Below are 57,671 nucleotides of genomic sequence, written 5' to 3'. Positions count from 1 at the left end.
TTGAATAGTTTTTCGTTTAAAGCAACTTGATTTGTAACATCAGTTTCTGAAACGACAGCCCCTATAATTTCATCGTTACAATACACTGGGTTTGAATTTATTAATACGAACAAATCTGGGCGAGGCTGATGGAACTGAGCGATTATGCTTTTTCCGTCATGTAATGATTGCAAAATTTCCAAATCTTTATAGTCAAAAAATCGAGTGATAGGTTGTCCAATAATTTCATTATGATTGACTGAAAAAATCTTTTCAGCACCATCTGTCCAAGTACGAACATGTTCTTTCTCATCGATGACTGTAACGGAAGAATCAGTTGTTTGTATTACGGCGTTATAAAAAGATTGCAGTTCATTGTACGACTTAACAAGAAACGGAATGATTTGCTGAGTCGTTATACAGCATAGCGGCTCTTTATTTTCGTTCATTATGATAACGACTATTTCATTGGAAAACGCGTCAATTAAAGCGGTGAATGAGTCATCTTCATATATTACTGCGCAGTTATATTCTTCTGTAGTAGAAGGGCGGTAATAATACTTTTCGTGAACTTGCTGGGTATGTTGCAAGTTGTATGTATGATCAATTGATAAAGTTTTTAGAAATTCTTTTATTGTAGGAAATGAGAATGCCATATTGTCCTCCTGTTATGTATAAAAATTTTGACAGTGATAAAAAAATAATACACCTATTTACGATAAATTTAAAATATTTTTACAAATAAAAATATTATTTATAAAAAGTGTATATATGTACAGTTGGCACGTCAATTGCATAAAAGAAAGTGAGAGATGAAAAAGAAGGGAGGGGTGCTACGTGAGGCACTGTGACGTTTTAATAATAGGCGGTGGTATTATAGGCTGTTCTATCGCTTATTACACATCAAAATACGGAAGAGACGTAACAATCATTGAAAAAGGAGAATTTGTCAGTGGAACGTCTTCACGGTGTGACGGGAATATTTTGGCTATTGATAAAGACCCAGGATTTGATAGTCAAATGTCGTTAGTAAGTCAAAAATTGGTTACTGATTTAAGTGAAGAGTTAGAGCACTCATTTGAATATAGGGCGCCAGGAAGTATTCTCGTATGTGAGTCAGACGAAGAAATGGAAGCAGCGCAGCAATGGGTGAATCGTCAAAAAGAAGCCGGTTTACCGTTCCGAATGCTTGATAGGCAAGATATAAGAGAGGAATCGCCATTTTTTGCGGACGATTTATTAGGCGGATTAGAATGTGCAACGGATTCGACTGTAAATCCATATCTTCTTGCTTTTTCACTTCTTGCAGAATCGAAGAAGTTTGGTACGAAAGCTTTTAATCATACGGAAGTAAAAGAAATGAAAAGAGATATAGACGGTTCTTTTATTGTAGAAACGACTAACGGAACGTTTACTGCGAAGCAAGTGGTGAACGCAGCTGGTGTATGGGCTCCGAAACTCGGAGAAATGTTGGATGTAAATATCCCAATTGAACCGAGAAAAGGGCATATTATTGTAGCTTCAAGGCAACAACACGTTGGTTGCCGTAAAGTAATGGAATTTGGTTATTTAATTTCTAAATTTGGCGGAAAACGAAAAGTGGATGCTTTAACTGAGAAATATGGGGTAGCTCTTGTATTTGAGCCGACAGAAAGCCAAAATTTTTTAATTGGTAGTAGTAGAGAGTTTGTAGGTTTTCATACGAAGATAAACAACGAGGTTATTAAATGTATTGCAAACAGAGCAATTCGTTTTTATCCGAAAATGGCGGATATGATGGTGATTCGTTCATATGCTGGATTACGCCCGTGGACAGAAGATCATTTGCCAATCATTTCACGCGTGGAACATATCCCGAACTACTTTATAGCAGCGGGGCATGAAGGGGATGGCATTAGCCTTGCAGCGGTTACTGGAAAAGTAATTGAAGAGTTATTAAATGAAAAAGAAACAATCATTCCTATTGAACCACTTCGTTTGAGTCGTTTTACAGAAAGGGTGTTAAACGGATGAGGTCACAAAGAGTCTTTACGACGATTGATACACATACGGGCGGGAATCCAACGAGGACATTGATAAGCGGACTTCCAAAGTTAATTGGAGAGACGATGGCAGAGAAGATGTTACATATGAAAAAGGAGTATGACTGGATTCGCAAATTGTTAATGAATGAACCGCGTGGTCATGATGTAATGTCAGGTGCATTATTAACAGATCCATGTCATCCTGAAGCTGATATTGGTGTTATTTACATAGAGACAGGTGGATATTTACCGATGTGTGGTCACGATACAATTGGTGTATGTACAGCTTTAATTGAATCAGGTTTAATTCCGGTAGTTGAACCGATTACTTCGTTAAAGTTAGACACACCAGCTGGCTTAGTTGAAGTGGATATCTTTGTTCAAGATGGAAAAACGAAAGAAGTCTCCTTCTGTAACATACCAGCTTTTTTACTGAAACATATCACTGTACAAGTCGAAGGAATTGGAACTGTAGAGGCCGATATTGCGTATGGAGGGAATTTTTATGCCATTATCGATGCGAAATCAGTAGGTTTAGAGTTAGTACCAGAAAACGCATCGACAATCATCGATAAGGCAATTCATATTAGAAATATCATAAATGAGAAATTTGAAATCGTTCATCCGGAGTATTCGTTTATTAGAGGATTAACTCATGTTGAATTTTATACAAGTCCTACCCATGAAAGTGCGCATGTGAAAAATACAGTTGTCGTTCCGCCAGGAGGAATTGATCGTTCTCCATGTGGTACAGGAACATCAGCGAAATTAGCGGTATTATACGCTAATCAAAAAATCGAGATTAATGAAGAGTTTATTCACGAGAGTATCGTTGGCTCTCTATTTAAAGGGTGCGTCATTCATACGACAAATGTTGAAAATATGGAAGCTGTCGTAACAAAAATTACAGGCTCAGCTTGGCTTATGGGAATGCATAGATTTTTTTACAATGAAAAGGATCCACTTAAAGAAGGCTTTTTGCTAATTCCGCCGATGGAACATGAAACGGAGGATGTAAAATGAACATTCAAAAAATGTATACAGCAGTAGACGTACATGTAAATGGTGAAGCATTTCGTGTAATAAAAGATGTACCATGCAAATACTACTACAGTTTAGAACATTTAAATGAGCAATTTTCAGGTGAATTAGTAGAAGAAATGAAGCTTTTATTAAATGAACCACGTGGTTTTATCGGTTTAAATGGATGTATCGTCGTTCCTTCCATTCATACGGAAGTCGATGCAGCTGTATTATTTTTTAATCACGAAGGTTCCATCCCTCTTCATTATGGAGGTATTGTCGCAGTCATTACGATGTTACTAGAAAGCGGTTATTTAAAAAAGAGAGATACGAATCAATACAAAATCGAAACGTTATCTGGCATATTTTCAGTCAATGCGTATGTAGAGAATGATGAAGTTGTATCTGTTTCATTTGAAAGTAAACTATGTTATATGATTGAGAAAAATTTGCAAATTGGTAATATAAGTTACTCTCTTATACAGGCAGATAAAGTATATGCAGTTGTAGAAAAGGATGCATATTCACCAGAAATCAGTATTGAAAATATCTCTAAATTAAAAAAATGGGGTGAAGTTACACTTCAAGCTATACAAAAACAGTCATTAATAAAAAGACTTATTTTAGTAGAATCTATGCAAACAGAAAAGAACCATATAAAGTCGATTACATTTCATGAAGATAACTTTATCGTACGTTCGCCTGGTTTTGTTTCTACTATTGTATCTTATGTTCATACATTATTTAAAAATGATTATATAGCGGATAAACCTTTTAAAAATGAAAGTATTTTTAATAGCTTTATAACAGTGGAACAAGTGAAGAAAGAAGAATTAGGCTACATTTTTCGATTTGAAAGTAGAGGGTTTATTACAGGAATGCAGACGTTTCTATTAGACTCTACAGATCCGTTTCCGACAGGATTTTTATTAAAATAAAATAGAAAAGGGAGAGATAAATATGAAAAATATTAAAGGGGCATTTCCAGTATTAATCACACCGATGGATGAGTTGCAAGAAATTAATTGGAATGGTGTAAAACAAAACGTAAACTACTTTATTGAGCAAAAAGTAGCTGGGATTATTATTAATGGAAGTACAGGAGAGTTTGTTAGTTTATCAAAAGAAGAACGATTTAAAATGGTAGAAACAGTATTAAAAGAAGTAGATGGCCGTATTCCAGTTATTGTTGGAACTGCAGCAGAAACGACGAAAGAGACGATTGAATATACGAAACACGCAGAAGCGCATGGAGCAGATTGTGCATTAATTATAAACTCGTACTATTGTAAACCGAAAGAAGAGGAAATTTATTTTCACTTTAAAGAAATCTCAAACGCTGTAAATATACCAATTATGTTATACAATAACCCGTTTACATCTGGTGTTGATATGAGTACGGAGCTCATGCTACGTATTGGAAAAGAATGTGAAAATGTTACACATATTAAAGAATCAAGCGGGGATATTCGAAAAGCTAGAGATTTAGTAAGACAAGGCGAAGGTGCTTTTCAAGTCTTCTGTGGGTCTGAAGATTTAGTTATGGAATCTTATTTAGTTGGTGCAACGGGATGGGTTTCAGTGGCAGGAAATATTGTACCAGGACTTGTTACGAAAATGTATGAGCATTTCCAAAATGGTGAATTAGAAAAAGCTTGGGAAATAAACGATGCGATTTTACCACTTTGTGAGTTTCTTGAAGGATCAGGAAAATATGTACAAATCGTTAAACGCTCAATGGAATTACACGGGCAAGCTGGGGGACCTTCTCGTTATCCAAGACTCGGATTAACTGAAGAAGAAGATCAAAAACTTCAAACGATTATTTCAAAAATTGCAGCTCATGCAGCTGTTTAAATAAGGAGGAAATCATATATGTTAACCACAAACATTGAGCTGAGACCAAAAGTAAAAGCGTTTTTAAATGAAGAAATTAAAATGTTTATTAATGGTGAATTTGTTCCTTCCATTAGCGGGAAGACATTTGAGACATACAATCCAGCAACAGAAGATGTTCTAGCTGTCGTATGCGAAGCGCAAGAAGGGGATATTGATGTAGCAGTAAAAGCGGCGAGATCTGCATTTGAATCAGGACCTTGGGCAGAAATGACTACTGCTGAAAGAGCGCATCTTATTTATAAATTAGCAGACTTAATTGAAGAGCATGGAGAAGAATTAGCACAGTTAGAAGCATTAGATAACGGGAAACCATATCAAGTAGCACTGGATGATGATATTGCAGCGACTGTAGAAAATTATCGTTATTATGCGGGATGGGCTACAAAAATTATCGGGCAAACAATTCCGATTTCAAAAGATTACTTAAATTACACACGCCATGAACCTGTTGGGGTTGTAGGTCAAATTATACCTTGGAATTTTCCACTCGTTATGTCTTCTTGGAAAATGGGAGCAGCATTAGCAACAGGTTGTACAATCGTATTAAAACCAGCAGAACAAACGCCTTTATCGTTATTATATACAGCGAAACTCTTTAAAGAAGCAGGTTTTCCAAACGGTGTCGTAAACTTTGTGCCAGGTTTCGGCCCTGAAGCGGGAGCTGCAATCGTAAACCATCATGATATTGATAAGGTAGCCTTCACAGGTTCAACTGTTACAGGGAAATATATTATGCGTCAATCTGCAGAAACAATTAAACATGTAACGTTAGAACTTGGTGGTAAATCTCCAAATATCATTTTAGAAGACGCTGATTTAGAAGAAGCGATTAACGGTGCATTCCAAGGCATTATGTATAATCATGGACAAAATTGTAGTGCTGGTTCTCGCGTGTTCGTTCACCGAAAACATTACGAAACAGTCGTAAATGAACTAGTAAAAATGGCGAATAACGTGAAACTTGGAGCAGGTATGGAGAAGGAAACGGAAATGGGTCCACTTGTATCTAAAAAGCAACAAGAGCGTGTGCTACATTACATTGAACAAGGAAAAGCAGAAGGCGCTACTGTTGCTGCTGGTGGTGAACGGGCATTTGAAAAAGGATATTTTGTACAGCCAACAGTATTCACAAATGTTACTGATGATATGACAATTGTAAAAGAAGAAATTTTTGGACCAGTTGTCGTTGTACTTCCATTTGATTCAACAGAAGAGGTCATCGAAAGAGCAAATCGCTCTTCATACGGACTTGCTGCAGGCGTATGGACACAAAATATTAAAACAGGACATCAAGTTGCCAATAAATTAAAGGCAGGAACAGTATGGATCAATGATTATAACTTAGAAAATGCAGCTGCACCATTTGGTGGCTTTAAACAATCTGGTATCGGACGTGAGTTAGGTTCATATGCGCTTGATAACTATACAGAAGTGAAAAGTGTTTGGGTAAATATAAAGTAATAGAGAATCTAACTGTTATTAAATAGAGGGATGAAATAATGAGAGATACGGACAACTGTAAGGTTTAATAATAGTTGTCCGTTTTCTTATATATAAAATAGTTTTCAAAAGAATGTTAAGGGGGATTTGGATGGAGCAATTAGTAGAGTGGTTAGTAGGGCAAGTATGGAGTATTGGGTTAGTTGTTTTCGCATTGGGGGCAGGTGTGTATTTTACAATTGCAACTCGTTTTCTACAAATTCGTTATTTTAAAGAAATGATTAAACTATTATTTGAAGGGAAGAGCTCGGAGACGGGAATTTCATCCTTTCAAGCATTTTGTTTAGCGTTATCTGGTAGGGTTGGAATAGGTAATATTGCAGGGGTCGCGACAGCTATCGCTTTTGGCGGACCTGGAGCTGTATTTTGGATGTGGGTAATGGCACTTTTAGGTGCAGCGAGTGCATTTGTTGAATCAACATTATCTCAAGTATATAAAAGTAAAGTCGGAAATGAATACCGTGGTGGTACACCATATTTCATTGAAAAAGGCCTGAAAATGAAATGGTTTGCAGTCATTGTAGCGGTCGTTGTAACACTTTCATATGGTGTTTTACTACCAGGTATTCAATCTAGTAGTATCGCAGTTGGTTTTGAAAACTCTAATGGCATTAGCAAATATATAACTGGTATACTGTTAGTCATATTATTAGCAGCGATCATTTTTGGCGGCGTAAAGAGAATTGCTGGCGTCTCGCAAATGCTTGTTCCATTTATGGCAGTAGGTTATGTAATTGTTACATGTATCGTATTACTTGCGAATGTAACAGAAATTCCAAGTATGTTTGCTTTAATTTTCTCTAGCGCTTTTGGTGTAAATGAAATGTTTGGCGGAATCGTCGGTGCAGCAATCGCATGGGGAGTAAAGCGAGCTGTATTTTCAAATGTTGCTGGCGTTGGAGAAGCGACGTATAGCTCCGCTGCCGCTGAAGTATCCCATCCTGCAAAACAAGGATTAGTTCAAGCATTTTCTGTATATATCGATACAATTGTTGTTTGTACAGCGACAGCTCTTATGATTTTAATAACAGGTATGTATAATGTTATACCTGAAGGGAAAAGCGCTATTGTAAAAAATATAGGGAATGTGGATGCAGGTCCGATCTATACACAACAAGCAGTTGAAACTGTTATAACAGGGTTTGGTCCATTATTCATTTCAATCGCAATCTTCTTCTTCGCATTTACAACATTACTCGCATATTACTATATCGCTGAAACGACACTTACTTATTTAGATCGCGATCTTAAACATAGATGGTTAAAACCAGTTTTAAAAATTGGATTTTTAATTATGGTTTACATCGGTAGCGTAGAATCAGCGTCTCTTTTATGGAATCTTGGAGATTTAGGAATTGGTAGTATGGCATGGTTAAATCTAATCGCGATTCTACTACTAAGTAAAATTGCATTAAAAGTGTTAAAAGATTATGAAGCACAGAAAAAAGAAGGAAAAGATCCCGTGTTTGATCCTAGAAATGTAGGAATTGAAGGATTAACATTTTGGGAAGAAAGAAGTAAAGAGCTTGAAAGGAAAAACTATAAGGAACAATCAGTAGTGGATGATAGTCTGAAATTGTAGCTAAAATAAACTGAATATTCATTCTTTTAATGAGGTATATTGCCTTCTTTTCATCACATACTACAATAGGTACACATAATTTGAATGGGGGTAATAATAAGATGGAACACGAACAACATAGTTCAGTAAATGATGTTCTACATCATTATAAAGAAGGGATTGGTAGTTTTACAAACCAAATTCCTGAAATTGCTGAAACATATAATGCATTCACGCAAGCTTGTTTTCAAGAGGGTTCTTTAACAAAAAGAGAAAAACAACTTATTGCATTAGGAATTAGTCTAGCAACGCAAGACGAATATTGTACTATTTATCATACAAAAGGTTGTCTTGATCAAGGATGCTCAGATAAAGAAATTCTGGAAGCATGTGGTGTATCAGCAGCATTTGCTGGTGGAGCTGCAATGAGTCAAGCTGTAACTTTAGTGCAGGAATGTTTAACAGAACTGAAAAATCAAAATCATTGAATGTAAAAAAACGTTTTAAACTTTATGTTTAAAACGTTTTTTATGTGAAATTAAATTTGTACTCACTTTAATATTCTATGTCTTTATAAATTGATTTCTCTACATCAGAAAGAACTTTGTATATGCTCTTACCAATTATAGATTCTAATAATTTCATCTTAGCATTTCATTGTTCCTTCGTTTAAAATTGGTACAATGAAACAAAAGGGGGATTAGTAATGCAAAATGTAGAAATTGAAGAGATTAAGCAAATAGAAGAAGATGTGGAAGAGCTGTCTAAACTTTTGAAAACGGTTGTAGATGAGGGGGCATCAATTGGTTTTTTACCTCCGCTGGAACAAAAAGAATCAGCGAAGTATTGGGAAACTGTATTAGCACCAGAAGTGATCTTGTATGTTGCTAAAATAAATAATGAAGTGGCAGGGAGTATTCAATTACATTTAGTTACAAAGTCTAATGGGATTCATAGAGCCGAAATTTGTAAATTAATGACCCATCCAAACTTTAGACGTAATGGCATTGGACGTTTACTTATGCAAAAAGCAGAGGAGCGAGCAAAGCAAGAAAATAGGTCTCTTATAGTGTTAGATACGAGAGAAGGAGACCCTTCTAATAGATTGTATAAATCATTAGAGTATCAAGAAGTTGGAAAAATACCAGAATACGCAATTTCTCCGAGTGGTAATTTAGACGCGACAGTTATTTATTATAAAGTTTTATAGTTATCATGCTCAAAATAATAAATCCCGATTTTTAACACCGTCTATATTTCTCTAGCGGTGTTATTTGAATTTGTTTAATGTACTAATTGAATTTGAGAAAGTTTTTAGAGGGTTCATTTCGTTATGCTCCTCGACTTATAATGGATGTAGAGAAGATGACTAGCTGACTATAGTTATTTTCGCTTTATTATGGGAAAGGGGATGACGAGATGAAAACGAAAGATTTACAGAAGGTGAAAAAAGTTATATTAAGTGGTGGCATATTACTAACGGGATTGTTAACTTTCGGTTTTTCAGAAAAAGCTTCCGCTCATGGATATGTTGAATCACCAGCGAGCCGCTCTTATTTATGTAAGCAAGGGGTAAATGTAAATTGCGGTCCGATTCAATATGAACCGCAAAGTGTAGAAGGAATAGGTGGATTCCCTCTATTAGGACCTTCTGATGGACAAATCGCAGGAGCTGGCCATTTTCCTGCTTTAGACGTTCAAACAGTAGATAGGTGGAAGAAAGTTACGTTAAACGGCGGGACGAATACATTTAAGTGGAAACTAACCGCACCTCATAGTACGAAAGAATGGAAATATTATATTACGAAAAAAGATTGGAATCCAAATAAACCATTATCACGATCTGATTTAGATTTAGTACCATTCTATGTGAAAAATGACGGAGGAGCTAAACCAGGAACTTCCGTAACACATGAAGCAAATGTTCCTACTGATAGAAATGGATATCACCTTATTTTAGCTGTATGGGAAATTGCAGATACGGGGAATGCATTTTATCAAGTTATAGATGTTAACCTTGTAAATAACGGTTTGGCATCGAATTTCGCGCAAAATCATGTAGTGCAAGTTCCTACACTATTTTAAATAAAAAATATATTTTGATCATCTAATTCATTTTAGATGATCTTTTTTACGAAAAACGATGAAAAATATAGAAGAAAGTGCAATTATTTATAAAAAATTCGGCTTTAAATATTGTCATATTTGCTTCTTTAAGATATCCTTTTCATGAAGAGGTGGAAAACATGGAAAAAGTACTAGTTTTCGGGCATAAAAACCCAGATACAGATGCAATTTGTTCTGCAATTGCATATGCAGAATTGAAAAAAGAATTAGGAATGAATGCTGAGCCTGTACGTTTAGGCGAAATCAGCGGTGAAACTCAATTTGCGTTAGACTATTTTAAAGTAGAAGGACCGCGTTTTGTTGAGACAGTTGCAAGCGAAGTGGACAACGTTATTTTAGTTGACCATAACGAGCGTCAACAAAGTGCTAACGATATCGAATCTGTTCGTGTGTTAGAAGTTATTGACCATCACCGTATTGCTAACTTTGAAACAAGCGATCCTATTTACTACCGTTGTGAGCCAGTTGGTTGTACAGCTACAATCTTAAACAAAATGTACAAAGAAAACGGCGTTGCAATTCGTAAAGAAGTTGCAGGTTTAATGTTATCTGCAATCATTTCAGATTCTTTACTATTCAAATCTCCAACTTGCACAGAGCAAGATGTAGCGGCAGCTCGTGAATTAGCAGAAATCGCTGGTGTAGATGCTGATAGCTACGGTTTAGAAATGTTAAAAGCTGGTGCTGACTTAAGCGGAAAAACAATGGAGCAATTAATCTCTCTTGACGCTAAAGAATTCCAAATGGGTAATGCGAAAGTTGAAATCGCACAAGTAAACGCTGTTGATACAAACGACGTTCTTGTACACCAAGCGGAACTTGAAAAAGTTATCTCTGCAGTAGTAGAAGAAAAAGGTTTAGACCTATTCTTATTCGTTGTAACTGATATCTTAACTAACGATTCTGTCGGTCTTGCGATCGGTAAAGCAGCAAGCGTTGTTGAGAAAGCATACAACGTATCTCTAGAAAACAACACAGCTACTTTAAAAGGTGTTGTATCTCGTAAAAAACAAATCGTACCAGTATTAACTGAAGCATTCCAAGCTTAATATAATTGCGTATGGTTTAACAAAAAAAGGACAAGTAGTCAGATTGGCTACTTGTCCTTTTTTATCTCTAAAAAACAGAAAATTTAAAAATAGGAGGATTGTGTATGTTTAATGATTTAGAAAGTAAATTACAGTCACTTTTAGAGCGAAATATAACTTCTGTTTCAGAATTAGAGCGTTGGCTTTTAGAGGAATTGCGTATAACCGCTGAAATAGAAGAGGAGATAACTAGTAGTTTAATTGCTACGTATAGAGATACAAATGACAGAAATAACCGTAATTTACATATGTATAATCAAAATACAATTCAACCACTTTTAAAAAGATACAATGCAAAATTTGACCAGAAATTTAGAGAGTGTCCATTTTCAAATTTATTAGATGAGCAGGAATATGGATTTATGAAAAAAGCAAGAGTAGTAAAAAGTAAAATGTTTAATGAAAAGAACATTGCTCTTTCTATTAAAGAGCAAGAACTTATTACGAAATATAGAGAAATAATGTCTAACATATCTATTAATTGGAAAGGTGAGCAAAAGACGTATGCATACGTAAAAGCAAAGCTAGATAATCCTAATAGAGCTATTCGTGAAAAAGCTTGGTACGCTTTATGTGAAGCAAGAAGTGCAGTAAAAGTAGAAATAGATTGTATTATGAATGAACTCTTACAATTGCGGAATGAGATCGCTTTACATGCAGGATTTAATAATTATAGTGAATATGCTTTTAAACAAAAAAATAGAGATTATAGTATGGAAGAGTGTTATATGCTTCATGAATCTATAGAAAAGTATGTTGTACCAATATGGGAACAGTTAGGAAGTCTTTCTAAAAAGAATCTCGGTGTAAAAACGTATCGCCCTTGGGATCTTACGCCATGTAATTTACCAAAAGCTCCATTTCAAAATGCCATTGATTTATTGGATGGGGTGGAAGAAATGTTTCGGAAGACTGATTTATATTTTTATGAGAAATTTATTCATATAAGGAAAGCGGGATTCCTTGACGTAGAAGAACGTGAAAATAAAGCATCAGGAGCTGCTTGTTTTACCTTGCCTCATAGTAAAGAGGTTTTTGTGTATTCTAATTTTAGTCCATCATTTTATGCAATTAATGCACTCATACATGAAGTAGGGCATGCCTTTCATTTTTATAAACAATTTAACAATGATAGCAGTATGCAGGAAAGGTATCTTCGTGAAGAAGTGGCTGAGCTTTATTCCCTTAGCCTTGAGTTGCTAGTAATGGATAAGCTGAATATCTTTTATAAGCAAGAGGATGAATATAAAGAAGTGCAGTGCGTACAATTATATCGTGCCTTGTCTTTATTAATGTCGTCAATTGCAGGAGATGTATTTCAGCACTGGCTCTATACAAATCCAAACCATACACCAGAAGAACGTGATAAGAAATACGCTGAAATATGCAAAAGGTATCAATATTCATCAGTCGAAATTACAGGATTAGAGAATGAAATCGGTGCAAGCTGGTTAGAGTCATTTCACTATATTCAGTTTCCTTTTTATCAAATTGAATACGCCATTGCACAAATAGGAGCAATGCAATTGTTTCAAATTTATCGGAAAGATCCAGAAAAAGCGATTGCTTTCTTTAAAGAGGGAGCGAGTACAGATTGGAATTTAACTATACAAGAAATATATGAAAAAACAGGTGTCACGTTTGATTTTTCGGAAGAAAGGATTGAAAGTACTGCAAGTGTTATTTTGGACCTGATTAGCGAATTAAAATAAGGATAGCATTAGCTATCCTTATAACTGTTTATTCGTAGATTTTTTCTTGTTTATATAAAATGTAATAATAGCCGCAATGATGAAAATAGGTATGGCATACGCTTGCCCAACAAACAATTTCCAGCCAATATGATTATAACCTTCAGATGCTGGAGCAATCATAGCGATTATGCAAACAATAATATAGAGTACTAGTGCAGGGATTATATTTTTCAATTGTTCACCTCCTTTTCATAAAATCATCACATGTATATTTATATAATACATTATAGTTTGAGAAAAGATATATGTTTTTCTAACATTTATGTAAATAAAAGGATTTGTTTTAAGTGGAATAGAATAGGTGTATGTAGAATGATATAGGGGTGTTACATATAATGAACAATATATTAAATCGAATAAAGAAAGATGTAAGTATAGAATTATTGAATACGCTATGGCCTGGTTTTAATAGGGCTGCATTTGCATTATATGATGATAAGCATGTGTATGTATTTCATCATCCATTATTTTTGAAACCTGATAATGAGTACACTGTTTTAAAGTGGGATGAACAATTTAAGGCTGATACATTTATCCTATTCAAAGACTATCCGACTGCCATCGTTAATATGAATAGATATAAAGATTATGAAAGTTTATCTGCGATTTTGGTGCATGAACTTTTTCATTGTCATCAATATTTGAATAAAGAAAGTAGATTTCCAAATGAATCTTTAGGATTTCAATATCCTATAACAGAAGAAAATATAGAATTGCGAAATAAAGAACGAATTTGTTTATATAATGCTGTGCACTGTAAGTCACAAGCTGTGAAAAATAATTATATTAAGCAATTTATCGAATTAAGAGAACAAAGAGCTCGTTTTATAAAAGAAGAGTTTATAACTTATGAGTGTATGGTTGAAAGTATAGAGGGGCCTGCTTGGTATGTTGAAATGAACGCTTACAATGCAGTATGCGAAAAGGATGAAAGCGAAACGTTACGAAAATATAGCGGATTTATTTTAGATGCATATGAAGCTAATTATAATATTAGGAAGAGTTGCTATAGCTCAGGAATGCTTTTATGTTTATTATTAGATGAAGTCCTACCTGAATGGAAAAAGAGCTTCTTTAATAGTGATAAATCGTTATATGCTTTTTTAAAACAAAATATAAATGTGGATTTGAGTTTAAATAATGAAATTACAATAAGTAAAGAAACGAAGCAAATCCTTCATTTTGTTCAAGATGAAAGAGATAAGGATTTCAACCACTTTTATGAGGAGAAAGGGTATCATTTGTATATTATAGGCAATATAAAATTAAATTCGTTTAATCCAATGAATGTAAAGTTAAACGGAAATAAAGCATTACATAAAACATTTTTAAGTGTAGGTATACATAATAAAACATATATGATAAATCAGCCTGTTTTAGCATCTTTTGAAGAGGATTTTAAAAATATGACAAAAGTTCATATTATAATGAATGAAAAGCCGATAGAAACAAATAATGGTTGGAACGTAGTGGGTATTGGTAATATAGAAGCTGAGTATGAAGAAGAAGGGAATTTTATATTTTTATATTTAAAAAGTTAAAAGTGAGGTAAGAAATAAAGATGAACAGGTTATGCATAATTCCATGCGGAAAAAAGAAAATTTGGGATAAGTATCCTGATTACGGACCGATGGAGGCAAAGGATGTATATATTAGCCCATTCGGAAAAGCATGTCAGGTGTATGCAACGATGTTTTTCGAGAATTGGGTTATATTATCAGCGAAGCATGGATTTTTAAGACCAAATGATATTGTACTAGAAAACTATGATCTTGCCTTTGATTCAAAGAGCGATGAAATTATTAGTATGGAACAATTAAAACAACAAATAATTGAAAAAGACTTGCTTCAGTTTGATGAAGTAGTTTTACTTGCAGGGAAGAAGCATAAAAAAGTAGTGACACAATTGTATCCAGAAGAAATTATTACGTATCCGTTAGAAGGGTGTAAAGGGATTGGGTATATGTTGCAGAGGTTGAAAGGGGCTGTAGGGGAAGGTAAGGAATTATAATAGAAAACTAATTCGTGTTTCTATAATATGAAATAAAATCGACTCTTTTTTAGAGTCGATTTTATTATTTAAAACTTAATTTGGTAATTAAATGGTTCAGGTTTTATATCGTAATTTTCACTTGAGCCTTCTAGTATTAGTTGCAATTCACCTTGCTCAATTGGGAGTTTAGGGAATGTTAAAACAGCATCACTAGTTACACCAGGCATCATACCTTGTGGAATTTTAGGGTATTTTGCTTCATAATTATCTTGGTATTCTAATTGTTGACCACCTACAATTAATTTAGAGTTAAAATCATAGAAATTAAATGCTGCAGTTGCATCATTTTTGGCTGTAAAATAAACTCGTGTTTCTTTATCAGCAATTTCAATTTTTTTAACAATCATTTTATAACCATTATGGTCTTGCTCTTGATTTACTTCAATTGTTTTTTTTGCTGGATCAAAAGCTGTTGCATAATCTGTTTTTTCGATACTTGTTGCAACAATAGTGGGGCCTTTTACTTTTCCACCAAATGCATTTTCACCTTCAAAGACGTCTTTTATTGTTCCCTTTACATGAATGTAATCTTCGCGTTTTACATCTAATTTAGGGTCTTTAAAAGCAATAATAGTGTTTTTGCTGTGCTCTTTATCAGCCCAAGCTTGAAGATATGTACCATCTTTATCACGTTCAGGCTCGACAAAGATTTGCGCATAGAAATCAACCTTTTTTCCTTTATACTCTTTAGGATTAGAGTGCATCTTTTCAAATTCTTCTTTTGATAATACCTGTGTCGATTCACTTGTCTCCTTAGTAGTTTTCTTTGATGTTGAATCTTTAGAGTCTGTATCTTTAGAGCATGCTCCCCCTAAAATAATAGCTCCACAAAGAACAGATAATAGAATTTTCTTCAAAATTTATCCTCCTACACATATAAAATATATTTTCGGTTTATAGTATAACAGATTACAAGTAATTATTTTACAAAAAACTTTTAAAAAAAGTTATTTTTAGTAATATTTACTATACTAAAGAGTCAAAACTAGACTAGCAAACAAGCATTTTTATACGTTTAAACATAGAATATGATGAATTCTATTTAGGAGGATGCATATTCATGGGGAATCATTGTAATTGCAGACGTTCATTTTGGGACGATTTAATGTTTGGAAGATGTAGATGTAGGGAGTGTCACGAATGTCGTTGCAAAGAGAAACCGAAGTGCGATTGTGAAGAGCGTTGCTGCAAGGAGAAGCCGAAATGTGATTGTGAAAAATGTCATTGTAAAGAGAAACCGAAATGCCATTGTAAACGTGAAGGGTATTAATAATAAAAAGAGTACGTTAAGTACTCTTTCATTTTATAAGGTTATATTCCATCTTCAACAGATTTTTTTACAATTTTCCATTTATCTTGTTTTTTAATCTTTATAGCTACATGAGTTCCAGTAGACTCCTTATAAAAAATATATCCATTGTTTGCGTTCACATATGTCAATGGTTCACCTATGCAATCTCGTGAACAAGATGTATTGATAATCTCAATTAAGGATAGTTCGTTCGGATCTGTCCTACTTGCATCTATAATCGTATCAAGGTCTGTTTTACGATAACCTTGTAAGTTTACTTGGAAATTTTGTTCGATTTCTCCTGTAATACTAGTATTCATTACTTCAACTGAATTTTTCTTTTCTTGAAGAAATCCGTTTTCATAAAGTAATTTTGTATAACCAACCCATGCGATTAAAACTAGCATGATAAACATACTACATATTTTAAGTGTTCGAAGGCGTTTACTAACTATTGTTTCTGAGTATTTCATTCCGTTTAATCCTCCAATGTTTTTAATTTAAAGTATGCTTGGATACATATATTTAGAAGAGGCTGATAGGTAACTAGTTCTGGATTCCAAAAAAGAAAGCATCCGAAGTTAGATGCTTTCTTTTTGCGTATTATTCACTATCTGTTCGTTACTTGTTTCATAAGCGGTCTTATTTCTTTAACGGGTGGTTTTTTATCATAAGCATCAACGTAAGAGAAATAGTAATTTAAGTTTCTGAGAAGGCCTTTCCCTATTTTGGCGCTTAAGAATGGAAATACTTGTCCAGTATAATCGTCGAGAGATTTACAGTAGTATTTTTCATCTAAATAAATACTGTATTTACATGTTAGTTCTACTAGTGAGTTCCCTTCATCATCAATTACTTCCTTAGAATCAATAATGTCTATTAATGCGAATTTTTCATTTAGATAAACTTTCTTTTTTTTCTCGTGTTTATTTGTGAGTATAAATACGAGACCAATGGCGTTAATCAAAAGATTTCCTCCTATAAAAAACGGATATTAATAAAATATATCGATATACGTTAAATGTAAAGAGGGGAGGTAAAATTTCATTCATAGAAAGTTTAATAAGCCGATTTGTGTTTTCAAATCGGCTTATTATTATTGAAATACTTGCGGGAATTGCTTTATGATTGCGTTTGTTATCATATCAGCCATTTCTAATGCTTCTTTTTCAATTTTATCGTATAGTTTTACGCTTGCTTCAAAATCTTTATTTAGGAAAGCAAGTGCTTCTGCTTTTGTTAAGGCTAAATGTTCATAAAACATTTTTCTAAATTCTTCTTTTTCTATATATGGGTTGATGCTAGTAAGAAACGCCACAATTTCATCTCCGTTAGCGTACCATTTCTTCTCTATAGCGGCAGCTGCATTTTGATCACTAGCTTTTGCGGCTTTAACAAGATCTGCTGCAATGACTAAGTGGTCTTTAATTAAAGCACTATATTTTTTTACAGCATCCTCACCATAGAATGGTTCAAGTGACAGTCCCATATGTGTTGCATTTTGAAGAAGTCGCCCGACTGTAACGTTTACGTCTGGTAAATTAAAGACAATGCTAATAATAGCTAATCTAGTCCAAGCAACGTGTTGTTCCCATAAAGAACGCATATAACCTTTTAAAAAGTTCTCGTTTTTACTAATTCGGTAATTACGTACAGATGTATCAAAGTGTACGTAAGGGTTATGATAGGGAGAATAATACGATTGCCAATAAGTATACATAAACAGTAACACTCCTTTGAACATGTATAACTCAAAGTATGATGGGAATTTATTTTTAGTTACGTGTCCTAGATTAATTTCAAAAATTGATATGGAAAAGATGAAGAATTTCATTGTGGTATATATAAATAAAATGAATATAAAAATAAATGAGGCTCTGCAAGGGAAGTTGCAGAGCCTCAAAAGGGTATTGCCGAGATGTCGGACTCGACTACGTAATACTATCATAAAATTCTTTTAAAAAAACCTGGTAAATGTGTCCAAATGCAAGTGGATCTTTAATAAAGTCAAAAAGATCCGCTTCCCGCAGCAGATCCCTTTGACTAGATAATGTTGATGAGCAAAAACTCATCTGGAGTACTTTTATAGTAACAAGTGAAAATGATTTTGTGTATTGAGAAAAAAAGAATTGAATAATTAAATGTTTAGCTTTTATATTTTAGTTTTTGTGATTATCACCATTTGTTGTAAGTAGAGTATGGTTATAAAATGGAGAAAAGATTTACAAATACATCCAAAAATGTACTGGAATATATAATAATAATAAAAGACCTACCTTAAGGGGTTTATCCAACTGAATATTTCATATGATATCAACTGTATTGTAGTAAGGCTATAAGGTTTATATTGAGAAAATTATTATGAATGATATATTTTACACACGTATTAACGTTTAAAAAGTTGAGAAAGAAAATGAAATAGCTTTTTATAAGAGAAAAATGGCTGGTACTTATAATACGATTCATATTTCCACGCATCATGATTTGAAAACTGAAGTTGGTTAGGTACTGTTTTCTCTTGGATGGAACTAATATTCTGCTCCTTCATATAGTAACCTCCTGAATTCATATGTATAAGATTAGTAGTATTCAAGGAAGAGTAATAAAATGTATAATTATTTTGTAATTCATCTCAGATGTGGTTGATTCAGGTTTTAAAATTTATAGACATAAATAGCAATTAAAACACCGCTGCTAAACAACATTTAAAACGTAGAGAAACGTAAAATAATGAAAAGCAAGCTGTTAGTCATGTATTCATCACTTTCAAGACGCTTAAGTGATGATATAATAGGAATAGATGAAAGATATAGAAAAGCAGGTGACTCTTTTTTGTTTACAAAAGCACAAGAACTTTTAGCGTCTTATTTCGGTTATTCGTCATTCCGAAGAGGACAAGATGAAACAATTAAAAATGTATTAGATGGGAAAGATACAGTTTGTATTATGCCTACGGGCGGTGGTAAGTCAATTTGTTATCAAATTCCCGCATTAGTATTCGAAGGAACGACATTAGTTATTTCACCTTTGATTTCACTTATGAAAGACCAAGTAGATACATTAGTACAAAACGGTATTTCAGCTACTTATATTAATAGTTCTATTTCTATTACAGAAGCAAATCAACGAATTCAATTAGCGAAACAAGGTCATTATAAGTTGCTTTATGTGGCGCCTGAGCGTCTTGATTCAATGGAGTTTGTTGACCAACTTATCGATATGAAAATCCCGATGATTGCAATTGATGAGGCGCACTGTATTTCGCAGTGGGGACATGATTTCCGTCCGAGTTATTTACATATACATCGCATATTAGATTATCTTCCAGAAAAGCCGCTCGTATTAGCATTAACTGCTACGGCAACACCACAAGTTCGTGAAGATATTTGCAACACGCTTGGAATTAATCAAGAAAATACGATTATGACAACGTTTGAGCGCGAGAACTTATCATTTTCTGTTATTAAAGGACAAGATCGTCATGCATATTTAGCGGATTATATTCGTCAAAATCAAAAAGAATCTGGGATTATATATGCAGCTACTAGAAAAGTAGTTGATCAATTGTATGAGGATTTAATGAAAGCGGGCGTTTCGGTATCAAAATACCATGCTGGTATGAGTGATACCGATCGAAATGAGCAGCAAGAACTCTTTTTACGTGATGAAGTGAGTGTAATGGTAGCGACATCTGCATTCGGTATGGGAATTGATAAATCGAATATACGTTACGTTATCCATTATCAACTGCCAAAAAACATGGAAAGTTATTACCAAGAAGCAGGACGTGCCGGACGTGACGGATTAGATAGTGCATGTATATTGCTATATTCTTCTCAAGATGTGCAAGTACAGCGCTTTTTAATTGATCAATCGACAGGAGAGTCTCGTTTTTCAAACGAACTTGAAAAACTGCAAAATATGACTGACTACTGTCATACAGAACAATGTTTGCAATCATTTATTTTGCAATATTTTGGAGAAGAGCCGAAAGAAGATTGTGGCCGCTGCGGTAATTGTACGGATGACCGCGAGAGTATCGATGTGACGAGAGAATCACAAATGGTTCTATCTTGTATGATTAGAACGAACCAACGATTTGGTAAACAAATGATTGCACAAGTGCTAACTGGATCTAAAAATAAGAAAGTTATTGAATTTAATTTTCATACTTTACCAACATACGGATTACTATCAAATCGTAGCGTAAAAGAAGTTAGTGAATTTATTGAGTTTCTAATTTCAGATGAGTTAATTGCAGTTGAACATGGTACGTATCCGACATTAAAAGTAACGGAAAAAGGGAAAGAAGTGTTACTTAGTAAAGTGAATGTTTTACGTAAAGAACGAGTAGAGACAAGACAAATTGTTCAAGATCATCCTTTATTTGAAGTACTTCGTGAAGTACGTAAAGAAATTGCGCAAGGAGAAGGTGTACCTCCATTTGTTATTTTCTCTGATCAAACGTTGAAGGATATGTGTGCAAAAATGCCGCAAAGTGACTCTGAACTTTTAACTGTAAAAGGGATTGGTGAACATAAACTTGTGAAGTATGGTTCTCACTTCTTACAAGCAGTTCAGCACTTTATAGATGAAAACCCAAACTATGCTGAAACAGTTAAAACAGAAGTGGTGACAGAGCGGAAAAAGTCTGGGAAAGCTTCAGCAAATTCTCATTTAGAAACGTATGAGATGTATAAACAAGCTATTGATCTAGATGAAATTGCAAAAGAACGTGGCTTATCAAGACAAACGATTGAAAATCATTTAATCCGCTCTTTTGAAGATGGAATGGAAGTAGATTGGAACAGTTTTGTTCCTGCCAAATATGAACAAATGATTGAAACTGCCGTGCAAAATGCAGAGGGCGGCCTGAAATCGATTAAGGAACAACTCCCAAATGAAGTGAGTTATTTTATGATTCGTGCTTATTTACAAATTAGAAAATAGAGACATATAAAGGGGATAGGGATATATGCATCACGTTTTCGTGTATGGCACGTTAAGAAAAGAGCAAACGAATGCTCATTTTATGCAAGGTGCAATATGCATCGCAGACGGAGCATGGATGTATGGGAAATTATTTGATACAAACGAAGGGTATCCGGCGATGATTTGTTCAAATGAAGACAAAGTATATGGAGAAGTTTACGAAGTAAATGATAATGTTCTGCAAAAATTAGATGAACTTGAAGAATACACAGGTAATGCAGAGAGTGACCTATATGACCGAATCACCGAAACGATTTATTTAGCTGATAGAGAAATACGTGCATTTGTGTATGTTGCTCAAGATAAAGAGATGCTGAAGGAAGTTATAGTTTCTGGTAATTGGGTGAAGTATCAACAAGGATAATAAAGGCAGCGTAGAAGCAGATAGTGGGAACATCCATTATCTGTTTTTTAAATTGATACTTCCGAAATTCTGATTATTTTGATAAAATGCAAATAAAGGGAAATCAAAAGGAGGATTTTTCATGGGTATCAGAAATTTAGTTTCTCACCTGTAGCAGAAAAATAATATACAGGAGGAGAATATTAATGAATGAATTAAATGTAAAAGAATTTTATAAAAAACAATTTGAACTACTAAGCTATGATGTAAATAATGAAAATTGGTTACAGGAAGTTGCTAAAGAAGTTCAAGAACAAGTTGGATATACATTTCAGTCGATGTTAGAACTAGGAGCAGGAAATGGTGGATTTGCAAGAGCGATGTCTAATTTGAATGTAAAGATGACTACAGTTGAGCTAGTACGAGAGTTAGTTATGTTTGCGAAAGAACATTCTACTAATGATATTGTTATTCACTGTGCTGACTTTTATAAAATTAATTTTGAAGAAAAGTTTGATGTCGTTACTTATTTGGACGGATTTGGTGTAGGAACGGATGCAGAACAATTATTTTTATTAAAACGCATCCATAGTTGGTTGAAAGATGATGGGTGTGCACTTATTGATATTTATCAACCTTTATATTGGGAAAAAGCAAATGGACAAGAAATGCCGATTTATTCTGCAATGCGAAAATATGAATATGATAGTGAAAATGCTAGAATGCTGGACCATTGGTGGGAAACGGATTCTTCAAATGATATTGTGACACAATCTTTACGTTGCTATACTATAGATGAGATTAATAATTTATGTGCAGAGGCTCGCTTCAGTATAGTTGGGATTTTCCCAGGAGGGGCGTATGACTTTGAAGAGAGAGAATATAAAGAGCAAGCATCTTTAAATGAATGTTTCTCATATCGTATAAAAATAAAAAAGAGTAGGGATTAATTCCTTACTCTTTTTTACTTTTATAGTGTAAATAATTGACTGTCTTTCGTATGTAATTATCGTTCTTTTTTTATCCTTATGGATCTTAGTACAATCCCGATGCCAAGAAATAAAACAGTGGCAACGACACCATTAATAGGATTTAACCAAAAATCACTACTATTTGTAAGAGTAATAATACCGGTTATAGTTATTAAAACAGTAGGTACGGCGTCTTCAAGTGCATGCATGAACACACATGGCCACACTGATTTTGTAAGTCTATATATTTCGACATACATAATAGACCAAGAAACCATAAGTATGCATCCTGATAAAAGCATATTTAACCTAGAAATAGATTCAAAATATTCATTTGGTAAAAAAACTAAATAATAAGCGGCATGCCAAAGAGCCCAAATTAAACCAGAAACTAAATAAATTAGCCAATCGTTTAACTTTAATTCAATAAGCTTTGGGGTTAAATAACCGCGCCAAGAGAACTCTTCGAAAATATTTTTAATAAAATTACCTATAATAGACATGAGTATGAGTGAACATAATGAGGACATCTCAAAGTTAGATATGTTAACGACTCCGAAAAATAGAGCTAAGCTTATAGTTATTAGTGTAACGAATGGATAAATAAGTATTGCTACGAAATACCATTTAAAGTTTCCTTTAAAATTTGGTTTGATACCAAAATTATGCCAATCTCGGCTAAGAATTCTAAGTAATATGCTGACGAAGAAAGGAAGTATAAGCCATAAGCCCATGCCTAAAGAATTTCCTTTAGGCTGATCTGTTAGAAGAGAATCAAGAAATACACCGATCCAACCACTTGCTAGCACAATTAACACAAAAATAATTAAATGTAACTTTACATGTTTTCTATTGGTTGTAGTCATTTCGAATAAACTCCTTTTTATTTTTGGTATTTACCTATTAACTCTTCTCATTATTTTATAAGTGAAAGGAGGAAATCGATAGAAAGATAGATGAGAGTTTAGTAAGTTAGTGTATATATCGTTATTATTAATAGAAAGTAATAGCTTTTGTACGCATTATTTTATTATATGTAAAGTGTTGTAATTTAGATGTTTTATATTCTTATAATGTAAAAATAACGATAAGAGTTCAAAATTAGAAAGATGAAAAGTGAGTTTTTTCGGAAAATTTAAATTGAAACTATTGACTTTATGAATGGATTTTTAATACAATTGTATCTCGACTGAAAAATTAGAACGGACAGGAGGGAATCATCAAATGAACAACATTTTTGAAGAAGAGTTACAAAAAATGAAAGATACGTTAAGTACGATGGATGATCAATTAGAACAGCTCGAAAACATTCCGGTTTATTATGGAGAAGATTTTAAAGAACAAATTCTAGAAAGTATGAGAGAATCTAATAGACAAAATTTACGTATTGGAGTGCAAGAACCGTACTTTGGAAGATTAGATTTTCAGGAGGATGGCAAGGAAGATATTATGCCAATCTACATCGGTAAAGTAGGTGTTTCACATAAAGATACAATGAAACCAATTGTAATTGATTGGCGGGCACCTGTCGCAAGTATGTTTTATTCATTTACCGGTGGGGAGGAATTAGCGTTTTATGAATCACCAGACGGATTAGTAGAAGGTGATGTGTATTTAAAACGAAACATCTCTATTCGAAAAAGAGAACTAGAACGTGTTGTTGATACATATGTAAAAGGAAATGAAGATGTTTCGCATGCCGATGATTTTCTTCTATATCGATTAGGTGAGAATAAAGATAATAAACTAAAGGATATTGTTTCGACAATACAATCGGAGCAAAATGATATTATTCGTGCGGAAAGAAACTTACCATTATTAATTCAAGGGGTTGCAGGGAGCGGAAAAACAACGATTGCTTTACATCGCCTTGCTTTTTTAATTTATGAATACCGTGAGCAATTAGAAGCTGAGAGAATGATTGTATTTGCTCCGAATAGTCTGTTTTTAGACTATATTTCGAGTGTGCTTCCGGAATTAGGTGTAGGGAATATTAGTCAAACAACATTTGCAGATTGGGCATTACGTACGTTAGATGATTCGGTGAAACTAAAACAAACAGAAGAAAAGTTGAAAGAAGCATTTTCTATTAATCGTGATGAAGAAAAGGTTATGCTCGGTAAATTGAAAGGCACGCTGGAATTTAAGTCCTTTATTGAAGAGAGAATGGTCCAATTTGAAAAAGAATTCGTACCAACAAGTGATTTTGAAGCATGGGACAAAGCTATTATTCCAGTAGAAGACATAAAAAAATGGATGCAAGTTGAATATAAACATTATCCATTAAAGAAAAGAAGAGAAAGATTAGTCGGCCGAATGAAGCGCTGGATTGAAATTGAACTGAAAAAGTATGGAGAAACAAACGAGAAGAAATTACTAAAAAAAGAAGCGACAAAGAGATTGAACACATATATGAAGTTTTGGCCGAAAATGAGCGCACTTTCACTATATAGCTCAATATTGAAAAGTAAAGAAATACTCGAAGTATTACCTGAAGAACTTGTGAAAGAAACTGAAAAGAATTGTCGTAAAAAAGAAGTGTATGTAGAAGATCTACCTGCTTTAATTTACATACATCACCGCATAACAGGTATTGAAATCGGACAGAAATTCCATCACGTCGTTATTGATGAAGCACAAGATTTCTCACCATTTCAAGTGTATGTATTAAAAGAAATTACACTAGGTAATTCTTTCACTATATTAGGTGATTTATCTCAAGCAATTTATGATTATCAAGGAATTGAAGATTGGGGTGCTTTTAAGGAAGTATTCCAAGAAACAGGTTATTATGAACTGACGAGAAGTTATCGCTCTACAAAAGAAATTATTGAATTTGCGAACGAGATTATTAAAAATGCAGAAATTCCAGTTGGGCTCGCAACACCAGTTTTTCGTAGTGGTGAAGATGTTAAAGTAATCCATACAGAAGATCAATTTAATGAGATTATGAAGACGTTAAAGCATCTACAAAATGAAGTTGTGAAAACAATTGCGGTAATAGGAAGAACAGACCATGAATGCCGCGATATATATGAGAAATTAACAAATGTAGGACTGGCTGTAAACGTCATAGAAGCAGATCAAAGTAAATATGAAGGTGGTATTTCAGTAGTACCTGTATACTTGGCGAAAGGGCTAGAATTTGATGCGGTTCTACTAATTGATGTTGATGAAGAACATTACAAAAATACAAAACACGATGCGAAGTTATTGTATGTCGGATGTACAAGATCACTCCATGATTTATGGATTTTCCATAGCGGAGAAGCATCGCCTTTAATAAAAGGATTAAAATAAATATGAAAAACAAGAGGGTTTTCTAGTAACAAAAAGAAGAACCTCTTGTTTTTCTATATAAAGACTTGGAGAGAAACTAACTATGATTACAAAGGTAATAACAAAAAGAAATTGGGAAATTGCAAAGATAAATGGAGAAATTAATGAAACTTCACTAAAAGAAGAGGGATTTATTCATTGTTCATTTTTAAAACAAGCTTTAGAAGTTGCTGAAAAACATTTTAGTCATGAAGAAGATGTTTTATTACTGACAATTGATCCATCCTTAATAAAAGCAGAAATAAAATATGAACTTGCTTCTAACGGTCAAGAATATCCGCATGTATATGGAGTAATTCATATTGAGGCAATTGTAAATGTTACCCCATTTATTAAAGAAAATGGAGAGTTTATATTACAAGAGGTACAAAATTAAGATTGTTATAAGCATTTAAATAGCCAGAAAAGCACAAATTATATAAGTTTGTGCTTTTTTATTATCTATTTTTTGTAAATACGTATTGTTTTTATCACATTAATACTGTACGATACATAGTATAAAACATATACTGTATGACATATAGTAATGAAAATGAGGTGAGTGAATGGATGCTTTATTAAATTCGTTAATTACTGAACTAAGAAGAGGTACATTAACATTAGCGGTTTTAAGCCAGTTAAGAACACCGCAGTATGGGTATTCACTTGTCCAATTATTGGAACAATCAGGGATTACAATCGATCAAAGTACGTTATATCCACTACTTCGCCGATTAGAAAAGCAGGAGCTAGTAACGAGTAGTTGGGATAAAACGGAGAGTAGACCTCGTAAGTATTACGTTTTAAGTGAATACGGATTAGAGATATTTTTGCAGCTGAAGAAAGAATGGATAAAGGATTCGAAAGAACTTTATAACTTATTAAAGGAGGAGGACAAAAATGAACTTGATTGATATGTATGTCGAGGAAGTAGCGAAGAGATTACCTGAAAAAAATCGTGAAGATATTACTCTTGAACTACGGTCAACAATCGAGGATATGTTACCTGATGATTATAATGAAGACGATGAAAAAAGAGTTCTTGAAAAATTGGGAAGTCCAGTTTCGTTGGCTAATGGATATTTGGATAGACCGATGCATTTAATTGGACCACGTTATTTTGATGTATATACGACATTATTAAAAATGATCATACCAATTGCAGCTGTTATCGCTCTCATTGCAATGGTTGCAGAAAATTTTGTTGGATATAATGGTGAGCAAGCGGTATTAAACGTTATTTTAAATGTGATAGGTAAAGGAATTGGGGAAATTATCGAAGTAGGCCTCCATGTGTTTTTCTGGTTGACACTTGTATTTGCAATTTTAGAAAGAACTGATAAAGACAAAGGTACCCAACCGTTGACGACAAGTTTAAAAAAATGGACGCCTGATGATTTAAAAAATACTTCGTATGTTCCAAAGAAAAAGTCGATCTCAAAGTTCGAAGTATTTGGCGGGTTAATGTGGACGGCAATATGGGCAACACTATATTTTTATGCAAATCATCTTGTAGGTGTATATCATGGTACAGAAAACGGACTGAAGTTTGTCGCGCCAACTTTTAATCAAGATGTGTTACTTCAGTATTGGCCAATCGTTGTAATTATAATTGTTTTTGAAATAGGTATATCTCTTTATAAGTTAGTACAGGGACAATGGACGAAAAAGTTGGCAATTGGGAATGCTTTTCTTCAAATAGCTGGAACAATAGTATTCATTGTAATTGTAGTAAATCCACATTTATTTAACGAAGGATTTATTACGTATGTGGCAAATGTGTTTACTACTTCTCCAGAGGAATTTAAAAAGTGGTTAATTGGTGGAGGTATTATCATTTACATTTTATCTGCTGTCTTAAATATATTTGATGGTTTCCGAAAAGCTCGTATTCGTATATAGGAGTGAAATTAGAGGAAAGGAAGAAAGTGATGATAAGGGAAGCAAGGAAACAAGATGTAACATACATGTTAGATATTTATAATGATGCTATATTGTATACAACGGCCGTATATACGTATAAACCTGTAACCCTTGAAAATAGAATAGACTGGTATGAACAAAAAAAGGCTGAAGGTTATCCAATTTTAGTATACGAATTAGATAATAAAGTAGTAGGGTTTGCGACATTCGGGCCATTTAGAGCTTGGCCTGCCTATAAATATTCAATTGAGCATTCTGTGTATGTTCATAAGGAATATAGAAAAAATGGGATAGGAACTTCTTTAATGAAAGCATTGATCACAGTTGCAAGAGATAGGGAATATATGATCTTAATTGCTGGAATTGATGCAGAAAATAAGAAAAGCATTGCCTTACATGAAAACTATGGATTTGTTCATGCGGGGACAATTAAGAAGGCTGGTTATAAGTTTAATAGGTGGTTAGATTTAGCTTTTTATCAATTGGAGCTTAATGGTCCTAAAAAGCCTACGGAAGAGTAAATGTTTGCATTATGCGAATTATGTATTTTAGAAAGGTAGCATGGAGAAATTTCATGCTATTTTTTTTATTGTATGTATAAATATCATTTAACAAAAAAAGGTTTTTAATATTCTATATTGAATTTTAAGAAGATGATAAAACAATATAAAAAGAAGTTTGAATATGTATATACAAAAAGGATAGTGAAGGCATGCTAGGGGTGAGAGATTGAAACGTAACTTAAAAACTTCAACAATCATTATATTGATTTTAACAATTATTGCTTTGGAAGTTGGAATTGCGATTTACGATCATAATTTGTCATTAAATACAATTTACTTTGCAGCAATCCTTATTTGTATTGTATTGCTTTTTGGCACACGTATTTCTGAAGAGAAGGAAAATATATCGAAAGAGAGACGAAGAAAAACAGCTCTTATATTTTGGCCATCTATTTTATTGTCTATCGCTTGCTTTGCCGTTATTAGTTATATAAGAACAGGTTATGTCTCTGTACCAGGGATCATTGGTTTTTCATGCTTTGTTACTTATGGTGGATTCGTGTTTATTAGTATTTTAAAAAGGAAAAGTAAAAATTAAAGGTAGCTTATTAAGTTGAAAGGAAGAAAGATATGAAACACATAGAAAATGGTACTCGCGCTGAAGGAGAATACATAAAAAATAAAGTAATTCAATATAACATGTCTATTTTAACAGATGAAGCAAAACAGCCGATGGAACAAGTGAGTTTCGTAGTGAAAGATGAGGATGGAAAAATATTTGGTGGGGTAACAGGAACGATGTATTTTTATCATCTTCATATAGATTTTTTATGGGTTGATGAAACAGTTCGTCATGATGGTTATGGTAGTCAACTGTTACATAAAATCGAAGACATTGCGAAGGACAAAGGTTGTAGATTAATATTATTAGATTCATTTAGTTTTCAAGCACCAGACTTTTATAAAAAGCATGGCTACCGAGAATACGGTGTTGTTGAAGATCATCCTAAAGGACATAGTCAACACTTTTTAGAGAAGAGGTTATAGGAATCGTATTCGTGCTCTAGAAGAAAAGTGGATATTAAAAGCATCACCAATAAGGTGATGCTTTTTTCTTTTGTTTATAGCAACTACTTAATCTGATGCAATTATGGAAACAAATAGTACGATTCGTAGAACTATGATTTTCTTTTTTATTTGAAATGAGTTACTGTCTTTGTAGAAGACACTTGTTGTATAGGTTTTTCTAACAATGCTGTTGAATTTTTTAGAGCAGAAGAGCAATAAGACGAGCTCTGAATATAATAATAAAAAAGGAGGTGTTAAGCAATGGGTTACATTGTAGATATTTCAAAATGGAACGGTAACATTAACTGGGATGTAGCCGCTCCACAACTAGATTTCGTAATCGCTAGGGTACAAGATGGATCAAATTATGTAGATCCTTTATATAAAAATTATGTCCAAGCAATGAAAAATAGAAATATTCCATTTGGTAACTATGCATTCTGCCGCTTTATTTCAATTGCTGATGCGAAGAAAGAAGCGCAAGACTTTTGGAATCGCGGTGATAAGAGTGCTACAGTTTGGGTGGCTGATGTAGAAGTGAAAACAATGGATGATATGAGAGCTGGTACACAAGCTTTTATCGACGAGTTACGCCGACTAGGTGCTAAGAAAATTGGCTTATATGTTGGGCATCATGTATATGAGCCTTTCGGTATGGCGAACGTAAAAAGTGATTTTCTATGGATTCCTAGGTATGGCGGCAATAAACCAGCATATCCTTGTGATATTTGGCAATACACTGAGACAGGTAATGTACCAGGTATCGGTAAATGTGATTTAAACCAATTGATAGGAAATAAGCCACTTTCTTGGTTTACTGAATCGTTACCAAAACAAGAAAACATACAAGCACAAGTTTCGAAACAAAATATCATTCAATCTGGAGCCTTTTCACCTCATGAAACTCCAGATGTTATGGGAGCATTAACTTCTTTAAAAATGACTGCTACCTTCATTTTACAATCGGATGGTTTAACGTATTTTGTTACTGAACCTACTAGCGATACGCAATTAAACGCTATGAAAGGCTGGCTTGATCGAAAAGGTTGGTGGTATGAAGTTAAATAATAAAAAATAATTAGTTACTATGTGTGCAAAAAAAGAGCCATCCTGTTGGAGGGCTCTTTTTTTGCTATTCAAATAGTTTATTCATTAAATTTTGGATTTCACGTCTTCTTTTATCTGTTTCGTCCTTATCAATTGTATACGTATCATCCTTGATTATAAGAACATCACCTTCTGTTGCAGTGGAAGGGAGTTTGGATTTAGGTACATCAATTGTTACGTTATTCATTTCAATAACTGCTAGTTCGCCTTCAAAGCGGTCAATAATACCTCTTTTCATAACTATCTCTCCGTTCTTACAGAAATGTTAGAACCATCACTATTAATAACTACAGTTCCGTTGGAATCAGTTCTATATACATTAACAGACATTGAATTTAACTTTGCTAAAGTTTCCTGTGTAGGATGGCCATAGCGGTTACCTGCACCTGCACTGATCACGGCAATACTTGGTTTCACTGCATCTAAAAATAGCTGAGAAGAAGATGTCTTACTTCCGTGATGACCTGGTTTTAATACATCTGATTTTAGGTTAGAACCATGTGTCGTAACCATATCTTTCTCACTTTTAGATTCAGCATCACCTGTGAATAAGAAGGATTTGCTACCGTGTGTTACTTTTAATACAGCACTCCACTCATTTAGATCGTTACCATATTCTTTAACGGGAGCTAAAAATTGTGAGTTTAAACCATTGATTGGTAAAGTAACTCCAGATTTTGCTTCTTTAATTGTTAATCCTTTGTTAGCTACTGCAGTTAGGAAGTCTTTAAACGTTTGTGTCGTATGACTTACTTTCGGGGCGTAAACGTTTTTTACATTCATAGAATATAGGACTTCATCTAATCCGCCTACATGGTCAGCATCAGGATGCGTAGCGATCATATAATCAATAGTTTGGAATCCTAATCCTTTTAGATAATTCGCTACTACTTTACCTTTTCCGTTGTTACCAGCATCAATAAGGATAGTTTCTCCACTTGGAGATTTAATAAAAGTAGCATCACCTTGTCCGACATCAATATAATGAACCTCTAAGTTACCTTTAGGCTTAGGAAGAGCTGGACGGAAGTTTGGTTCTAATACACGAGCCAAAAATGCAGCGAATTGCTCACGAGTTACTTTTACACCTGGACCAAATGTACCATCAGGCAATCCAGTAGTGATATTATTTTGAGCTAAAATTTCGACATAATTGTAACCCCAATGATTAGATGGAACATCAGGGAAATTGACGTCTGCTCCTGTAGGCTTTAAATTAAAAGTTTTAACAAGAACTACTGCCATTTCTGCACGAGTTAATGAGCGGTCAGGAAAATAGTTTGTTTCACGTTGTACAATGTTATTATGTGCTAACTTATGTACAGAATCATAGTAATAGATACCTTTGGCTACATCGGAAAAAATATGATTATAGCTAGATGGTTTTTCTAATTTTAATGATAAATCTAGCATTAAGGCCATTTGTCCACGAGTTACATCTTCACTTGGTTTAAAAGTACCTTCTGGCGTACCTTTAATGATACCTTTATCCGATAAATAGTTAATTTCTTTAATTGCCCAATGATTAGATTGGACATCTGGGAAAGATTTAGCACTTGTAAGATTAGGGATGAATAACGATAAGATTATGACAAATGCTGTTAGTAATAAACTAAACTTTTTCAAAAGATCGCCTCACTTTATGTATTTTTTTACCTAATTAACTTTACCATTTTTTGCAAGGAATTCAAGTTTTAATAGTTAAATATTATTATAGAAATACTTTTGGTGTTATATTCATTGATTTTCTCTTATTCTGTATATTTGATATAGTTAATATGAAAGAATGAGAGTAACGATTGCAATTGTAAAATCGATATTATAAATTTATTTTATGAAGTTTTTTTGTAACAGGTTGGATTCTATAGTTTTATATTGAAAGAAGTAAAGTAAGACAAATTATATATAATGAGCAATTTGATGGGAGAAGGAAAATGCACACGTATAAATTGCAACATGAACAACCAATTTGCGTAGAAAAAATAAAAAAACTTTATGACTCTGTCGGTTGGTGGCCAGAAAGAAAAGAAATCGATATTCAAAAAATGTTAAAGTATAGTATAGCGATTGGGGTATGGGAAGAAAATGAATTAATCGGATTTGCTAGAGTTGTTTCTGATGGTGTCTTTCGAGCGTACATAGAAGATGTTGTCGTACATGAGAATGTAAGAAATAAAGGTATTGGAGAGAAGATGCTTACAATATTACTTCAAGAAATATCTCATGTTCATATTGTTAGTCTATTTTGCGGAGAGAAATTATTAAAGTTTTACGGTGAACAGCAATTTCAAGCGACAAAGCAAATTGTAATGCATCGTAATCAAATCGTGAAAGAATAAGAGGTGCCAATAAGAATGAATGCAATTAGAACATATTGTTTATCGAAAAGAAAAGCGACAGAAGATTCACCAGATGGTTGGAATGCAACATGTATGAGGCTTAATAATAAAATATTTGCGATTGTAAACCATGAAGAAGGAGAAAAAGCAGCGATTACATTAAAATGTGACCCAGAACTTGCACTAAGGTTAAGAGAAGACTTCCCAGAAACCATAATTCCTGGTTATCATATGAATAAAAAACATTGGAATACAGTGTATATACATAAAGGTGTAGAGCAAGAGCAAATTAATAAGATGATCGATTGGTCATATGATTTAGTTCTACAATCATTTTCAAAGAAAAAGCAGCAAGAGTTATTAGATTAGTATGTATAAGGGGTGGATGTATTGAAAGACACGATCAAAGGTACATATGATAAATTAGCGAGTACATATAAAGAAAATTTAGATGTGGCAAATCCATATAACAGTTATTACGAAAGACCAACGATGATGGAGATGATTCCAAAGAATTTAGAAGGGAAGAGTATACTAGATGCTGGATGTGCAGCTGGATGGTATACTTCTCAATTTATAGAAAGAGGAGCAAACGTTACTGCAATTGACGTAAGTTCTGAAATGGTAAAAGCTGCAAAGGAAAGTATGGGTAATAAAGCAACGTTTTTTTGTCATGACCTGCAAGAAGTATTACCATTTGAAGATAATACATTTGATGTTATTGTAAGTTCGTTAACACTTCATTACTTAGAAAATTGGGATAATGTATTTCAGGAGTTTCATCGAGTATTGAAGCCTGGTGGAGAATTTATATACTCCATTCATCATCCTTTTATGGATTTTACAAAGTTTACCAGTGAAAATTATTTTGAAAAACAATTATTAGTAGATACTTGGGTTAAACCGAATATTACAATAGAAGTTAGCTTTTTTAGAAGGTCACTCCAAGACATAATTAATGAAACAACAAATTATTTCGTGTTAGAAATAATGGTGGAACCGAGACCAGTTGAAAAGATGAGAGAAATAAACGAAAAATCATATCATTATCTAAATACAAATCCACATTTTCTTATTATGAAAGCCATTAAAAAATAGGTAGTAAAATAATTATATTTTACTACCTATTTACAATTTCAAATTACATATTAGGAGTTCTTGAGATGAAAACGAAACGAAATAGACTATTATATGCAATGTTTACCATTGTTATAATTATTTTAGGTCTTAGCTCCAGAAAGTTAGCTTTTGCGTTACCTCAGCTATTAAATGACTACTTAGGCGATGCTTTATGGGCATTGATGATTTTTACTGGATTCGGATTTTTATTTCCTAAAATAGAAACGAAGAAATTGGCTTTTATTAGTTTGCTATTTTGCTACGGGATTGAAGTGAGCCAATTGTATCATGCTGAATGGATAGATAACATTCGTGCAACGACTTTAGGTGGACTTGTATTAGGTTACGGATTTTTGTGGAGTGATTTAGTTGCTTATACAATTGGTGTTGGAGTAGGATTTATTTTTGAGTTTATATTACGGGAGAAATAAGAGATATAAAAAGGGGTATTTATGAAAAAATAATATTAATAGGTTCTGGTGGTTCCGGAAAATCTACATTAGCAAGGCAATTAGGAAATAAATTAAATATTAAAGCACATCATCTTGATGCGTTATTTTGGAAACCGAATTGGGAAGGGGTACCGAAAGAAGAGCAAAGAACGGTTCAAAATGAATTAGTTAAAGAAGATGAGTGGATTATTGATGGGAATTATGGCGGGACAATGGATATAAGAATTAACGCAGCTGATACAATTATCTTTCTTGATATTCATAGAACAATATGTGTTTATCGTGCTTTTAAAAGGGTTGTACAATATCGGAATAAAACAAGACCGGATATGGGTGCTGGATGTGAGGAAAGGTTTGACTTGCAATTTTTTAAATGGATATGGGAATATCCTAAAACGAAACGACCTTCAATTTTAAAGAGGCTAAATCAATTGAGTAAAGATAAAGAAGTTATTATTTTAAAATCTTCAAATGAAGTAAGACTATTTTTAGAGAAGTACGATACCATAAATAGTTAGATTATAAAAAGAAGTAACATGGGGGGATAGGATTGAATAGATTCATTGGCCCGGTTGATTCTAATATGGTGAAAATTCCAGAAGGAAAAGTAGTATTAAGAGATGATCGAATTAAAAAAGAATGGCAAGTCCAAGTTAAACCATTTCTTCTAGCAAAGTATGTTGTGACGACGGAATTATATGATGCGATTGTGAATCATAAACCAAATTTATTCAAAGATAATAATAAACCAGTTGTAAATATTTCTTGGAATGATGCCATTGTATTTTGTAATTTACTTTCAAAAAAAGCGGGATTAAAAGAATATTATTCTATTAGTGATGATAGTCTAATTGTTAGTTGTAATTTAGCTTCAAATGGATACCGATTACCTTCTGAAGCAGAGTGGCAATATGCGTGTAAAGCAAATACGACGGGATATACATATGGGACACTTGAGAAAATAGCATGGTATAATGAGAATTCTAATGGACAAATTCATGACGTTGGTCAAAAAGAACCAAATGCATGGGGACTATATGATATGTTAGGAAACGTTTGGGAATGGTGCTATGATTTGTATGATGAAAAAGTATATGGATCATACCGAATTTTTCGAGGTGGTAGCTGGGCTGAACCAGCTAGAGGTTGCGGTGCGACTTGTCGCCGGCGTAGCCACCCTACATTTCATATAGATGATCTTGGATTTAGGCTTGCAAGGTCAATTTAATAAAAGCATGATATATAAAAAAGTGTTTGGAGAGTATCTATATTCTTAACATAATAGACAAGATTTGACGTAAGGAGTGTTCCTAATGGCACGTGTTTTATTCATTAATACTGGATCAGAAGGACATATAAATCCAACATTGCAAGTTGTAGAAGAATTAGTTTCACGTGGGGAAGAGGTAATTTATTTTTCAATAGAATCTTTTAGAGAGCGCATTGAAAAGGCAGGTGCTACTGTACGAACAATTGACGAGCAAAAGTTTATAAAAGCTTTTCTTTCCGGTGGTCGAAATTATTTATTAGAAAGAATTAACGGCCTTTTGCATACAGTGGATGTTGTGATACCTAATGTTCTAGAGCAAATTGAAGGGGAACATTTTGATTATATTATTCACGATTCGATGTTTGGCTGTGGCCATATAATTGCTCAAATTCTAAAGCTTCCAGCAATAAATTCTTGTACATCTTTTGCACAGGATGAAAAAGCATTTGAACAAATGTTAGCCCACTTGTCTAAAAATATCCCAGTGGAAGATCAAGATAGGATACGTAATGATTTTGAAAGCTTAACTAAGGGAATTGCGGAAAAATACGGTGTTAAAATAAACTCGCCGTATGAAGTTTTCTGTAATCCAGCTCCACTTACTATTGTGTATACAATAAAGGAGTTCCAACCTTTTGGAGATATGTTTGATGAAACATTTACATTTGTAGGACCATCTATCTCTACACAAGTAAAAAATGAAGAGTTAGATTTTCCTGTAATTGAAGAAAAAAGCTTGATTTACATTTCGTTAGGTACTGTTTTTAATGAAGCGCTTGATTTTTATAAATTATGTTTGAAGGCGTTCAAGAATAGTAATCATACTATTGTGATGTCTATTGGTAATAAAACGAAAATAAGTGATTTAGGTGAAATTCCTAAAAACTTCATTGTGAAAAATTATGTACCACAAACAAAACTACTTACATATACAAAGTTATTTATTACACACGGCGGGATGAACAGTACACATGAAGGACTATATAACGGGATTCCGCTTATTGTAATTCCGCAAAGTGCAGATCAGCCAGTTATCGCAAAGCAAGTGGAGAATCTTGGAGCTGGGGTCAAGTTGTCAATGAATGAACTAACTGAAGAACAACTACGTGAAAGTGTAGAACTCATATTAAATAATCCTTCATTTAAAGAAGCTGCTTTGAATTTGAAGGAGTCTTTCCGAAAATCCGGTGGGTATAAACAAGCTGTTGATGAAATTTCTACATTTGTAGGTCAGTAATAAATAGAAAATTATACATGAGAAGAGTGTCTATATGAAATGATATAGACACTCTTCTTTTATATGAAGCGGAGAATTCGTTGTTTTGAAATGTTAAATATTCTGTTTTTAAAATTCGGACCATAGTTTTACGTGTTACTAATGCTTTCATCATTTCTGCACAACTTCTGCACATACTTTGATGATTTCTATGTCATGATATATTCATCAAGTGAAATATTTCACAAGAAATGAAATATATTTTCACTGCGGTGTATGCATAATGAACACATACATCGATACAAGATTGTCTCTTGTTATTCTTTTACATCGAAGCCCACATTACACTACAAAGTATAACAAGAAGGGGACAGGAACATGAATAATCGATTATTAAAACAACTACAAAACATGAAAATGAACAAAAAAAGTCTAGGAGCTGTTGCATTAACAGCCGGAATTATTGGCTCGACACTTATTCCTCAAAATGCATACGCGCACGGTTTTGTTGAAAATCCTGGCAGCCGATCTGCTTTATGTAGTCCAACTTATGGCGCACTAAATGTAAATTGCGGAAGTGTTATGTATGAACCGCAAAGCTTAGAAGCACCAAAAGGATTCCCGCAAGGTGGCCCAGTTGATGGACAAATCGCTTCTGCAGGCGGAAAATTTGGCGGTATTTTAGATCAGCAAACTGAAAATCGTTGGTTTAAAAATACAATCACAGGCGGAGAAAATAGTTTTACTTGGAAATATACAGCGCCTCACTTAACGAGTAAATGGCATTACTATATTACCAAAAAAGGATGGAACCCAAATAAATCACTTACAAGAGCAGATTTTGAACCAATTGGAACTGTCCAACATGATGGTTCTGCAGCCTCAAATCATTTAACTCACAAAGTTAATGTACCTACTGATAGAAGTGGATACCATGTGATTTTAGCAGTATGGGATGTAGCTGATACAGCAAATGCATTCTATAATGTTATTGATGTTAATCTTATCAATGATGTGAAACCAGATATAGAAGCTCCAAGTAGTCCAAATGGAATTCAGGCACAAAAAGTAACAGCGAATAGTATAGAACTAACATGGAACTCTTCTACGGATAATGTAGGGGTAAAAGGGTATCAAATCTTCCGTAACGGAGAGATGATTGACACAGTACCAGGCACTCATTTTATTGATAAAAAATTACAAGCGAGTACAGAGTATTCTTATATTGTAAAAGCGATCGACGCAGCTGGGAATGTATCGAAAGAAAGCCAATCGCTTACAGTAAAAACAACTGTCGAGACTCCTGATACAGAAGCACCAACACAACCAAAGGGATTACATAGTATGGGAACGACAGCGTCAAGTGTGGATCTAATGTGGAGTCCTTCTGACGATAATATTGGTGTAGACCATTATGATATTTATAGAGAAACAGAAGGATCAATGAAAAAGATTGCAACATCCAATGCGACTTCTTATATGGATAAAAATTTACTTCCTAATACTACTTATAAATATGTAGTGAAAGCTGTTGATGTAGCTGGAAATGAATCCGTACAGAGTGATATATTCGTAATTACCACAAAAACTGAAAGCGCTTCATATGAAGAGTGGGATGCAAAGAAAGCATATGAAAAGGGAGATAGAGTTCTACACGAAGGAAAAGTATATGAAGCAGTCCAGAGTTATCAAGGAAATGGGGATCCAAACTGGATTTATGCCTTATCATTATGGAAAACAGTGTAAGCTTTACCTAGATATGAACTAAGAGATGATGGGCTTTGATGCAAAAGGAAATATTGAGAATTTACTTTTCTATTAATAAATAAGGGTAGTATATGAATTCATATATTACCCTTTTTATTATGATAATACTTTCGTCATAAGAACGTGTGGAATGCCATCTTCCATAAATACATCTGAAGAAGTTTGATAACCTAGTTTTGTATAAAATCCTTCAGCTTGTGTTTGACCGTGTAGTTTTACTTTTGTTGCTTCTTTGTCACGAGCAATTTCTTCTAACGCCTTGATTATTACTTTTCCTAATCCGTATTTACGATAGTCTTTTAAAATACAAATGCGTTCTAATTTTCCGGCACCATCAACAAATCGTATACGACCTGTACCTACAGGAAGCTCGTTATAATAAACTAAAATATGTTTACATTCCTCACCGATTTCATCGAATGTATCGAATTCATCTTCAAGAGGGACATTTTGTTCTTTTACAAATACTTCTTTTCGAATATGAAAGGCAGTTTCTAAATCTGTAAGTTCTGTTATGAGTTTGGAGTGCAAATTATTCAGCCCTTTCTAGTGTGATGTGCTTTTGTTTTCATAGTATATCATAATACCACGCTATAAAGAAAAAATATAAAAAGCTGACAGTAAGAGTCAGCTTTCATTATAATTCCTTTATTCCATTTTTTGTTCCAATAATCGCCTTACTAGTCATATTAACAAACAATCCTGTTTCAACTACGCCTGTAATCATTTTTAATTGCGTGTGTATGTTGGAAGGATTCGTTATGTTATGAGGGAATACACAATCAATAATCATGTTATTGTTATCGGTAATAAACGCTTCATTGTTTTTTAGACGTAACGTTGTTTGACAACCTAAAGCTTGAATTTTGCTTTCCGTTTGTTTCCATGAAAAAGGTGTAATTTCAATTGGTAATGGGAAAGTGCCTAAATGCGTTACGAGTTTTGATTCATCAGCAATGATAATTAGTTCTTTAGAGGAGGAGGCAACGATTTTTTCACGAAGTAATGCGCCACCACCACCTTTTATAAGTTGTAAATTTGAATCAATTTCATCTGCACCATCGATTGTAAGATCGAGTATATTCATTTTATTTAAGGAGATTAATGGAATAGATAGTTGTTTAGCTAAATTTTCCGTTTCTTTTGACGTTGGTACAGCTTGAAATGATAATCCTTCTTTAACACGCTCACCTAATTTTTGTATCGTCCAATATACAGTAGAACCTGTACCAAGTCCAACTTTCATCCCATCTTTTACAAAGCTAGCAGCATATTCACCAGCGAGCTGTTTTAAATTTAGCATATTATTCTGCTGGACGCGGGCCTGCATCAAGACCTGAATTTTCTACTGTAAGTATAGGGCGAACGACAATATCTTTATGTACGTGCATTTGGCATGATAAACGTAAGTGATCTTCAATTCCCTTTTCCGTAATCGCATTTTTTTCATTAGAATTCGCTTCACAAAACTCACCTGCAATAATTTCTACTCTACAAGTTGTGCAGCGGGCTTTCCCACCGCAGCGATGAAGAATGTGTACCCCGTTATCTTCAATCGCTAATACTAACTTTGTGCCTTCTTTTACATCAAAAGTTCCCGCACCTTCAATTGTTAATTTTGGCAAATTTGTTCCTCCTCACGTAATATTGTACATAACATATTTATGACCGCGAATTATTAAACATAAACATAATTTTTTTATATGCCCCGTAACTTTTTTATTTGTTGAATCGTTAATTAAGTAAGCGCTGAAAAGGAGTGGTTATTTTGTGCACAAAAGTAACTCATATTTTTAAAAATCATATCGATATGAATCATTCAAATATAAATTTTTTAATTGAGCAATACGGAGAATTGAAAAGGTACTGTACATTTTTAACAAAAAACAAATGGGACGGCGAAGACCTTGCCCAAGAAACAGTTTGTAAAGTTCTTCAAAAATATAGTAATAAAGATATTTGTATGACACTTGTATATAAAATAGCTAGAAATCGCTGGATAGATCAGATGAAATCAAAATCAGTTCATGAAAAAATAAAGGGACAAATTACTTTTGAAGAACCACAAGAGAACATTGCAGATTTGCATGAAATGGTAGGGAAAGTATTAGCGTCACTCAATGTGCAACAGTCCACAATTTTATTATTAAAGGATGTTTTTCAATATAGTATCGCTGATATTGCTAAAGTATGTTCCGTAACAGAAGGTGCAGTAAAAGCTTCTTTATTTCGGAGTAGAAATAGGCTGAAAACTGTAAGTGAAGAAGGGATTGAGATTGTAGAATTCACAGATGATATTGAAGTTGTAGTAACGTCTATTCGTGAGGAAAAACCGGAATTGTTAACAAAGCTTCTTCCGACAATAGATTTTACTAAGTTACCATCTAAACAGCCAGTCTTATTATTTAATGCAAAAAAACCTTCTTCCTACAGTTGTATGCTTTGCGCGGCATAACAATTATTGGAGGGATTCAAAATGAATGCAATTCCATATGTAGTAGAACAAACGAAATTAGGAGAACGTTCCTATGATATATATTCAAGGTTATTAAAAGACCGCATTATTATTATCGGTTCAGAAATAAATGACCAAGTAGCAAGTAGTGTCGTAGCTCAATTATTATTTTTAGAAGCGGAAGATGCCGAGAAAGATATATTTTTATACATTAACAGTCCAGGCGGCTCAACGACAGCAGGTTTTGCCATATTAGATACGATGAATCTCATTAAACCAGATGTACAAACGCTATGCATGGGATTTGCAGCATCATTTGGTGCATTGTTATTATTATCAGGTGCAAAAGGAAAACGGTTTGCACTCCCTAATAGTGAAATTATGATTCATCAGCCACTTGGTGGTGCGCAAGGTCAGGCAACAGAAATTGAAATAACAGCGAAAAGAATACTAAAGTTAAAGCGTGATATTAATAAAATGATTGCAGAAAAAACAGGGCAATCAATTGAAAGAGTAGCACATGATACAGAAAGAGATTATTTTATGACTGCGGAAGAAGCGAAAGAATATGGGATTGTAGATGATGTTGTTACGAAAAAATAAGATAAAACAGGCTAGAGGATATGCTAACCCTCTAGCCTGTTTTGTTAATCTTTTACCCATTCATCAACTAGCGCTTGATTCTTTTCAATCCATTTTCGCGCCGCTTCTTCAGGGTCTTTCGTTTTATTTAACATGACCATTAATGTACCAAGCTGTTCATCGTTCATTTTCCATTTGTCAAAGTATTTTATGATATCCGGATGATCTTTTTCGAAACCTTTACGAACAGAGTAATAAATGTCATCTTTTTCACCATATACTTTCTTAGGGTCTTTTAAATATTTTAAGTCAAATTCGGAAAAGCCCCAATGCGGATTCCAAAGCGTAACAGCGATTGGTTTCTTTTTCGTATATGCTTTCTTTAGTTCGCTCATCATCGCAGCTTCAGAAGATTGGACAAGTTTTAGTTTAATATCATATTCCTTCATTGCTTTGTTCGTTAAATTCATAAGACTACTACCGGGTTCGATTCCGACAATTTTGTTATCTAGCTCATCTTTATGTGCATTTAAATCCTCAATACTGTTAATGTTTTTCATATAAGAAGGGACGACGAGGCCAAGTCCAGTACCTTCATACCATTTGGATTTTAAGACTATATCATCTTTATAACGAGCATTTAACGGTTTATCCGTAACGGGTAGCCACACTTCTAAATTAGCATCAACATCACCGCGAGCGACACCAGTCCAAATTGCCGCTTTTTCTAAATACATGAGTTCAACTTTGTAACCTTTTTGTTCTAATAAAACTTTCCACATGTTTGCCGTTGCAATGTTTTCTTTCCAACTTGTTACACCAAGTTTAATTTTTCCTTTCGAATTTGCATTTGTTGCATTACATGAAGAGAAAATCATAGTAATAAATAATGCAAGGCATATAAGCCATATTTTCTTTCTCATTGAAACCCTCCTAAGAAACGTTTGCCTTTTTAAATAAATGTATAAGTAAACATTCTTATTATGAACGGAAACGAGAATTTTAAAGAAATCTTATGAATGTCATTTTTATGTAATATTTCTTTGCAAAATCGCAACACTATGTGAATAGATGGGTAGAAAAGGAGTAGTGACATGGATAATACAAAGGTGCGTGTTGAAAACGTAACAAAAGTATTTGGGAAACACCCGCAAAGAGCGCTTACTTTATTAAAAGAAGGAAAAAGCAAATCGGAAATTTTGAAAGAGACAGGAATGAATGTTGGTGTAAAAAAGGCAACTTTTGAAGTATATACGGGAGAGATTTTTGTAATTATGGGGCTGTCTGGTAGCGGGAAATCTACGCTAGTTCGAATGTTAAATCAATTAATTAGACCAACAGCAGGGCATATATACATAGATGGTGAAGATATCGCGACGATGGGGAAAGAAGAGTTACGAAGAGTGAGAAGAACGAAAATGAGTATGGTGTTTCAAAAGTTCGCTTTATTTCCGCATCGTACAGTGATACAAAATGTTGCGTACGGATTAGAAATTCAAGGAGTTCCAGTAGAGGAACGAGAGCATAAGGCATTAGAATCGCTACAGTTAGTAGGACTAGATCATCATAAAGATAATTATCCAAGTCAACTTAGTGGCGGTATGCAGCAGCGCGTTGGAATCGCAAGGGCATTAACAAATAATCCAGATGTATTGTTAATGGATGAGTCATTTAGTGCATTAGATCCACTGATTCGAAAAGAAATGCAAGATGAGCTATTAGAATTACAAGATAAAATGGAGAAAACAATTATTTTTATTACACACGATTTAGATGAAGCTCTTCGAATTGGAGATCGTATCGCTTTAATGAAAGATGGAGAGATTGTCCAAATTGGAACGCCTGAAGAAATTATGATGAGTCCTGCCAATGAATTTGTAGAGAAATTCGTGGCGGATGTGAATTTAGGAAAAGTAATTACGGCGGAATCTATATTAAAACGACCTGAAACTTTATTAATTGATCGTGGACCGCGTGTAGCACTTCAGATTATGAGGAATGCAGGTGTTTCTACTGTATATGTTGTTAACAAAAAATATGAGTTTTTAGGTATATTAACTGCAGATGATGCGAGTAAAGCAGTACAAAAGCAATGGCCAATTGCTGATTTATTGCTTAACGATATCCCACACGTGTATTTAGATACTTTACTGGAAGAAACGTATGCGAAAATGGCGGAGATGAAATATCCGTTACCAGTAATCGATGAGAAGAAAAGGCTAAGAGGAATTATTAAACGCGAAAGTGTCATTCAAGCTCTTGCAGGTAATATTGAGGAAGAGGTGAAAGACGATGAGTAGTATACCACGTATTCCATTAGGGGAATGGGTTGATTCATTTGTTGCCAGTTTATACGAGCACTTTGAAGGCTTATTCCGAGGGTTCTCTTATATTATCGGCGGATTCGTTGATTTACTCACTAATTTTTTAACAATAATACCAGCTATATTGATGATTATTATCCTTTGTTTCCTCATTTGGTACACAACGAGAAAAGTATCTTTAGTTATTTTTACACTCATCGGATTATTATTTATTTTGAATATTAACTACTGGGCACAAACGATGCAAACATTAGCGCTCGTACTCACATCTGTTATTATTTCAATCATTGTCGGGATTCCAATTGGTATTTTAGCATCTCAAAATGAACGTTTTTCAAAATTTTTAAAACCGACATTAGATTTTATGCAAACAATGCCGGCGTTCGTATATCTTATTCCTGCGATTACATTTTTCGGAGTAGGTGTAGTGCCTGGGATTATTGCATCCGTAATCTTTGCAATGCCGCCGACAATTCGATTTACTGACTTAGGAATTAGACAAGTTCCAGAAGATTTAATAGAAGCAGCGAATGCGTTTGGCTCTACCGCATCACAAAAATTGTTTAAAGTACAATTACCACTCGCAACTGGAACGATCATGGCAGGTGTGAATCAAAGCATTATGCTTTCTTTATCTATGGTAGTAACAGCATCTCTTGTAGGAGCACCAGGTCTTGGGGTTGATGTATACCGCTCTGTAACACAAGTAAATATCGGTATGGGATTTGAAGCTGGACTAGCTATTGTTGTCATTGCAATTATATTAGACCGCATTACACAAGGATTTCATCAAAAAAGAAGATAAACAAAAAACACACTTTATTATACAAAGTGTGTTTTTTGTTTGAAAAGATTACATACGAACGATAACAGAACCGCCAGCCGGTGCACAAACTTGGTTTTGTTGCTGTTCCATTGATTTAATTAAATGATTATTTTCTTCGATTAATGAGATTAATTTCGCTAATTGGCTTTCAAGACTTGCGATACGCTGCATCATATATTGCGAATCATGATGCAATGTATTCCTTACGGGATGGGGGGAATACACATATTGTTGATTTAAATTTGGATTCCAATGAGGATGCATGTAAATCGTTCCTCCTTCAATAAATTACGAAGCTTTCTTATAGTAAATGCCTATGTATAATTAATGGTTACTTGAAATTTTTTGTTATAAAAGGAGTATGTACAAAAAATAGGAAATATTATATGTGAAGTTAAAATGAATTTTTTGGGAATGTTCAATTGAGATAGTTAATATATTAATACATTAAAGTAAATGTATGTTGTTTAGGGAGAAACGATGGGAGGCGATGCAATTTTGACTAAAAATAAAAAAAGAAATGATGCCTTGGCGATAGGTGTTGCTATAGGGGTTGTAATTGGTGTGTTTCAAGGGGGCTTTACTAGTAATTTAGTAATTGGAATTGTGATAGGGATCGTAATTGGCTTTGCATTTTTGAAGAAATAATGAGTTTGTAAATTTATTTAAAAAACCTCTTCGTTAAAAGAATGAATTTTCGGAATACAAATCCTATTTTTCCTTTTTTTATGATATTATAAATAAAAAGGATGGTGATGGATATGTCAACAAACAATCAAGTAGAGCAAAACTGCTTTATTTGCGAAAAACATATAGGAAACGTTACAGTTCCAGGTGGAGCTATTTTCGAAGATGAACTCGTTTACGTTGGACATGTCCACTGGGATAGGGAAGAAACATACCTTGGTTATGTAATGATAGATATAAAAAGACATGTACCTGGCCTTGCCGAACTAACAGATGAAGAAGCGAAAGCGTTCGGACTTATAACAAGTAGAGTAAGTAAAGCGCTAAAAGAAAGTGAAGGTGCAGAACATATTTACACTTTTGTTTCAGGGAATGGTGTACCACATATGCATATGCACATCATACCGCGTTATCCAAATACACCCAAAGAGTTTTGGTCACCAACGGAAGTAGCGAAATGGACTGGTGCGCCATATGGTGACGCAGAGAAAATCAAAAAACTATGCGAAAGAATACGAAAGTATATGGTGAGTGAAAATGCATACAAGAAATAATAGACAATATTCATGGATTGGAAATAAGAAGATGTGTTTAGACGAAGTTTCAGTAAAACAATATGGTGATATCGTACTCGGTACATATGGCGGGAATATAAATGCCGGAGCAAAAAAGAACGAAGATGGCGCGTTAGTTTGGTCAAATGGTGATTGGGAATTTGCAGCTATTTTAGATGGACATAATAGTGCGGAAAGTGTTGATTTAGTAGTAAATACAATCCAAAAAGAATTTGAAAATATAAAAGTAATGATGAATGAATCGATTGATACAGTATTTCGATCTGTTGAAAATCATATACTTACAATTTTTCAGTCCTCTTCATTTAAAGAAAAGTGCCAAAAAATTAAAGGTGAAACAGCTTGCTTAATATGTGTAAGAAAAGAAAATTATATATGGTGGTTATCTATTGGCGATTGCCTCATTTATGTATTTCATGAAGAATTACATAAGTTAGGACAATATGCATTAAATCAGCGTCATTTTTATGAATGGATTGGAAATGTAAACACATTTCATTTACCAGTTCCTTGCTATTCAACAGGAATTCGTGAATTACGTACTGGAAAGAATCGAATTGTAATGGTTACAGATGGAGTATTAGAATGCGGCAAACGTCATTATGAAACACCATTGAATCTATATAATGATATGAATAGAAATAATATAGAACTTGACGAAAGTGTTCATTATGTATTAGAACATGTTCATCATCAATTCGGACGAGATAGTGCGACAATTATTAGTTGGGACGTTGAAAACAAAGAGAATGCTACATATCCAAGTGATCAGCCGGATAAAAGGTGAAGGAGGAGACATCACTGTTTTTAGTTAAAGTAATTCTATTAGTATTATGGATCATATTTGTAGTTATTTTGGAAAAAGTAGTGAGAAAAAAATTAAATATACCGAAACAAACTGACTGGAATAGTAAATATGTAAACAACTCTCATAAATGGGGTACTAGGGTTCTTATCATTTCTTATATAATTGTTACAATGATATGTGCCACTTTAAATCCCATTTATATTAGTAATTTACCCATATTATTTTTAATAACTTTATACTGCTTTCAATCATATATGGAGTGGAAATATGATAAAGAATCGAGGGAATATGTCATTTCTTTAGGAACAGTTCCATTATTAATAATTACAGGAATTATGTTTAATTTCTTCTTTTATAGCTATTGGATTTAATCATATGTGGAATGAATGGAGAGGCAAAATGAAAAATCCTAAATTACGTGCTGAAGTAATGATTGTAAATGAAGATCGTTCTAAAGTACTTGTACAATGTGATTTAAGCGAAACATTTTATCGTTTTCCAGGCGGCTCTATTCAATTTGGTGAAACAGCAACAGAAGCAATAATGCGAGAATTAATGGAAGAATACGATTTGAAGCTCGATGTTCAAGAGTTAGCCGTTGTAAATGAGCATATTTTTGAGTGGAAAAACGAAAAAGGACATCACTGTACATTGCTACATTGGGGAACTGTTCAAGAGAGAATTACAAATGAAATAAGACATAAAGATATTATATTAATCTGGAAAAGTCTAGACGAATTAAAGGAGAAACGAACGTATCCTGAAGGGATTGTAAGTTATTTAGAGGAGAATAACCGAAATATAGTCCACTTTATTTCTAAAAATAAAATAAAGTAATAGGAGGGGGAACAACAATGAGTACCTCTACAATTTTGATGCTTATTATTGGACTGGGTATTGGTGGATATTTCTTAGAACAGTTTTTAAGAAGAAAATTGAATATGGAGATAAGGGGCTTCTTTGGATATAAGCATGTGAATAGTTTACATGTAAAATTAGAAATAGGGCTTATTATTATTTATATAATAGGTAGTTGTTATTATATGTTTAAATTTGAAAACTCTAAAATGGCTTATGTCATGTTCACTTATTTAGGGATATCATGTACTTTAAGAGCATGGATGGAATGGAAGTATGATAGAGAATCAAAAGAATATATACTTTCGATAACGGGAATGGTTGCATTTATATTGATGATCTCAATACTAGTTTATTTCGTTCCACCTGCTGCATAATAAGGTGATTATTGATGGTACAAATAGTGAAATAACTAATAAATAAGAAACCATTTACTACTAAATGGTTTCTTATTTAAATTCATCATTTAGCCCACTTTAATGGGCAGTAAGACCCCCACCTCAAAATTCAGCGAAAGCAAAGAAGTTAGGTGGGGGATCAACTGCCCCTAAAAGTCCGATTGGTGAGGGCTGATAACCAGTGGGGGATGAAGAAAACCCCCACTGGTTAAAGTTTCACTTTATTTTGGCTAATATGGATGTAACGAAATTTGTTTTATCCTCTGCATATCGATGTTTATCATTAGGATTAGCTTGTGAAAGTAGAATCTTTAACTGTTCATACTGTATACGAGAAGTTTTATTTTCTATTAAGTAATCTCTGAATTGTAATTGTTCTATTAAATATGTATTTCCTTGTTCATACATATGAATTTGATGAGTTCTTGGCTCTCCTTTATTAAAGTAGTATCGTTCAGGTAGTACATCTTTTCTGTATTTATAGTTTAGTAATTCTAATTTTTTAATACATGTTAAACCGTCCTTATAATCTTTTAGTTCGATTGCTATATCAATAATTGGCTTTGCACTTAGATGTGGAATAGAGGTACTACCAATATGGTGTATTGCTAAAATATGTTTGCTAATTTGTTCTTCAATGAGTCGTTTCTCTTTCATAAACTCAATTTGCCATTCTTCAGTCCATGGAACTAAAAACACTTTTCCAAACGGTAAACCTAACATTTGATTCGCACCTCTTTCAAAAAGTTAATTACATTTTTTTGAAGCTTCTCAAAACAAGGTATTCCCACAATCGCCATGGAAGAATCTTCTTCGCAAAGATCATAAATTTTACACCTTTGCCAATCGGATATCGTAAATTCGCACGCTTAGATTCAGCAATTTCTACAATTTTATTAGCAACATCTATCGGATTTCCAAACGTATCACTGCCGCTATTAATATGTTTTTGTATTTTATCCATATATTCTTTGTAAGGAGAAGATGTATCAGATTGGTTTGTAGCTAGTTGTTTACCTACTTCCCAAATATTTGTGTTATAAGAACCTGGTTCTATTAAAGCAACATCTATTCCGAACGGTTGTACTTCTAAACGAAGGGATTCACTCCATCCTTCTAATGCATATTTTGAAGAAACATAAGGGGATAGACCAGGGAATCCAACTTGACCACTAATGCTGCTTATATTAATGATTTTCCCACTTTTTTGTTCTCTCATATAAGGTAAAACAAGCTGAGTGATTGAAATAGCTCCAAAAAGGTTCGTTTCAAATTGTTTACGGTATTCCTCTACTGGAATTTCTTCTACAAAGCCCCCATTTGCGTATCCTGCATTATTAATGAGAAGGTCTACTCTGCTTATTTCTTGTAAAAACAATTGAAAGTTATGTATAGAGTTTTGATCGGTTACATCTAATTGCTGAATTTTTATGTTTTGTTGTAAGTTGAGTTTAGTAGCTTGAGATATTAAATCTTTTTGTTTATTAATGTTTCGCATTGTGGCGATAACTAAATAGTCTTTTTTCGCAAGCTCAAGTGTTGTTAAAAGTCCGAATCCACTTGAAGCCCCAGTAATAACAGCGATTTTTTTATTCATTTTTTGCTCGCTTTCTTTTTCTTTTATCATAACGAATTGTATAGCGAATAGCTATTTATTGTATAAAGACATTTGTTATAATTGAAAAATATTATCAATTAATTAATGGTTTATTTATAAAAGGAGTGTGGATTTCATGAGGACTAACGGTTTTCATGATATTTTTCATAAATATTTTCATGAATTACAAATGGAAGATGAGAGACATATGTATGTACCAAATATATTAGGTAAAGGAGAAGTACGAAGATGGACGTCGTTTTCTGGAATGGAAATTGTGTTATCAAACTTTCAATTCCATAATAATCACCATATTCAGTTTGCATCGGATGCAGCAATGGTGGAACTTAATTTTTGTTTGCAAGGTTTTGCGGAGGTACAAGTAGGTCATTCTTCGTATGAATTAAAGACTGGAAATAGCTATTTATATTTTATGAATGATTTTGAAGTGTTATTTGAATATGAAAAAGAGAAGCCTCTTTATTCATTAGCTATTGGAATCCCTGTACCATTATTTAATCATTTTATGTTGGATTATGCTGATGAAGGAATGCTTAATTTTCACGCTATATTAGGTAATAACCCATTTAAAAAATTGCAAAGTCCAATTGACTCTCTATCAGCTAATATTATTTCAAAAATGATAGATTTTCCACATCAAGATCGTATATATCAACTAGAAATGGAAAGTAAAGTGCTTGAATTACTCTCCATCCATTTTGGTAGGTTTTTGTTAAAGAATTGTAATGAAATAAAAAGAAGAGTTTTATCAAAAAGTGATATAAATAAAATAAAACGTGCTGAAGAAATATTAATGCAGCGGATGGAATTACCACCATCATTATTAGAACTAGCTAAGTTAGTAGGGTTAAATGATTATAAATTAAAACTGGGATTTAAAGAGTTATTTGGTACATCTGCATTTGCATATTTAAGAGAACAGCGAATGGAACGGGCAATGTTTTTATTACGTTCTGGAACTAGTAATGTAACTGAAACGGCAATCACTGTTGGGTATAAAAATATAAGTCATTTTTCAGAGTCATTTAAAAAGAAATATGGAATAAAACCTTCTGAAATTTTACGTATATATTAAAAATCCGCTATACCGTAAACTCCTCCGTTATTTGGTAGTTGTATTTTGTAGTGGTCAGTATAATTACAATCAACATCCAATTGTAAATAACTATTTATGGAGGAATTTAAATGAATGAACGGAATGAACATCACTTTTGGGTATTTGTATTAATAGGAATGTTCCTTATTATAACAACAACCGGTTTTGCACGTATGGCATATGGAATTATATTGCCATTTATGCAAGAGGGGCTTCACTTATCTACAGCTCAATCAGGTATGTTAGGAACTATACTTTTTTTAGGCTATTTATTAACTGTAGGAACATCTGGAATATTTACTATCCGTTTTGGCGCAAAATTAGTTTTATTAATAGGAAGTTGGCTTGTTGTTGTAAGCTTATTGGGATTAGCCTTTGTTTATTCACTTTGGCTAGTCGCTATTTGTATGCTATGTGCTGGAGCTGGTAGTGCTTTAGTTTATACACCACTCATGTCAATAACGGTAGGATGGTTTCCGGACAAAAGAGGAACTGTTATGGGGCTGTTATTAAGCGGTGCTGGAATAGGTATGTTATTTAGTGGGATAATTGTTCCTTATGTAGTACGTACATTTCCTGAGTACAGTTGGCGTGGTGTATGGTTTTTGTTTTGGGTTATTACATGTATCGTAGTATGTATCGCTTCAATTATTTTGAAAAATCCTGATGTAACCGAAGATGAGGAAAAAGGGAATCATAAATCGTTTTTATGGAAAACAAAAGAACTATATGTTATTGCATGGATGTATTTTATTGTGGGAATTGTTTACTTAATTCCGAATTTATATCAAACTAGTTTTATGATTGATAGTGGTATTTCGGCAGCAATGTCAGGAACCATTTATGCAATTGCCGGTATGTTTTCAATAGTAGGAGCTCCTATCTGGGGATTGATTTCAGATAAGTTTGGCATAAAGAAAACGTTATGTATTGCACTTTTATTAGCAGTAATAGGTGATGTGATGCCAATCCTTTTTGACAACATAATGGGTTTTATTGTATCGGCAATAATTTGGGGTTCTAGCCTCGGTGGTATTCTTTTATTAATACAAGTTGCAGCATCAAAGCAAGTATCCCAAAAGTACGTATCAATGGCAATTAGTTTTATATCTGTTTTTTATGCAGTTGGTCAAATGATTGGACCAGGACTTGCAGGCTGGATTATTGGAACAAGTGGTTATACAGCTGCTTATGGATTAGGTGCGTTCGGTTTCTTTATATGTATATGTATGGGATTGCGTTTAAAAAGAGGAAATCTTACAAACTCAGCGTATTTAGAGAAGTGAGTATTGTCATGAAATGAATCTTTTTAAAGGGAGGACGTAAAGTGGTACATGTGAAAGATGTATTAGCAGATCAATTATTAGCGAATGCGAATGATCCTAGTTGGTATATGCCATTTTCAGATGCAGTGAAAGATCTATCTGAGAGAGAAGCTTTCTGGAAACCGAATGAAGAGAGTAATAGTATAGCTGAGATTGTACAACATTTATTGTATTGGAACTCAACGTGGCAAACTAGGTATAAAGAATCGAATGTGAATGCCGTGCCTGCTATTGGTGATAATAACAAAAGTTTTATGCTTTCAGATAATCAATCATTCGATGAGTTAAGAGAAAAACTACTAGAGAAACTGTTACAATGGCAAAAGCTTATAAATGAAGAGAAGGTTGAAAGCGATGTAGTTGGATTTCCCGTAAATGCGAAGTGGTGGGAAGTGCTTAGTAATGTAACGACTCATAATGCTTATCATATTGGTCAAATTATTTACATCCGAAAATTACAGAAAAGTTTTGATAATGAATAAGATCGTAATTCTCAAATTAGGTGAACAAAAGTGGACAAAACGAGACATAAGTCTCATTTTGTCCACTTTTTTATTTTGAAAGGAAAGAGAAAAGCCATGAAATCAATGATTAGAATTTGGCACAGTACTTGCAATATAAAAGATGAACAAGAAAATAGGAGGGCTGGACATGTTAAAAACAACTGAAAGTAAAGGGAATGAAATTACGAAAGAACAAGCTCGTTGGATGTATGAAAAAATGTTAGAAATTCGTAAGTTTGAAGATAAGGTACATGAATTATTCGCGCAAGGCGTTCTGCCAGGTTTCGTTCATTTATACGCAGGTGAAGAAGCGGTAGCAGTTGGTGTATGTGCCCACTTAACAGATGGTGACAGTATTACAAGTACGCATAGAGGACATGGACATTGTATCGCAAAAGGCTGTGATTTAAACGGGATGATGGCTGAACTTTTTGGGAAAGCGACAGGGTTATGTAAAGGTAAAGGCGGTTCCATGCATATTGCCGATTTAAATAAAGGAATGCTTGGTGCGAACGGGATTGTAGGCGGAGGTTTTCCACTTGCTTGTGGCTCAGCATTAACAGCTAAATATAAAGGAACGAAAGATGTAAGTGTTTGTTTCTTCGGTGACGGAGCAAATAATGAAGGGACATTCCATGAAGGGGTTAACTTAGCAGCAATTTGGAAGTTACCAGTTATTTTTATCGCAGAAAATAACGGTTACGGTGAGGCGACAACATTTGAATATGCTTCAAGCTGTAATTCCATTGCAGATCGCGCGAAAGCTTACAATATTCCAGGTGTTCAAGTAGATGGAAAAGATTTACTTGCGGTGTATAAAGCAGCGGAAGAAGCGGTGGAACGCGCACGTAATGGCGGTGGTCCAACAATCATTGAATGTATGACATATCGGAATTACGGTCATTTCGAAGGTGAAGCGCAAACATATAAAACTTCAGAAGAAAGAGAAGAACATTTAAATGAAAAAGATGCGATTGTGAACTTCCGTAAGCATTTAATTCATGAAGCTTTATTAACTGAATCTGAACTTGTTGATATGGAAAAGGCAGTAGATGAGGCAGTACAAAAATCAATTGAATTTAGTGAAAATAGTCCATATCCAGAGGATGAAGAATTATTAAAAGATGTATACGTTTCTTACAAATAAGAGGAGGGTGAAAAATAATGACTAGAACAGTTAGTATGTCAACTGCAATCAATGAAGCGATGAAAATATCAATGCGTCGTGATGAAAATGTAATTTTAATCGGAGAAGATGTTGCAGGCGGTGCACAAGTGGATCACTTGCAAGATGATGAAGCATGGGGCGGTGTACTCGGTGTTACGAAAGGGCTTGTACAGGAATTTGGCCGGAATCGTATTTTAGATACTCCAATTTCTGAAGCTGGTTATATGGGAGCAGCAATGGCAGCTGCGGCAACAGGTTTACGTCCAATTGCTGAATTAATGTTTAATGATTTTATCGGAAGTTGTCTTGATCAAGTATTAAACCAAGGTGCAAAATTCCGCTATATGTTCGGTGGTAAAGCGAAAGTGCCAGTTGCAGTACGTACGATGCATGGTGCTGGTTTTAGCGCAGCAGCACAGCATTCGCAAAGTTTATACGCGTTATTTACGAGCATTCCAGGTATAAAAGTTGTTGTTCCTTCCACTCCATATGACGCAAAAGGCTTATTATTAGCGGCAATTGAAGATGATGATCCAGTAATCTTCTTTGAAGATAAAACACTTTACAATATGAAAGGCGAAGTACCAGAAGGGTACTATACAATTCCTTTAGGGAAAGCAGATATTAAACGTGAAGGTTCTGATGTAACAATCGTCGCAATTGGAAAACAAGTTCATACAGCACTTGCAGCTGCTGAGCAATTATCGAAAAAAGGACTTGAAGTAGAAGTAATCGATCCACGTTCTTTATCACCGCTTGATGAAGATACAATTTTAGCATCTGTTGAAAAAACGAATCGCTTAATTGTTATTGACGAAGCAAATCCAAGATGTAGTATCGCAACAGATATTGCGGCAATTGTAGCAGATAAAGGATTCGATTTGTTAGATGCACCTATTAAACGAATTACAGCACCACATACACCAGTTCCGTTCTCACCACCACTTGAAAAGTTATATTTACCAACGCCGGAGAAAGTAATTGAAATTGTATCTGAAATGATCGGAGACCAACCTTTATTACATGTGTAATGAAACGATGAGAAGGGAGAGAGAAACATGGCTGTAGAAGTTGTAATGCCGAAGTTAGGTATGGCGATGAAAGAAGGTATTATTACGAGCTGGAATATTAAAGCGGGTGATCATGTAGCAAAAGGTGAACTAATTGCTAGTATTAACTCGGAAAAAATCGAAACTGAAATAGAGGCACCAGCTGATGGAACTGTTCTTGATATAGCTGTAAGTGAAGATGAGGGAGTTCCACCTGGCACTGTAATTTGCTACATCGGTAAGCAGAATGAAAAAGTAGAAGTTTATGAAAGTATAAATGTTGTAGAAGAAAAAATACCTAATCTAGAATCTAAAAATGTACAACATCCGGAACCATATGCGAAAGAAGTAGCAAAGCAAAGAATTAAAATTTCACCTGTAGCGAAGAAAATTGCAAAGTCTGAAAATCTGGATATCAAGGTATTGGTTGGTACAGGTCCTGGCGGAAGAATTACAAAGGTAGATGTGTTAAAGGCGCTTGAAGAAAGAGTACTGACTCCAGAAGTACTTGAACAAGAAGAAAGTAAAGTCATTTCTGTTACTGGTATGCGTAAAGCAATCGCAAACCGTATGCATGCAAGTTTACAAAATAGTGCGCAATTAACATTAACGATGAAAGTAGATGTGACAGATTTAGTGGCTTTACATAAAGACATAGCGGAAGCTGTACAAAAACGATACGATAACAAACTAACCATTACGGATTTTGTTTCTCGTGCTGTAGTATTAGCGCTTGGGGAGCATAAAGAAATGAACAGCGCATATATAGATGACGCAATTCATCAATTTGAACATGTTCATTTAGGCATGGCAGTCGCGTTAGAAAAAGGATTAATTGTCCCAGCTATTCGCTTTGCAAATAATCTATCTGTAGTAGAGTTATCTAAAGAGATTAAGAATGCGGCTCAAAAAGCACGAGCAGGCAGTTTAAGTAGTGATGATATGCAAGGGACAACATTTACAATTAGTAATTTAGGTAGCTTCGGTATTGAATATTTTACGCCGGTATTAAATACACCTGAAACTGGTATTTTAGGTGTAGGTGCAATTGAACATGTTCCTGTATATAAAGGGAAGAAATTAAGAAAAGGAAGTATGTTACCTTTAAGTTTAACATTTGATCATCGTGTATTAGATGGTGCACCAGCAGCTGCATTTTTACGCACAATTAAACGTTATTTAGAAGAACCTGTAACAATTCTTTTATAAAGAGAAGGTGAGAGAATGAGTAAATTAGTTGTTATTGGGGGCGGTCCCGCTGGCTATGTAGCAGCAATTACCGCGGCTCAAAATGGGAAAGATGTAACTCTTATTGATGAAGCGGATCTTGGCGGGACTTGTTTAAATGTTGGTTGTATGCCGACGAAATCATTGTTAGAAAGTGCAGAAGTGCATGACATTGTGAGAAAAGCGAATCATTATGGAATTACACTTAACAATGGAAGTATATCAATTGATTGGAAGCAAATACAGGCGAGGAAATCACAAATCGTAATGCAGCTCGTGCAAGGAATTCAATATTTAATGAAGAAAAATAAAATACAAGTTATACAAGGTAAAGCGAGATTTGAAACGGATCACCGAGTGAGAGTTACACATGGTGATAAAGAAACCATAGTAGATGGAGAACAGTTTATTATAGCGGCAGGTTCAGAACCAACTGAATTACCTTTTGCTCCATTTGATGGGAAGTGGATTTTAAATAGTAGCCATGCAATGTCCCTAGAAAATATACCGAAATCATTACTAATCGTTGGCGGTGGTGTAATAGGGTGCGAGTTTGCAAGTATTTATAGTCGTCTTGGAACAAAAGTTACGATTGTTGAAATGGCACCGCAATTATTACCTGGTGAAGATGAAGATATCGCACATATTTTAAGAGAGAAACTAGAAAATGATGGTGTAGAAATATTTACAGAAGCAGCTTTAAAAGGATTAAATAATTATAAGAAGCAAGCTTCATTTGAATATGAAGGAAATATCCAAGAAGCCAATCCGGAATATGTACTTGTTTCTGTCGGCCGAAAACCACGTGTACAAGGATTAGATTTAGAAAAAGCAGGCATTCGATTTTCAAATAAAAGGATTGCTGTGAATGAACATATGCAAACAAATGTATCACATATTTACGCAGCAGGTGATGTGATTGGTGGAATCCAACTTGCTCACGTTGCCTTCCATGAAGGAACGACAGCAGCATTGCACGCGAGTGGAGAAGATGTGAAAGTTAACTATCATGCAGTACCTCGATGTATATACACATCCCCAGAAATCGCAAGTGTAGGTTTAAATGAAAAAGATGCAAGAGAGCAGTACGGTGACATACAAATTGGTGAATTTCCTTTTACAGCGAACGGAAAAGCGCTTATTATTGGAGAACAAACGGGGAAAGTAAAAGTTATTGTGGAATCTAAATATCAAGAAATTATAGGGATTTCAATTATCGGTCCTCGTGCAACCGAACTGATCGGACAAGGAACCGTAATGCTTCATACAGAAGTTACCGCTGATATAATGAGAGATTATATTGCAGCGCATCCAACTTTATCTGAAGCGATTCATGAAGCATTATTGCAAGCAATAGGACATGCTGTACATGCTTAAATGAAAATATAATAAACCACTATTCTCTAAATGAATAAGAGAATAGTGGTTTGGATTTTTACAGAAAAAATTGAATATCCTATTATTTTTTTACGTCAATCGCTGAAG

Annotated in this window: 66 protein-coding genes and 1 pseudogene (1 of these 67 running past the window's edge); 49 read left to right on the top strand and 18 right to left on the bottom strand. The window is 34.0% G+C overall.

Going from position 1 to position 57,671, the window contains the following annotated elements; translation table 11 throughout:
• Window positions 1-635, bottom strand: partial view of a sigma-54 interaction domain-containing protein gene (locus MR113_RS06695; protein ID WP_242252659.1) — the start only. 1,027 nt of this gene lie to the left of the window's left edge; 635 of the gene's 1,662 nt are visible here — the first part of the coding sequence; the start codon lies at window positions 633-635; its stop codon lies beyond the left edge, outside the window.
• Window positions 636-816: 181 nt separating this feature from the next.
• On the opposite strand from MR113_RS06695, the gene MR113_RS06690 reads away from it, so the two are divergent.
• The 7 genes from MR113_RS06690 (at window position 817) to MR113_RS06660 (ending at window position 8,474) form a co-directional block, all read left to right on the top strand.
• On the top strand, window positions 817-1,992 hold the full coding sequence (locus MR113_RS06690) for an NAD(P)/FAD-dependent oxidoreductase (protein WP_242252649.1): 1,176 nt from the start codon (window positions 817-819) through the stop codon (window positions 1,990-1,992).
• On the top strand, window positions 1,989-3,026 hold the full coding sequence (locus tag MR113_RS06685; protein WP_242252647.1) for a proline racemase family protein: 1,038 nt from the start codon (window positions 1,989-1,991) through the stop codon (window positions 3,024-3,026). The genes MR113_RS06690 and MR113_RS06685 overlap by 4 nt, the downstream gene beginning before the upstream one ends.
• Window positions 3,023-3,964, top strand: coding sequence for a proline racemase family protein (locus MR113_RS06680; RefSeq protein WP_242252645.1), 942 nt, complete (start codon window positions 3,023-3,025; stop codon window positions 3,962-3,964). Before MR113_RS06685 ends, MR113_RS06680 begins: the two co-directional genes overlap by 4 nt.
• Before the next feature lie 22 nt (window positions 3,965-3,986).
• Entirely contained in the window at window positions 3,987-4,883 is an 897-nt protein-coding gene (gene dapA / locus MR113_RS06675) for a 4-hydroxy-tetrahydrodipicolinate synthase (RefSeq protein WP_073515329.1), read from the top strand.
• Window positions 4,884-4,901: 18 nt separating this feature from the next.
• Window positions 4,902-6,386, top strand: coding sequence for an aldehyde dehydrogenase family protein (locus MR113_RS06670; RefSeq protein ID WP_242252640.1), 1,485 nt, complete (start codon window positions 4,902-4,904; stop codon window positions 6,384-6,386).
• A 130-nt stretch (window positions 6,387-6,516) separates the two neighbouring features.
• Entirely contained in the window at window positions 6,517-8,007 is a 1,491-nt protein-coding gene (locus tag MR113_RS06665) for an alanine/glycine:cation symporter family protein (protein ID WP_242252639.1), read from the top strand.
• A gap of 29 nt (window positions 8,008-8,036) precedes the next feature.
• Window positions 8,037-8,474: a carboxymuconolactone decarboxylase gene (locus tag MR113_RS06660; RefSeq protein WP_242252637.1), complete on the top strand. Its 438-nt coding sequence runs from the start codon at window positions 8,037-8,039 to the stop codon at window positions 8,472-8,474.
• Window positions 8,475-8,541: 67 nt separating this feature from the next.
• Here MR113_RS06660 and MR113_RS06655 read toward each other — a convergent pair.
• Window positions 8,542-8,622, bottom strand: a pseudogene (locus tag MR113_RS06655) (HD domain-containing protein); the annotation flags it as partial.
• A gap of 70 nt (window positions 8,623-8,692) precedes the next feature.
• Between MR113_RS06655 and MR113_RS06650 the strand changes: the two are divergent.
• The 4 genes from MR113_RS06650 (at window position 8,693) to MR113_RS06635 (ending at window position 12,913) form a co-directional block, all read left to right on the top strand.
• Complete coding sequence (locus MR113_RS06650) at window positions 8,693-9,196, top strand: GNAT family N-acetyltransferase (RefSeq protein ID WP_242252635.1); 504 nt, start codon at window positions 8,693-8,695, stop codon at window positions 9,194-9,196.
• Window positions 9,197-9,405: 209 nt separating this feature from the next.
• Window positions 9,406-10,071 carry a lytic polysaccharide monooxygenase gene (locus MR113_RS06645; RefSeq protein ID WP_242252633.1) on the top strand — a complete coding sequence of 222 codons (666 nt, stop codon included), beginning with the start codon at window positions 9,406-9,408 and terminating at the stop codon, window positions 10,069-10,071.
• A 161-nt stretch (window positions 10,072-10,232) separates the two neighbouring features.
• Complete coding sequence (gene ppaC / locus MR113_RS06640) at window positions 10,233-11,162, top strand: manganese-dependent inorganic pyrophosphatase (protein WP_242252625.1); 930 nt, start codon at window positions 10,233-10,235, stop codon at window positions 11,160-11,162.
• A 104-nt stretch (window positions 11,163-11,266) separates the two neighbouring features.
• A complete protein-coding gene (locus MR113_RS06635; RefSeq protein WP_242252623.1) occupies window positions 11,267-12,913 on the top strand; it encodes a M3 family oligoendopeptidase in 1,647 nt (548 codons plus the stop codon).
• Window positions 12,914-12,931: 18 nt separating this feature from the next.
• Here the strand turns inward: MR113_RS06635 and MR113_RS06630 are convergent, their stop codons facing one another.
• Entirely contained in the window at window positions 12,932-13,129 is a 198-nt protein-coding gene (locus MR113_RS06630; RefSeq protein WP_046954126.1) for a DUF4017 family protein, read from the bottom strand.
• A 161-nt stretch (window positions 13,130-13,290) separates the two neighbouring features.
• On the opposite strand from MR113_RS06630, the gene MR113_RS06625 reads away from it, so the two are divergent.
• Complete coding sequence (locus tag MR113_RS06625; RefSeq protein ID WP_242252612.1) at window positions 13,291-14,496, top strand: peptide ABC transporter permease; 1,206 nt, start codon at window positions 13,291-13,293, stop codon at window positions 14,494-14,496.
• 20 nt (window positions 14,497-14,516) lie between these two features.
• On the top strand, window positions 14,517-14,966 hold the full coding sequence (locus tag MR113_RS06620) for a DUF6884 domain-containing protein (RefSeq protein ID WP_242252610.1): 450 nt from the start codon (window positions 14,517-14,519) through the stop codon (window positions 14,964-14,966).
• Between the two features lie 68 nt (window positions 14,967-15,034).
• On the opposite strand, the gene MR113_RS06615 is transcribed toward MR113_RS06620, so the two are convergent.
• The 5 genes from MR113_RS06615 to MR113_RS06590 all read right to left on the bottom strand — a co-directional run bounded on the left by MR113_RS06615 (window position 15,035) and on the right by MR113_RS06590 (window position 18,847).
• Entirely contained in the window at window positions 15,035-15,865 is an 831-nt protein-coding gene (locus MR113_RS06615) for a hypothetical protein (protein ID WP_000722394.1), read from the bottom strand.
• Window positions 15,866-16,319: 454 nt separating this feature from the next.
• Window positions 16,320-16,772: a hypothetical protein gene (locus MR113_RS06605; protein ID WP_242252607.1), complete on the bottom strand. Its 453-nt coding sequence runs from the start codon at window positions 16,770-16,772 to the stop codon at window positions 16,320-16,322.
• A gap of 137 nt (window positions 16,773-16,909) precedes the next feature.
• Complete coding sequence (locus MR113_RS06600; RefSeq protein WP_000606238.1) at window positions 16,910-17,266, bottom strand: hypothetical protein; 357 nt, start codon at window positions 17,264-17,266, stop codon at window positions 16,910-16,912.
• A gap of 129 nt (window positions 17,267-17,395) precedes the next feature.
• The gene (locus MR113_RS06595; protein ID WP_242252605.1) at window positions 17,396-18,019 is read right to left on the bottom strand and encodes an acetylglutamate kinase; all 624 of its coding nucleotides are present in this window, start codon (window positions 18,017-18,019) and stop codon (window positions 17,396-17,398) included.
• 666 nt (window positions 18,020-18,685) lie between these two features.
• Complete coding sequence (locus MR113_RS06590) at window positions 18,686-18,847, bottom strand: hypothetical protein (protein ID WP_242252596.1); 162 nt, start codon at window positions 18,845-18,847, stop codon at window positions 18,686-18,688.
• 284 nt (window positions 18,848-19,131) lie between these two features.
• On the opposite strand from MR113_RS06590, the gene recQ reads away from it, so the two are divergent.
• From recQ to MR113_RS06575, 3 genes are all read left to right on the top strand, one after another.
• Window positions 19,132-21,249 (top strand): DNA helicase RecQ, encoded by a 2,118-nt coding sequence (recQ, locus tag MR113_RS06585; RefSeq protein WP_242252594.1) that lies wholly within the window; start codon window positions 19,132-19,134, stop codon window positions 21,247-21,249.
• Window positions 21,250-21,274: 25 nt separating this feature from the next.
• Window positions 21,275-21,655, top strand: a complete 381-nt coding sequence (locus MR113_RS06580; RefSeq protein WP_242252592.1) for a gamma-glutamylcyclotransferase family protein — start codon at window positions 21,275-21,277, stop codon at window positions 21,653-21,655.
• Window positions 21,656-21,840: 185 nt separating this feature from the next.
• The gene (locus tag MR113_RS06575) at window positions 21,841-22,584 is read left to right on the top strand and encodes a class I SAM-dependent methyltransferase (RefSeq protein WP_242252582.1); all 744 of its coding nucleotides are present in this window, start codon (window positions 21,841-21,843) and stop codon (window positions 22,582-22,584) included.
• A 56-nt stretch (window positions 22,585-22,640) separates the two neighbouring features.
• Here MR113_RS06575 and MR113_RS06570 read toward each other — a convergent pair whose 3' ends face one another.
• Complete coding sequence (locus MR113_RS06570; protein ID WP_242252580.1) at window positions 22,641-23,471, bottom strand: CPBP family glutamic-type intramembrane protease; 831 nt, start codon at window positions 23,469-23,471, stop codon at window positions 22,641-22,643.
• A gap of 358 nt (window positions 23,472-23,829) precedes the next feature.
• On the opposite strand from MR113_RS06570, the gene MR113_RS06565 reads away from it, so the two are divergent.
• The 8 genes from MR113_RS06565 to MR113_RS06530 all read left to right on the top strand — a co-directional run bounded on the left by MR113_RS06565 (window position 23,830) and on the right by MR113_RS06530 (window position 30,485).
• Window positions 23,830-25,905, top strand: a complete 2,076-nt coding sequence (locus tag MR113_RS06565) for a HelD family protein (protein WP_242252577.1) — start codon at window positions 23,830-23,832, stop codon at window positions 25,903-25,905.
• An 82-nt stretch (window positions 25,906-25,987) separates the two neighbouring features.
• Complete coding sequence (locus MR113_RS06560) at window positions 25,988-26,320, top strand: DUF952 domain-containing protein (protein ID WP_242239696.1); 333 nt, start codon at window positions 25,988-25,990, stop codon at window positions 26,318-26,320.
• A 169-nt stretch (window positions 26,321-26,489) separates the two neighbouring features.
• Window positions 26,490-26,837, top strand: a complete 348-nt coding sequence (locus MR113_RS06555) for a PadR family transcriptional regulator (RefSeq protein ID WP_060486712.1) — start codon at window positions 26,490-26,492, stop codon at window positions 26,835-26,837.
• Window positions 26,824-27,825, top strand: coding sequence for an HAAS signaling domain-containing protein (locus tag MR113_RS06550; RefSeq protein WP_242252565.1), 1,002 nt, complete (start codon window positions 26,824-26,826; stop codon window positions 27,823-27,825). Before MR113_RS06555 ends, MR113_RS06550 begins: the two co-directional genes overlap by 14 nt.
• A gap of 29 nt (window positions 27,826-27,854) precedes the next feature.
• Window positions 27,855-28,367, top strand: a complete 513-nt coding sequence (locus MR113_RS06545; protein WP_242252563.1) for a GNAT family N-acetyltransferase — start codon at window positions 27,855-27,857, stop codon at window positions 28,365-28,367.
• Between the two features lie 208 nt (window positions 28,368-28,575).
• Complete coding sequence (locus tag MR113_RS06540) at window positions 28,576-28,947, top strand: hypothetical protein (protein ID WP_242252560.1); 372 nt, start codon at window positions 28,576-28,578, stop codon at window positions 28,945-28,947.
• Between the two features lie 32 nt (window positions 28,948-28,979).
• Window positions 28,980-29,396 (top strand): GNAT family N-acetyltransferase, encoded by a 417-nt coding sequence (locus tag MR113_RS06535; RefSeq protein WP_242252558.1) that lies wholly within the window; start codon window positions 28,980-28,982, stop codon window positions 29,394-29,396.
• Between the two features lie 282 nt (window positions 29,397-29,678).
• Entirely contained in the window at window positions 29,679-30,485 is an 807-nt protein-coding gene (locus MR113_RS06530) for a GH25 family lysozyme (RefSeq protein ID WP_242252556.1), read from the top strand.
• 64 nt (window positions 30,486-30,549) lie between these two features.
• Here the strand turns inward: MR113_RS06530 and MR113_RS06525 are convergent, their stop codons facing one another.
• Window positions 30,550-30,762 carry a DUF3006 domain-containing protein gene (locus MR113_RS06525; RefSeq protein WP_242252554.1) on the bottom strand — a complete coding sequence of 71 codons (213 nt, stop codon included), beginning with the start codon at window positions 30,760-30,762 and terminating at the stop codon, window positions 30,550-30,552.
• A gap of 2 nt (window positions 30,763-30,764) precedes the next feature.
• The gene (locus tag MR113_RS06520; RefSeq protein WP_242252551.1) at window positions 30,765-32,150 is read right to left on the bottom strand and encodes an S-layer homology domain-containing protein; all 1,386 of its coding nucleotides are present in this window, start codon (window positions 32,148-32,150) and stop codon (window positions 30,765-30,767) included.
• A 308-nt stretch (window positions 32,151-32,458) separates the two neighbouring features.
• Here MR113_RS06520 and MR113_RS06515 point away from each other — a divergent pair, with 308 nt between their 5' ends.
• From MR113_RS06515 to MR113_RS06480, 8 genes are all read left to right on the top strand, one after another.
• Window positions 32,459-32,863 (top strand): GNAT family N-acetyltransferase, encoded by a 405-nt coding sequence (locus MR113_RS06515; protein WP_242252550.1) that lies wholly within the window; start codon window positions 32,459-32,461, stop codon window positions 32,861-32,863.
• A 15-nt stretch (window positions 32,864-32,878) separates the two neighbouring features.
• On the top strand, window positions 32,879-33,232 hold the full coding sequence (locus MR113_RS06510) for an MmcQ/YjbR family DNA-binding protein (RefSeq protein ID WP_242252539.1): 354 nt from the start codon (window positions 32,879-32,881) through the stop codon (window positions 33,230-33,232).
• Window positions 33,233-33,253: 21 nt separating this feature from the next.
• Window positions 33,254-33,961 (top strand): class I SAM-dependent methyltransferase, encoded by a 708-nt coding sequence (locus MR113_RS06505; protein ID WP_242252536.1) that lies wholly within the window; start codon window positions 33,254-33,256, stop codon window positions 33,959-33,961.
• Window positions 33,962-34,026: 65 nt separating this feature from the next.
• Window positions 34,027-34,413, top strand: coding sequence for a ribosomal maturation YjgA family protein (locus MR113_RS06500; protein ID WP_242252535.1), 387 nt, complete (start codon window positions 34,027-34,029; stop codon window positions 34,411-34,413).
• A 17-nt stretch (window positions 34,414-34,430) separates the two neighbouring features.
• Window positions 34,431-34,952, top strand: a complete 522-nt coding sequence (locus MR113_RS06495) for a DNA topology modulation protein (protein WP_242252737.1) — start codon at window positions 34,431-34,433, stop codon at window positions 34,950-34,952.
• A gap of 65 nt (window positions 34,953-35,017) precedes the next feature.
• Window positions 35,018-35,662: a formylglycine-generating enzyme family protein gene (locus tag MR113_RS06490; protein WP_242252735.1), complete on the top strand. Its 645-nt coding sequence runs from the start codon at window positions 35,018-35,020 to the stop codon at window positions 35,660-35,662.
• Window positions 35,663-35,747: 85 nt separating this feature from the next.
• Window positions 35,748-36,941, top strand: coding sequence for a macrolide family glycosyltransferase (locus MR113_RS06485; RefSeq protein ID WP_242252526.1), 1,194 nt, complete (start codon window positions 35,748-35,750; stop codon window positions 36,939-36,941).
• A 357-nt stretch (window positions 36,942-37,298) separates the two neighbouring features.
• Entirely contained in the window at window positions 37,299-38,666 is a 1,368-nt protein-coding gene (locus MR113_RS06480) for a lytic polysaccharide monooxygenase (protein WP_242252524.1), read from the top strand.
• A 117-nt stretch (window positions 38,667-38,783) separates the two neighbouring features.
• On the opposite strand, the gene MR113_RS06475 is transcribed toward MR113_RS06480, so the two are convergent.
• From MR113_RS06475 to MR113_RS06465, 3 genes are all read right to left on the bottom strand, one after another.
• Window positions 38,784-39,218, bottom strand: a complete 435-nt coding sequence (locus tag MR113_RS06475) for a GNAT family N-acetyltransferase (RefSeq protein WP_242252517.1) — start codon at window positions 39,216-39,218, stop codon at window positions 38,784-38,786.
• A 106-nt stretch (window positions 39,219-39,324) separates the two neighbouring features.
• Window positions 39,325-39,990, bottom strand: coding sequence for a ribose 5-phosphate isomerase A (gene rpiA / locus MR113_RS06470; RefSeq protein ID WP_242252507.1), 666 nt, complete (start codon window positions 39,988-39,990; stop codon window positions 39,325-39,327).
• Between the two features lies 1 nt (window position 39,991).
• Window positions 39,992-40,312 (bottom strand): 2Fe-2S iron-sulfur cluster-binding protein, encoded by a 321-nt coding sequence (locus MR113_RS06465; RefSeq protein WP_063263086.1) that lies wholly within the window; start codon window positions 40,310-40,312, stop codon window positions 39,992-39,994.
• Between the two features lie 143 nt (window positions 40,313-40,455).
• Between MR113_RS06465 and MR113_RS06460 the strand changes: the two genes are divergently transcribed.
• Complete coding sequence (locus MR113_RS06460) at window positions 40,456-41,142, top strand: RNA polymerase subunit sigma-70 (protein ID WP_242252505.1); 687 nt, start codon at window positions 40,456-40,458, stop codon at window positions 41,140-41,142.
• 21 nt (window positions 41,143-41,163) lie between these two features.
• Window positions 41,164-41,745, top strand: a complete 582-nt coding sequence (gene clpP / locus MR113_RS06455; RefSeq protein WP_071723406.1) for an ATP-dependent Clp endopeptidase proteolytic subunit ClpP — start codon at window positions 41,164-41,166, stop codon at window positions 41,743-41,745.
• Between the two features lie 44 nt (window positions 41,746-41,789).
• Here the strand turns inward: clpP and MR113_RS06450 are convergent, their stop codons facing one another.
• Window positions 41,790-42,647: a glycine betaine ABC transporter substrate-binding protein gene (locus MR113_RS06450; protein WP_242252503.1), complete on the bottom strand. Its 858-nt coding sequence runs from the start codon at window positions 42,645-42,647 to the stop codon at window positions 41,790-41,792.
• Between the two features lie 171 nt (window positions 42,648-42,818).
• On the opposite strand from MR113_RS06450, the gene MR113_RS06445 reads away from it, so the two are divergent.
• Window positions 42,819-44,024 (top strand): quaternary amine ABC transporter ATP-binding protein, encoded by a 1,206-nt coding sequence (locus MR113_RS06445; protein ID WP_242252499.1) that lies wholly within the window; start codon window positions 42,819-42,821, stop codon window positions 44,022-44,024.
• A complete protein-coding gene (locus tag MR113_RS06440; RefSeq protein WP_073515292.1) occupies window positions 44,017-44,853 on the top strand; it encodes an ABC transporter permease in 837 nt (278 codons plus the stop codon). The genes MR113_RS06445 and MR113_RS06440 overlap by 8 nt, the downstream gene beginning before the upstream one ends.
• Window positions 44,854-44,901: 48 nt before the next feature.
• Here the strand turns inward: MR113_RS06440 and MR113_RS06435 are convergent, their stop codons facing one another.
• Window positions 44,902-45,138: a hypothetical protein gene (locus tag MR113_RS06435; RefSeq protein WP_242252497.1), complete on the bottom strand. Its 237-nt coding sequence runs from the start codon at window positions 45,136-45,138 to the stop codon at window positions 44,902-44,904.
• A 216-nt stretch (window positions 45,139-45,354) separates the two neighbouring features.
• Between MR113_RS06435 and MR113_RS06430 the strand changes: the two genes are divergently transcribed.
• The 6 genes from MR113_RS06430 (at window position 45,355) to MR113_RS06405 (ending at window position 48,179) form a co-directional block, all read left to right on the top strand.
• Window positions 45,355-45,522 carry a glycine zipper domain-containing protein gene (locus MR113_RS06430; RefSeq protein ID WP_242252495.1) on the top strand — a complete coding sequence of 56 codons (168 nt, stop codon included), beginning with the start codon at window positions 45,355-45,357 and terminating at the stop codon, window positions 45,520-45,522.
• Between the two features lie 113 nt (window positions 45,523-45,635).
• Window positions 45,636-46,115 carry an HIT family protein gene (locus MR113_RS06425; RefSeq protein WP_270730494.1) on the top strand — a complete coding sequence of 160 codons (480 nt, stop codon included), beginning with the start codon at window positions 45,636-45,638 and terminating at the stop codon, window positions 46,113-46,115.
• Window positions 46,099-46,923: a PP2C family serine/threonine-protein phosphatase gene (locus MR113_RS06420; RefSeq protein WP_242252491.1), complete on the top strand. Its 825-nt coding sequence runs from the start codon at window positions 46,099-46,101 to the stop codon at window positions 46,921-46,923. The genes MR113_RS06425 and MR113_RS06420 overlap by 17 nt, the downstream gene beginning before the upstream one ends.
• A 68-nt stretch (window positions 46,924-46,991) precedes the next feature.
• Window positions 46,992-47,315, top strand: coding sequence for a DUF4181 domain-containing protein (locus MR113_RS06415; protein WP_270730543.1), 324 nt, complete (start codon window positions 46,992-46,994; stop codon window positions 47,313-47,315).
• Between the two features lie 28 nt (window positions 47,316-47,343).
• Window positions 47,344-47,781 carry an NUDIX domain-containing protein gene (locus MR113_RS06410; RefSeq protein ID WP_242252486.1) on the top strand — a complete coding sequence of 146 codons (438 nt, stop codon included), beginning with the start codon at window positions 47,344-47,346 and terminating at the stop codon, window positions 47,779-47,781.
• Window positions 47,782-47,798: 17 nt separating this feature from the next.
• Complete coding sequence (locus MR113_RS06405; protein ID WP_242252484.1) at window positions 47,799-48,179, top strand: DUF4181 domain-containing protein; 381 nt, start codon at window positions 47,799-47,801, stop codon at window positions 48,177-48,179.
• A 237-nt stretch (window positions 48,180-48,416) separates the two neighbouring features.
• Here MR113_RS06405 and MR113_RS06400 read toward each other — a convergent pair whose 3' ends face one another.
• Window positions 48,417-48,923: a GrpB family protein gene (locus MR113_RS06400; RefSeq protein WP_242252482.1), complete on the bottom strand. Its 507-nt coding sequence runs from the start codon at window positions 48,921-48,923 to the stop codon at window positions 48,417-48,419.
• A 28-nt stretch (window positions 48,924-48,951) separates the two neighbouring features.
• Window positions 48,952-49,797, bottom strand: a complete 846-nt coding sequence (locus MR113_RS06395; RefSeq protein WP_242252479.1) for an oxidoreductase — start codon at window positions 49,795-49,797, stop codon at window positions 48,952-48,954.
• Window positions 49,798-49,933: 136 nt separating this feature from the next.
• Here MR113_RS06395 and MR113_RS06390 point away from each other — a divergent pair, with 136 nt between their 5' ends.
• The 7 genes from MR113_RS06390 (at window position 49,934) to lpdA (ending at window position 57,563) form a co-directional block, all read left to right on the top strand.
• Complete coding sequence (locus MR113_RS06390; protein WP_242252477.1) at window positions 49,934-50,893, top strand: helix-turn-helix transcriptional regulator; 960 nt, start codon at window positions 49,934-49,936, stop codon at window positions 50,891-50,893.
• A gap of 110 nt (window positions 50,894-51,003) precedes the next feature.
• Window positions 51,004-52,200, top strand: coding sequence for an MFS transporter (locus tag MR113_RS06385; RefSeq protein WP_242252475.1), 1,197 nt, complete (start codon window positions 51,004-51,006; stop codon window positions 52,198-52,200).
• Window positions 52,201-52,241: 41 nt separating this feature from the next.
• Window positions 52,242-52,721 (top strand): DinB family protein, encoded by a 480-nt coding sequence (locus MR113_RS06380; protein WP_071723389.1) that lies wholly within the window; start codon window positions 52,242-52,244, stop codon window positions 52,719-52,721.
• Between the two features lie 169 nt (window positions 52,722-52,890).
• On the top strand, window positions 52,891-53,889 hold the full coding sequence (acoA, locus tag MR113_RS06375) for an acetoin:2,6-dichlorophenolindophenol oxidoreductase subunit alpha (protein WP_242252473.1): 999 nt from the start codon (window positions 52,891-52,893) through the stop codon (window positions 53,887-53,889).
• A gap of 17 nt (window positions 53,890-53,906) precedes the next feature.
• Complete coding sequence (gene acoB / locus MR113_RS06370; RefSeq protein ID WP_242252471.1) at window positions 53,907-54,941, top strand: acetoin:2,6-dichlorophenolindophenol oxidoreductase subunit beta; 1,035 nt, start codon at window positions 53,907-53,909, stop codon at window positions 54,939-54,941.
• Window positions 54,942-54,968: 27 nt separating this feature from the next.
• Window positions 54,969-56,168: a dihydrolipoamide acetyltransferase family protein gene (locus MR113_RS06365; RefSeq protein WP_242252469.1), complete on the top strand. Its 1,200-nt coding sequence runs from the start codon at window positions 54,969-54,971 to the stop codon at window positions 56,166-56,168.
• Window positions 56,169-56,183: 15 nt separating this feature from the next.
• Entirely contained in the window at window positions 56,184-57,563 is a 1,380-nt protein-coding gene (lpdA, locus tag MR113_RS06360) for a dihydrolipoyl dehydrogenase (RefSeq protein WP_242252467.1), read from the top strand.
• The last annotated feature ends 108 nt before the right edge of the window (window positions 57,564-57,671 follow it).

The organism is Bacillus cereus group sp. BfR-BA-01379 (assembly GCF_022663605.1).
Lineage (GTDB): Bacteria > Bacillota > Bacilli > Bacillales > Bacillaceae_G > Bacillus_A > Bacillus_A mobilis.
The sequence above is the reverse complement of the archived record's forward strand: the minus strand, read 5'-3'. Positions and strand labels throughout refer to the sequence as shown.

Bases quoted from the DNA above. Each gene is read 5' to 3' on its own strand.
- MR113_RS06685 (WP_242252647.1), top strand. From the start codon at position 1,989: ATGAGGTCACAAAGAGTCTTTACGACGATTGATACACATACGGGCGGG.
- MR113_RS06680 (WP_242252645.1), top strand. From the start codon at position 3,023: ATGAACATTCAAAAAATGTATACAGCAGTAGACGTACATGTAAATGGT.
- dapA (WP_073515329.1), top strand. From the start codon at position 3,987: ATGAAAAATATTAAAGGGGCATTTCCAGTATTAATCACACCGATGGAT.
- MR113_RS06670 (WP_242252640.1), top strand. From the start codon at position 4,902: ATGTTAACCACAAACATTGAGCTGAGACCAAAAGTAAAAGCGTTTTTA.
- MR113_RS06665 (WP_242252639.1), top strand. From the start codon at position 6,517: ATGGAGCAATTAGTAGAGTGGTTAGTAGGGCAAGTATGGAGTATTGGG.
- MR113_RS06660 (WP_242252637.1), top strand. From the start codon at position 8,037: ATGAGGTATATTGCCTTCTTTTCATCACATACTACAATAGGTACACAT.
- MR113_RS06650 (WP_242252635.1), top strand. From the start codon at position 8,693: ATGCAAAATGTAGAAATTGAAGAGATTAAGCAAATAGAAGAAGATGTG.
- MR113_RS06645 (WP_242252633.1), top strand. From the start codon at position 9,406: ATGAAAACGAAAGATTTACAGAAGGTGAAAAAAGTTATATTAAGTGGT.
- ppaC (WP_242252625.1), top strand. From the start codon at position 10,233: ATGGAAAAAGTACTAGTTTTCGGGCATAAAAACCCAGATACAGATGCA.
- MR113_RS06635 (WP_242252623.1), top strand. From the start codon at position 11,267: ATGTTTAATGATTTAGAAAGTAAATTACAGTCACTTTTAGAGCGAAAT.
- MR113_RS06625 (WP_242252612.1), top strand. From the start codon at position 13,291: ATGAACAATATATTAAATCGAATAAAGAAAGATGTAAGTATAGAATTA.
- MR113_RS06620 (WP_242252610.1), top strand. From the start codon at position 14,517: ATGAACAGGTTATGCATAATTCCATGCGGAAAAAAGAAAATTTGGGAT.
- MR113_RS06605 (WP_242252607.1), bottom strand. From the start codon at position 16,772: ATGAAATACTCAGAAACAATAGTTAGTAAACGCCTTCGAACACTTAAA.
- MR113_RS06595 (WP_242252605.1), bottom strand. From the start codon at position 18,019: ATGTATACTTATTGGCAATCGTATTATTCTCCCTATCATAACCCTTAC.
- MR113_RS06590 (WP_242252596.1), bottom strand. From the start codon at position 18,847: ATGAAGGAGCAGAATATTAGTTCCATCCAAGAGAAAACAGTACCTAAC.
- MR113_RS06580 (WP_242252592.1), top strand. From the start codon at position 21,275: ATGCATCACGTTTTCGTGTATGGCACGTTAAGAAAAGAGCAAACGAAT.
- MR113_RS06575 (WP_242252582.1), top strand. From the start codon at position 21,841: ATGAATGAATTAAATGTAAAAGAATTTTATAAAAAACAATTTGAACTA.
- MR113_RS06570 (WP_242252580.1), bottom strand. From the start codon at position 23,471: ATGACTACAACCAATAGAAAACATGTAAAGTTACATTTAATTATTTTT.
- MR113_RS06565 (WP_242252577.1), top strand. From the start codon at position 23,830: ATGAACAACATTTTTGAAGAAGAGTTACAAAAAATGAAAGATACGTTA.
- MR113_RS06560 (WP_242239696.1), top strand. From the start codon at position 25,988: ATGATTACAAAGGTAATAACAAAAAGAAATTGGGAAATTGCAAAGATA.
- MR113_RS06555 (WP_060486712.1), top strand. From the start codon at position 26,490: ATGGATGCTTTATTAAATTCGTTAATTACTGAACTAAGAAGAGGTACA.
- MR113_RS06550 (WP_242252565.1), top strand. From the start codon at position 26,824: ATGAACTTGATTGATATGTATGTCGAGGAAGTAGCGAAGAGATTACCT.
- MR113_RS06545 (WP_242252563.1), top strand. From the start codon at position 27,855: ATGATAAGGGAAGCAAGGAAACAAGATGTAACATACATGTTAGATATT.
- MR113_RS06535 (WP_242252558.1), top strand. From the start codon at position 28,980: ATGAAACACATAGAAAATGGTACTCGCGCTGAAGGAGAATACATAAAA.
- MR113_RS06530 (WP_242252556.1), top strand. From the start codon at position 29,679: ATGGGTTACATTGTAGATATTTCAAAATGGAACGGTAACATTAACTGG.
- MR113_RS06525 (WP_242252554.1), bottom strand. From the start codon at position 30,762: ATGAAAAGAGGTATTATTGACCGCTTTGAAGGCGAACTAGCAGTTATT.
- MR113_RS06515 (WP_242252550.1), top strand. From the start codon at position 32,459: ATGCACACGTATAAATTGCAACATGAACAACCAATTTGCGTAGAAAAA.
- MR113_RS06510 (WP_242252539.1), top strand. From the start codon at position 32,879: ATGAATGCAATTAGAACATATTGTTTATCGAAAAGAAAAGCGACAGAA.
- MR113_RS06500 (WP_242252535.1), top strand. From the start codon at position 34,027: ATGAAAACGAAACGAAATAGACTATTATATGCAATGTTTACCATTGTT.
- MR113_RS06490 (WP_242252735.1), top strand. From the start codon at position 35,018: ATGGTGAAAATTCCAGAAGGAAAAGTAGTATTAAGAGATGATCGAATT.
- MR113_RS06485 (WP_242252526.1), top strand. From the start codon at position 35,748: ATGGCACGTGTTTTATTCATTAATACTGGATCAGAAGGACATATAAAT.
- MR113_RS06480 (WP_242252524.1), top strand. From the start codon at position 37,299: ATGAATAATCGATTATTAAAACAACTACAAAACATGAAAATGAACAAA.
- rpiA (WP_242252507.1), bottom strand. From the start codon at position 39,990: ATGCTAAATTTAAAACAGCTCGCTGGTGAATATGCTGCTAGCTTTGTA.
- clpP (WP_071723406.1), top strand. From the start codon at position 41,164: ATGAATGCAATTCCATATGTAGTAGAACAAACGAAATTAGGAGAACGT.
- MR113_RS06450 (WP_242252503.1), bottom strand. From the start codon at position 42,647: ATGAGAAAGAAAATATGGCTTATATGCCTTGCATTATTTATTACTATG.
- MR113_RS06445 (WP_242252499.1), top strand. From the start codon at position 42,819: ATGGATAATACAAAGGTGCGTGTTGAAAACGTAACAAAAGTATTTGGG.
- MR113_RS06440 (WP_073515292.1), top strand. From the start codon at position 44,017: ATGAGTAGTATACCACGTATTCCATTAGGGGAATGGGTTGATTCATTT.
- MR113_RS06435 (WP_242252497.1), bottom strand. From the start codon at position 45,138: ATGCATCCTCATTGGAATCCAAATTTAAATCAACAATATGTGTATTCC.
- MR113_RS06430 (WP_242252495.1), top strand. From the start codon at position 45,355: ATGGGAGGCGATGCAATTTTGACTAAAAATAAAAAAAGAAATGATGCC.
- MR113_RS06425 (WP_270730494.1), top strand. From the start codon at position 45,636: ATGTCAACAAACAATCAAGTAGAGCAAAACTGCTTTATTTGCGAAAAA.
- MR113_RS06420 (WP_242252491.1), top strand. From the start codon at position 46,099: ATGCATACAAGAAATAATAGACAATATTCATGGATTGGAAATAAGAAG.
- MR113_RS06410 (WP_242252486.1), top strand. From the start codon at position 47,344: ATGAAAAATCCTAAATTACGTGCTGAAGTAATGATTGTAAATGAAGAT.
- MR113_RS06405 (WP_242252484.1), top strand. From the start codon at position 47,799: ATGAGTACCTCTACAATTTTGATGCTTATTATTGGACTGGGTATTGGT.
- MR113_RS06400 (WP_242252482.1), bottom strand. From the start codon at position 48,923: ATGTTAGGTTTACCGTTTGGAAAAGTGTTTTTAGTTCCATGGACTGAA.
- MR113_RS06395 (WP_242252479.1), bottom strand. From the start codon at position 49,797: ATGAATAAAAAAATCGCTGTTATTACTGGGGCTTCAAGTGGATTCGGA.
- MR113_RS06390 (WP_242252477.1), top strand. From the start codon at position 49,934: ATGAGGACTAACGGTTTTCATGATATTTTTCATAAATATTTTCATGAA.
- MR113_RS06385 (WP_242252475.1), top strand. From the start codon at position 51,004: ATGAATGAACGGAATGAACATCACTTTTGGGTATTTGTATTAATAGGA.
- acoA (WP_242252473.1), top strand. From the start codon at position 52,891: ATGTTAAAAACAACTGAAAGTAAAGGGAATGAAATTACGAAAGAACAA.
- acoB (WP_242252471.1), top strand. From the start codon at position 53,907: ATGACTAGAACAGTTAGTATGTCAACTGCAATCAATGAAGCGATGAAA.
- MR113_RS06365 (WP_242252469.1), top strand. From the start codon at position 54,969: ATGGCTGTAGAAGTTGTAATGCCGAAGTTAGGTATGGCGATGAAAGAA.
- lpdA (WP_242252467.1), top strand. From the start codon at position 56,184: ATGAGTAAATTAGTTGTTATTGGGGGCGGTCCCGCTGGCTATGTAGCA.